This is a genomic window from Exiguobacterium sp. s150 (assembly GCF_018618435.1).
Taxonomy (GTDB): Bacteria; Bacillota; Bacilli; order Exiguobacteriales; family Exiguobacteriaceae; genus Exiguobacterium; species Exiguobacterium alkaliphilum.
Window position 1 is genome coordinate 56,724 of the sequence record NZ_JACSMC010000005.1, and the last position, 56,427, is coordinate 113,150.

At 53.3% G+C, this 56,427-nt stretch carries 63 protein-coding genes and 1 pseudogene (2 of these 64 running past the window's edge); 49 read left to right on the forward strand and 15 right to left on the reverse strand.

Annotated elements, in window-relative coordinates; genetic code table 11:
• Together KNP76_RS04490 and fur are read left to right on the forward strand one after the other, a co-directional pair.
• Positions 1-31, forward strand: partial view of an NUDIX domain-containing protein gene (locus KNP76_RS04490; RefSeq protein ID WP_214843002.1) — the 3' portion only. The gene continues 500 nt to the left of window position 1, outside the view; 31 of the gene's 531 nt are visible here — the last part of the coding sequence; its start codon lies off the left edge, out of view; the stop codon is at positions 29-31.
• A 113-nt stretch (positions 32-144) separates the two neighbouring features.
• On the forward strand, positions 145-624 hold the full coding sequence (fur, locus tag KNP76_RS04495) for a ferric iron uptake transcriptional regulator (protein ID WP_034805116.1): 480 nt from the start codon (positions 145-147) through the stop codon (positions 622-624).
• Positions 625-669: 45 nt separating this feature from the next.
• Here fur and KNP76_RS04500 read toward each other — a convergent pair whose 3' ends face one another.
• The 4 genes and pseudogenes from KNP76_RS04500 to KNP76_RS04515 all read right to left on the reverse strand — a co-directional run bounded on the left by KNP76_RS04500 (position 670) and on the right by KNP76_RS04515 (position 4,074).
• A complete protein-coding gene (locus KNP76_RS04500) occupies positions 670-1,503 on the reverse strand; it encodes a Cof-type HAD-IIB family hydrolase (protein WP_214843004.1) in 834 nt (277 codons plus the stop codon).
• 14 nt (positions 1,504-1,517) lie between these two features.
• Positions 1,518-1,898 carry a VOC family protein gene (locus KNP76_RS04505; protein WP_214843006.1) on the reverse strand — a complete coding sequence of 127 codons (381 nt, stop codon included), beginning with the start codon at positions 1,896-1,898 and terminating at the stop codon, positions 1,518-1,520.
• Positions 1,895-3,069, reverse strand: a pseudogene (locus KNP76_RS04510) (MFS transporter). The gene KNP76_RS04505 and the pseudogene KNP76_RS04510 overlap by 4 nt, the downstream one beginning before the upstream one ends.
• Positions 3,070-3,081: 12 nt before the next feature.
• Positions 3,082-4,074, reverse strand: a complete 993-nt coding sequence (locus tag KNP76_RS04515; protein WP_214843008.1) for an ROK family transcriptional regulator — start codon at positions 4,072-4,074, stop codon at positions 3,082-3,084.
• Between the two features lie 226 nt (positions 4,075-4,300).
• Between KNP76_RS04515 and xerD the strand changes: the two genes are divergently transcribed.
• The 6 genes from xerD (at position 4,301) to KNP76_RS04545 (ending at position 9,530) form a co-directional block, all read left to right on the forward strand.
• Positions 4,301-5,185, forward strand: a complete 885-nt coding sequence (gene xerD / locus KNP76_RS04520) for a site-specific tyrosine recombinase XerD (protein ID WP_214843010.1) — start codon at positions 4,301-4,303, stop codon at positions 5,183-5,185.
• A 23-nt stretch (positions 5,186-5,208) separates the two neighbouring features.
• Entirely contained in the window at positions 5,209-6,375 is a 1,167-nt protein-coding gene (gene deoB, locus KNP76_RS04525; protein WP_214843012.1) for a phosphopentomutase, read from the forward strand.
• 13 nt (positions 6,376-6,388) lie between these two features.
• Positions 6,389-7,198: a purine-nucleoside phosphorylase gene (locus KNP76_RS04530; protein ID WP_034805097.1), complete on the forward strand. Its 810-nt coding sequence runs from the start codon at positions 6,389-6,391 to the stop codon at positions 7,196-7,198.
• A gap of 38 nt (positions 7,199-7,236) precedes the next feature.
• Positions 7,237-8,538 carry a pyrimidine-nucleoside phosphorylase gene (locus KNP76_RS04535; protein WP_034805095.1) on the forward strand — a complete coding sequence of 434 codons (1,302 nt, stop codon included), beginning with the start codon at positions 7,237-7,239 and terminating at the stop codon, positions 8,536-8,538.
• A gap of 105 nt (positions 8,539-8,643) precedes the next feature.
• On the forward strand, positions 8,644-9,084 hold the full coding sequence (locus KNP76_RS04540) for a peptidylprolyl isomerase (RefSeq protein WP_034805093.1): 441 nt from the start codon (positions 8,644-8,646) through the stop codon (positions 9,082-9,084).
• Between the two features lie 89 nt (positions 9,085-9,173).
• Positions 9,174-9,530 (forward strand): GNAT family N-acetyltransferase, encoded by a 357-nt coding sequence (locus KNP76_RS04545; protein ID WP_034805092.1) that lies wholly within the window; start codon positions 9,174-9,176, stop codon positions 9,528-9,530.
• A 60-nt stretch (positions 9,531-9,590) separates the two neighbouring features.
• Here the strand turns inward: KNP76_RS04545 and KNP76_RS04550 are convergent, their stop codons facing one another.
• Positions 9,591-10,061, reverse strand: a complete 471-nt coding sequence (locus tag KNP76_RS04550) for a DUF309 domain-containing protein (RefSeq protein ID WP_034818198.1) — start codon at positions 10,059-10,061, stop codon at positions 9,591-9,593.
• Positions 10,062-10,142: 81 nt separating this feature from the next.
• Here KNP76_RS04550 and KNP76_RS04555 point away from each other — a divergent pair, with 81 nt between their 5' ends.
• From KNP76_RS04555 to KNP76_RS04665, 23 genes are all read left to right on the forward strand, one after another.
• Positions 10,143-10,907 carry a segregation and condensation protein A gene (locus KNP76_RS04555; RefSeq protein ID WP_034818200.1) on the forward strand — a complete coding sequence of 255 codons (765 nt, stop codon included), beginning with the start codon at positions 10,143-10,145 and terminating at the stop codon, positions 10,905-10,907.
• The gene (gene scpB / locus KNP76_RS04560; RefSeq protein ID WP_034805148.1) at positions 10,897-11,478 is read left to right on the forward strand and encodes an SMC-Scp complex subunit ScpB; all 582 of its coding nucleotides are present in this window, start codon (positions 10,897-10,899) and stop codon (positions 11,476-11,478) included. Before KNP76_RS04555 ends, scpB begins: the two co-directional genes overlap by 11 nt.
• A 3-nt stretch (positions 11,479-11,481) precedes the next feature.
• Entirely contained in the window at positions 11,482-12,240 is a 759-nt protein-coding gene (locus KNP76_RS04565) for a pseudouridine synthase (RefSeq protein ID WP_034805086.1), read from the forward strand.
• A gap of 138 nt (positions 12,241-12,378) precedes the next feature.
• A complete protein-coding gene (locus KNP76_RS04570; RefSeq protein ID WP_051690385.1) occupies positions 12,379-12,957 on the forward strand; it encodes a redoxin domain-containing protein in 579 nt (192 codons plus the stop codon).
• 19 nt (positions 12,958-12,976) lie between these two features.
• Positions 12,977-14,524 (forward strand): cytochrome c biogenesis protein ResB, encoded by a 1,548-nt coding sequence (resB, locus tag KNP76_RS04575; RefSeq protein WP_034805081.1) that lies wholly within the window; start codon positions 12,977-12,979, stop codon positions 14,522-14,524.
• Positions 14,524-15,708 carry a c-type cytochrome biogenesis protein CcsB gene (ccsB, locus tag KNP76_RS04580; protein ID WP_034805078.1) on the forward strand — a complete coding sequence of 395 codons (1,185 nt, stop codon included), beginning with the start codon at positions 14,524-14,526 and terminating at the stop codon, positions 15,706-15,708. The genes resB and ccsB overlap by 1 nt, the downstream gene beginning before the upstream one ends.
• A 160-nt stretch (positions 15,709-15,868) precedes the next feature.
• A complete protein-coding gene (locus KNP76_RS04585; protein WP_211779352.1) occupies positions 15,869-16,585 on the forward strand; it encodes a response regulator transcription factor in 717 nt (238 codons plus the stop codon).
• The gene (locus KNP76_RS04590; protein WP_034818207.1) at positions 16,585-18,288 is read left to right on the forward strand and encodes a sensor histidine kinase; all 1,704 of its coding nucleotides are present in this window, start codon (positions 16,585-16,587) and stop codon (positions 18,286-18,288) included. Before KNP76_RS04585 ends, KNP76_RS04590 begins: the two co-directional genes overlap by 1 nt.
• 53 nt (positions 18,289-18,341) lie before the next feature.
• On the forward strand, positions 18,342-18,893 hold the full coding sequence (locus tag KNP76_RS04595; RefSeq protein WP_034818209.1) for a cob(I)yrinic acid a,c-diamide adenosyltransferase: 552 nt from the start codon (positions 18,342-18,344) through the stop codon (positions 18,891-18,893).
• Between the two features lie 8 nt (positions 18,894-18,901).
• A complete protein-coding gene (gene yfmF / locus KNP76_RS04600) occupies positions 18,902-20,140 on the forward strand; it encodes an EF-P 5-aminopentanol modification-associated protein YfmF (RefSeq protein ID WP_034818211.1) in 1,239 nt (412 codons plus the stop codon).
• The gene (gene yfmH, locus KNP76_RS04605) at positions 20,137-21,396 is read left to right on the forward strand and encodes an EF-P 5-aminopentanol modification-associated protein YfmH (protein ID WP_034818213.1); all 1,260 of its coding nucleotides are present in this window, start codon (positions 20,137-20,139) and stop codon (positions 21,394-21,396) included. The genes yfmF and yfmH overlap by 4 nt, the downstream gene beginning before the upstream one ends.
• Positions 21,393-22,088, forward strand: coding sequence for an SDR family NAD(P)-dependent oxidoreductase (locus tag KNP76_RS04610; RefSeq protein WP_211779354.1), 696 nt, complete (start codon positions 21,393-21,395; stop codon positions 22,086-22,088). Before yfmH ends, KNP76_RS04610 begins: the two co-directional genes overlap by 4 nt.
• Before the next feature lie 96 nt (positions 22,089-22,184).
• Positions 22,185-22,961: a YmfK family protein gene (locus KNP76_RS04615; protein WP_024371601.1), complete on the forward strand. Its 777-nt coding sequence runs from the start codon at positions 22,185-22,187 to the stop codon at positions 22,959-22,961.
• Positions 22,962-23,009: 48 nt separating this feature from the next.
• Complete coding sequence (locus KNP76_RS04620; protein ID WP_251137336.1) at positions 23,010-23,861, forward strand: helix-turn-helix domain-containing protein; 852 nt, start codon at positions 23,010-23,012, stop codon at positions 23,859-23,861.
• 30 nt (positions 23,862-23,891) lie between these two features.
• On the forward strand, positions 23,892-24,470 hold the full coding sequence (gene pgsA, locus KNP76_RS04625; protein WP_034818218.1) for a CDP-diacylglycerol--glycerol-3-phosphate 3-phosphatidyltransferase: 579 nt from the start codon (positions 23,892-23,894) through the stop codon (positions 24,468-24,470).
• 59 nt (positions 24,471-24,529) lie between these two features.
• The gene (locus KNP76_RS04630) at positions 24,530-25,759 is read left to right on the forward strand and encodes a competence/damage-inducible protein A (RefSeq protein ID WP_214843014.1); all 1,230 of its coding nucleotides are present in this window, start codon (positions 24,530-24,532) and stop codon (positions 25,757-25,759) included.
• Positions 25,760-25,835: 76 nt separating this feature from the next.
• Positions 25,836-26,885 (forward strand): recombinase RecA, encoded by a 1,050-nt coding sequence (gene recA, locus KNP76_RS04635; protein ID WP_034805051.1) that lies wholly within the window; start codon positions 25,836-25,838, stop codon positions 26,883-26,885.
• A 186-nt stretch (positions 26,886-27,071) separates the two neighbouring features.
• Positions 27,072-28,634 (forward strand): ribonuclease Y, encoded by a 1,563-nt coding sequence (rny, locus tag KNP76_RS04640; protein ID WP_034818221.1) that lies wholly within the window; start codon positions 27,072-27,074, stop codon positions 28,632-28,634.
• A 48-nt stretch (positions 28,635-28,682) separates the two neighbouring features.
• Positions 28,683-29,477, forward strand: coding sequence for a TIGR00282 family metallophosphoesterase (locus KNP76_RS04645; RefSeq protein ID WP_034805045.1), 795 nt, complete (start codon positions 28,683-28,685; stop codon positions 29,475-29,477).
• A gap of 26 nt (positions 29,478-29,503) precedes the next feature.
• Positions 29,504-29,764 (forward strand): stage V sporulation protein S, encoded by a 261-nt coding sequence (locus KNP76_RS04650; protein ID WP_024371608.1) that lies wholly within the window; start codon positions 29,504-29,506, stop codon positions 29,762-29,764.
• A 169-nt stretch (positions 29,765-29,933) separates the two neighbouring features.
• A complete protein-coding gene (gene tdh / locus KNP76_RS04655) occupies positions 29,934-31,010 on the forward strand; it encodes an L-threonine 3-dehydrogenase (RefSeq protein ID WP_214843016.1) in 1,077 nt (358 codons plus the stop codon).
• 15 nt (positions 31,011-31,025) lie between these two features.
• Positions 31,026-32,207 (forward strand): glycine C-acetyltransferase, encoded by a 1,182-nt coding sequence (locus KNP76_RS04660; protein WP_214843018.1) that lies wholly within the window; start codon positions 31,026-31,028, stop codon positions 32,205-32,207.
• Positions 32,208-32,466: 259 nt separating this feature from the next.
• The gene (locus tag KNP76_RS04665; RefSeq protein ID WP_214843020.1) at positions 32,467-32,853 is read left to right on the forward strand and encodes a hypothetical protein; all 387 of its coding nucleotides are present in this window, start codon (positions 32,467-32,469) and stop codon (positions 32,851-32,853) included.
• Positions 32,854-32,877: 24 nt separating this feature from the next.
• Here KNP76_RS04665 and KNP76_RS04670 read toward each other — a convergent pair whose 3' ends face one another.
• Complete coding sequence (locus KNP76_RS04670) at positions 32,878-33,426, reverse strand: DUF4256 domain-containing protein (protein WP_214843021.1); 549 nt, start codon at positions 33,424-33,426, stop codon at positions 32,878-32,880.
• Between the two features lie 90 nt (positions 33,427-33,516).
• On the opposite strand from KNP76_RS04670, the gene KNP76_RS04675 reads away from it, so the two are divergent.
• The 3 genes from KNP76_RS04675 (at position 33,517) to KNP76_RS04685 (ending at position 34,839) form a co-directional block, all read left to right on the forward strand.
• The gene (locus tag KNP76_RS04675; protein ID WP_214843023.1) at positions 33,517-33,957 is read left to right on the forward strand and encodes a hypothetical protein; all 441 of its coding nucleotides are present in this window, start codon (positions 33,517-33,519) and stop codon (positions 33,955-33,957) included.
• A gap of 131 nt (positions 33,958-34,088) precedes the next feature.
• On the forward strand, positions 34,089-34,343 hold the full coding sequence (locus KNP76_RS04680; RefSeq protein WP_214843025.1) for a hypothetical protein: 255 nt from the start codon (positions 34,089-34,091) through the stop codon (positions 34,341-34,343).
• Positions 34,333-34,839, forward strand: a complete 507-nt coding sequence (locus KNP76_RS04685) for a hypothetical protein (RefSeq protein ID WP_214843026.1) — start codon at positions 34,333-34,335, stop codon at positions 34,837-34,839. The genes KNP76_RS04680 and KNP76_RS04685 overlap by 11 nt, the downstream gene beginning before the upstream one ends.
• A 59-nt stretch (positions 34,840-34,898) precedes the next feature.
• On the opposite strand, the gene KNP76_RS04690 is transcribed toward KNP76_RS04685, so the two are convergent.
• Entirely contained in the window at positions 34,899-36,056 is a 1,158-nt protein-coding gene (locus KNP76_RS04690) for an MFS transporter (protein WP_214843028.1), read from the reverse strand.
• Between the two features lie 145 nt (positions 36,057-36,201).
• On the opposite strand from KNP76_RS04690, the gene KNP76_RS04695 reads away from it, so the two are divergent.
• Entirely contained in the window at positions 36,202-36,750 is a 549-nt protein-coding gene (locus KNP76_RS04695) for a GNAT family N-acetyltransferase (protein WP_214843030.1), read from the forward strand.
• Here KNP76_RS04695 and KNP76_RS04700 read toward each other — a convergent pair whose 3' ends face one another.
• Both KNP76_RS04700 and KNP76_RS04705 read right to left on the reverse strand, forming a co-directional pair.
• Positions 36,751-37,146, reverse strand: coding sequence for a hypothetical protein (locus tag KNP76_RS04700; protein ID WP_214843038.1), 396 nt, complete (start codon positions 37,144-37,146; stop codon positions 36,751-36,753).
• A 57-nt stretch (positions 37,147-37,203) separates the two neighbouring features.
• Positions 37,204-38,199, reverse strand: a complete 996-nt coding sequence (locus KNP76_RS04705; RefSeq protein ID WP_214843046.1) for a tyrosine-type recombinase/integrase — start codon at positions 38,197-38,199, stop codon at positions 37,204-37,206.
• A 104-nt stretch (positions 38,200-38,303) separates the two neighbouring features.
• Between KNP76_RS04705 and hflX the strand changes: the two genes are divergently transcribed.
• The 4 genes from hflX to glnA all read left to right on the forward strand — a co-directional run bounded on the left by hflX (position 38,304) and on the right by glnA (position 42,732).
• Positions 38,304-39,548, forward strand: coding sequence for a GTPase HflX (gene hflX / locus KNP76_RS04710; protein WP_251137337.1), 1,245 nt, complete (start codon positions 38,304-38,306; stop codon positions 39,546-39,548).
• A gap of 3 nt (positions 39,549-39,551) precedes the next feature.
• A complete protein-coding gene (locus tag KNP76_RS04715; RefSeq protein ID WP_214843056.1) occupies positions 39,552-40,847 on the forward strand; it encodes a methionine gamma-lyase family protein in 1,296 nt (431 codons plus the stop codon).
• A 93-nt stretch (positions 40,848-40,940) separates the two neighbouring features.
• The gene (locus KNP76_RS04720) at positions 40,941-41,345 is read left to right on the forward strand and encodes a MerR family transcriptional regulator (RefSeq protein WP_034805014.1); all 405 of its coding nucleotides are present in this window, start codon (positions 40,941-40,943) and stop codon (positions 41,343-41,345) included.
• A gap of 46 nt (positions 41,346-41,391) precedes the next feature.
• A complete protein-coding gene (gene glnA, locus KNP76_RS04725) occupies positions 41,392-42,732 on the forward strand; it encodes a type I glutamate--ammonia ligase (RefSeq protein WP_034805011.1) in 1,341 nt (446 codons plus the stop codon).
• Between the two features lie 90 nt (positions 42,733-42,822).
• Here the strand turns inward: glnA and KNP76_RS04730 are convergent, their stop codons facing one another.
• On the reverse strand, positions 42,823-43,263 hold the full coding sequence (locus KNP76_RS04730) for a metal-binding protein (RefSeq protein ID WP_214843058.1): 441 nt from the start codon (positions 43,261-43,263) through the stop codon (positions 42,823-42,825).
• Positions 43,263-43,883 (reverse strand): transcriptional repressor LexA, encoded by a 621-nt coding sequence (gene lexA, locus KNP76_RS04735; protein WP_214843066.1) that lies wholly within the window; start codon positions 43,881-43,883, stop codon positions 43,263-43,265. Before lexA ends, KNP76_RS04730 begins: the two co-directional genes overlap by 1 nt.
• 204 nt (positions 43,884-44,087) lie before the next feature.
• On the opposite strand from lexA, the gene KNP76_RS04740 reads away from it, so the two are divergent.
• The 7 genes from KNP76_RS04740 to KNP76_RS04770 all read left to right on the forward strand — a co-directional run bounded on the left by KNP76_RS04740 (position 44,088) and on the right by KNP76_RS04770 (position 51,517).
• A complete protein-coding gene (locus KNP76_RS04740) occupies positions 44,088-44,321 on the forward strand; it encodes a hypothetical protein (protein ID WP_214843068.1) in 234 nt (77 codons plus the stop codon).
• A 72-nt stretch (positions 44,322-44,393) separates the two neighbouring features.
• Positions 44,394-45,038, forward strand: coding sequence for a YneB family resolvase-like protein (locus KNP76_RS04745; protein WP_214843071.1), 645 nt, complete (start codon positions 44,394-44,396; stop codon positions 45,036-45,038).
• Positions 45,039-45,098: 60 nt separating this feature from the next.
• Positions 45,099-45,332 (forward strand): DUF896 domain-containing protein, encoded by a 234-nt coding sequence (locus tag KNP76_RS04750; protein WP_034804998.1) that lies wholly within the window; start codon positions 45,099-45,101, stop codon positions 45,330-45,332.
• Between the two features lie 198 nt (positions 45,333-45,530).
• Positions 45,531-47,522 (forward strand): transketolase, encoded by a 1,992-nt coding sequence (gene tkt, locus KNP76_RS04755; protein ID WP_034818244.1) that lies wholly within the window; start codon positions 45,531-45,533, stop codon positions 47,520-47,522.
• 128 nt (positions 47,523-47,650) lie between these two features.
• Entirely contained in the window at positions 47,651-47,884 is a 234-nt protein-coding gene (locus tag KNP76_RS04760) for a YneF family protein (RefSeq protein WP_024372458.1), read from the forward strand.
• A 125-nt stretch (positions 47,885-48,009) separates the two neighbouring features.
• On the forward strand, positions 48,010-49,764 hold the full coding sequence (locus tag KNP76_RS04765; protein WP_214843118.1) for an ABC transporter transmembrane domain-containing protein: 1,755 nt from the start codon (positions 48,010-48,012) through the stop codon (positions 49,762-49,764).
• Positions 49,754-51,517 (forward strand): ABC transporter ATP-binding protein, encoded by a 1,764-nt coding sequence (locus KNP76_RS04770; protein WP_214843073.1) that lies wholly within the window; start codon positions 49,754-49,756, stop codon positions 51,515-51,517. The genes KNP76_RS04765 and KNP76_RS04770 overlap by 11 nt, the downstream gene beginning before the upstream one ends.
• A gap of 76 nt (positions 51,518-51,593) precedes the next feature.
• On the opposite strand, the gene KNP76_RS04775 is transcribed toward KNP76_RS04770, so the two are convergent.
• A complete protein-coding gene (locus KNP76_RS04775; protein WP_211779369.1) occupies positions 51,594-51,776 on the reverse strand; it encodes an aspartyl-phosphate phosphatase Spo0E family protein in 183 nt (60 codons plus the stop codon).
• Positions 51,777-51,968: 192 nt separating this feature from the next.
• Here KNP76_RS04775 and KNP76_RS04780 point away from each other — a divergent pair, with 192 nt between their 5' ends.
• Together KNP76_RS04780 and KNP76_RS04785 are read left to right on the forward strand one after the other, a co-directional pair.
• Positions 51,969-52,667, forward strand: coding sequence for a cytochrome c biogenesis CcdA family protein (locus KNP76_RS04780; RefSeq protein ID WP_211779370.1), 699 nt, complete (start codon positions 51,969-51,971; stop codon positions 52,665-52,667).
• Between the two features lie 19 nt (positions 52,668-52,686).
• On the forward strand, positions 52,687-53,139 hold the full coding sequence (locus KNP76_RS04785; RefSeq protein ID WP_034805147.1) for a CcdC family protein: 453 nt from the start codon (positions 52,687-52,689) through the stop codon (positions 53,137-53,139).
• Positions 53,140-53,175: 36 nt separating this feature from the next.
• Here KNP76_RS04785 and KNP76_RS04790 read toward each other — a convergent pair whose 3' ends face one another.
• The 3 genes from KNP76_RS04790 to KNP76_RS04800 form a co-directional block, all read right to left on the reverse strand.
• Positions 53,176-54,735: a solute symporter family protein gene (locus KNP76_RS04790; protein ID WP_034818246.1), complete on the reverse strand. Its 1,560-nt coding sequence runs from the start codon at positions 54,733-54,735 to the stop codon at positions 53,176-53,178.
• Positions 54,732-55,061, reverse strand: a complete 330-nt coding sequence (locus tag KNP76_RS04795; protein ID WP_034804984.1) for a DUF485 domain-containing protein — start codon at positions 55,059-55,061, stop codon at positions 54,732-54,734. Before KNP76_RS04795 ends, KNP76_RS04790 begins: the two co-directional genes overlap by 4 nt.
• A 259-nt stretch (positions 55,062-55,320) precedes the next feature.
• Positions 55,321-55,752 carry a DUF2621 family protein gene (locus KNP76_RS04800; protein ID WP_034804980.1) on the reverse strand — a complete coding sequence of 144 codons (432 nt, stop codon included), beginning with the start codon at positions 55,750-55,752 and terminating at the stop codon, positions 55,321-55,323.
• A gap of 173 nt (positions 55,753-55,925) precedes the next feature.
• On the opposite strand from KNP76_RS04800, the gene KNP76_RS04805 reads away from it, so the two are divergent.
• Positions 55,926-56,427: the 5' end (the start) of a peptide chain release factor 3 gene (locus tag KNP76_RS04805; RefSeq protein ID WP_034804977.1), read on the forward strand. 1,094 nt of this gene lie beyond the right edge of the window; 502 of the gene's 1,596 nt are visible here — the first part of the coding sequence; its start codon is at positions 55,926-55,928; the stop codon falls past the right edge of the window.

Consider the following 56,427-nt stretch of genomic DNA (forward strand, 5'->3'; position numbering starts at 1 on the left):
TCAATGGTGGCAATTGTCTAAATTAAAATAATTCTAATCTAAATTGTCATATGATACACTTACTTAGTAATGATTTTAATTTGAAAATGACGCCATTTTTCGGTATGCTTTGAATAGTGAACTATTGTAAAGAGGGGGCGCCTTATGGAAACGCGAATCGACCGAATTAAACAGCAGTTGAGCGCCAAAGGATATAAATTGACTCCACAACGAGAATCAACAGTCCGCATTTTACTTGAGAATGAGGCCGACCATCTCAGTGCGGAGAACGTCTTCATGCTCGTCAAAGCAATCGCACCTGAGATTGGGCTCGCGACGGTTTATCGAACGCTTGAATTATTAACTGAACTCGGTGTCGTCGATAAGGTCAACTTCGGAGACGGCGTAGCCCGCTTCGACTTGAGACCAGAAGGAGCGAACCATTCCCACCACCATCTCGTCTGTGTCGAATGTGGATCAGTCGAAGAGATCATGGAAGATTTGCTCGTCGAAGTCGAGAAAAAAGTGGAACGCAAATACGAATTTTTAATTAAAGACCATCGCCTGACGTTTCATGGAATCTGTAAAGTGTGCCAAGCGAAAGGTGTCACGCTTGAAGGCCATAAGGCCGTCATTAACGGATGAATCGAAAACCCGTACGCTCCGAGTTGGAGCGTACGGGTTTTGTTGTTAAGACAGATATCGGGCTAGGTGAAGCGCGATGCCTTCTTCATTGTTCGAGCGGGTCACGTCGGTCGCGATTGCTTTGATCGCATCGACCGCATTGTCCATCGCTACACTGATCCCTGCATATTCGAGCATGGAACGGTCGTTATGACCGTCTCCGAAGGCAATCGTCTGGTCACGTGCGATGCCGAGACGTCGGAACACATGGTCGAGGGCACGTGCTTTATCGATCCCGTAATCTGTGAACTCGTAATACATCGTCGCTGTGAACATTCCGGTCACTTGTTCATTGAACGGACGCGACATCTCGTCCGCGTTCGCCTGCAAGTAGTCCGGTTGGCCGGCGACGAGGATTTTATAGACGGGGAAGGTAATTGCATCTGCGAGACGCGGTTCTTCTCGGAGTTGGAACCGTCCGCCACGCGATTCATATTCGATGATGTTGAACGGTTCCCCGTTTAGTTCAAGCATGCCAGAAAACACGTCGTTCACGTACAAGTACGTCTCATCGTTAAGCATCGGGATGACATCAAAGCCGGTCAAATGGTCGAGGATGGCGCGCGCAACGTCTCGGTCGATTGCTTGTTCAAACAACGTCTCGCCGGTCGTCGCATCCGTCACACATGCCCCGTTCGACGAGACGATCAACCCCCCGTATTGTTCGAGCTTCAATTCCGTCGCGAACGGTTCGATGCCCCGCTTCGGCCGACCCGAGGCGAGCACGACTCTTATACCGTTCGCTTGGAGCGAGAGGAGCGTCTCTTTCGTCTTTGGGGAGATCATCTTCTGGTCGTTCAATAATGTGCCGTCAAGGTCTAACAAAACCGCTTGAATCATTTGTCCATCTCCTTTTATATGGTGAGCTCGATGCGGTTGGATTCAGGATCGAGGATGACGCTCTCGTAATAACTGTCCCCAGTCGTACGCGGACCGTCAAGTCGCTCATAGCCGTCGTCGACGAGACGTCGCGTCATCACGTCGACTTCTTCTTTGCTACCGAGACTGATGGCGAGGTGGGCATAACCGAGCGTCTCTTGCCCCGGGTTTTGAATATCCGCCCGGCGCATCAGTTCAAGTCGGCAGTCTGACTGTGGGAACGTCAAAAAGTACGAAGCGAACTGGTTTTGTTCATTCTGATAAAGGTCATTCGCCTTCGCCTCAAAATACGTCTCATAAAAACGACGCATGACGTCTAGGTCGTCCACCCAAATGGCGACATGGGCAATGTTCATACGGTCTCCTCCTGTCGGTTAGTTAAGATGTGGTTCAACCGCTCCGTGTTCAACAGCATGAATAGCATGATGAACAAGAGGACGATTGGGAAGATGCCGAGTGACAACTTCGTGGCGATCAAGCCGAATAGTGGAGGCAAGAACGTGCTCCCGATATAGGCGAACGCCATTTGGTAACCCATCAAGTGTTTCGCCCGCTGTCTACCGAATCGAACGGGCGTCTCATGCAACATACTCGGATAGATCGGGGCAAGGCCGAGACCGACTAGAATGAGACCGACAATCATCGCACCGTTGAGCGGAAGGACGAATACGAGACTTCCTATTAAGGCGAGGCATTGACCGAGACGAATCATCTGACGATTCGTAAAACGGAACGACATAAACCCGCTCAACAATCGTCCGACTGTGATGCTGCCGTAGTAAATCGACACCCACGTCGCGGCCGTTGCAATCGAGAACTGCTTCATTTGGACGAGATAGCTGCTCGCCCACAAACCGACGAGCGCCTCGACGCCGCAGTATAAGAGAAACGTGACGAGCGCATAAGACAAGCCGCGCGGAAGCGTGTGGTCCAGTTTGGTCACGGCCGCCTCATCCTGATGATTGGATTTGTCGCATTTACTTCCTGACGCCACAAAGGAAAGGATAGTAACAGTAAGAATGCCAGACCGAATTGAATCAAAGCGACGACGAGATAGCCGTCGCGCCATCCGTTCTCATCCAACAAGGAAGCCATGATGAGCGGGCCACCGGTCGCCCCGACTCCCCAAAAACAGTGGAGCCAGTTCATATGATGTGCCGCGTAATGCTCGGCCACATAATGATTCAACGCGGCATCGACGGCACCGGCGCCAAGGCCGAGCGGAATCGACAGGGCGAATAACCACGGGAGCGACGGGGCGGTAGAGAAACCGAATAGACAAAGGGCCGTCAAGACGCCTGAACCAAACGTGACTTGTTTCGTGTCGAACCGCTCGAGCAGTTTCCCGCTGAACAAACTCGATATAATCGTTCCTGCCGCGATGGTCATAAAAATCCATCCCGCCATCGCCAGAGGCGCATTCAATTCTACACGCATCGATGGCCAACCAACTCCGAGTAACGCATCGGGGAGGCCTAAGCTAATAAAGGCGATATAAATCACCGTCAATAATAAAAAGCCGCTCATGTGTCACCTCATTCAAATCGTTTCAAGTAGTGTCTCGACACAAAAGGTGATGAGACCTTGGAAGTAATGCTCTTCCCATAGACCGCGTGTCAAATCGGGCAAATGCGTCGCCGCGATGTAGCGTTCACTTCGTTTACGAACCCGGCGGATATCTTCCTCAGTCACATCGATATCCGAAAAGACGATCGTATGCGGATTGAGCGTCGCAGTGAACGTCGTGATGAGCCGGGCAAGCGCATCGCATGCTTGATCCGTCAGCGGCGTTCCGCGTTGGTGATTGCGAATGCGATCGTAAAACGTGTGATGCGCATAAAACGGTAGAAACGAAATCTCCCCCGTGAAATTCGTCTTTCCACGAATTAAACGACCGTTAAGGAGAATGCCCGACCCCGGCCCGTTCTTGCCTAAATAGACGTAAACGATCGTTTCATCTGCATACGTGGGTACAGACCGACCGTAGCCGTATACAGCTGCGTTCATGTCGTTCTCGACTACGACGGGCACATCGAACGTCGACTCAAGTAACGTGGTCAGCGCAACGTTAGAAAGGGTCGGGTAATCCGGTGCATAGATAATCTCACCGTCTGCGACGGCGGCAGCGACGCCGATCGTGACGGCTTGTATCGAATGTGACGCCAGTTGGCTAGCCAACAAGTCGAACAGCGTCTGTAGATGATTTCCGTGTCGGATCGCCATCCGGCCCTTGTCGAGCGTCGTCCCGATCGCGTCAATGCGGCGGTAGGCGATGACATCTTGCTCGATGTAGGCACATAGTCCGTTCGCCGCAGACGGATTGAATACATAGCGTGTGGCCGGTCTTCCTCCTGTCGAAGGGGTGAGGCCTTGTTCGTTGACTTCGCCAGCCGCACGCATCAATTCCAAATGCTTTTTGACCGTCGGAAAACTATGACCGATCGCTTCGCTAATTTCAGCGACGGTGTGATGGTCATGAAAGACGAGTTGACGTCGAATCGCAACCGACAAGGGAGTCGCCTTTCCTTTCATCTCAATCCTCCCTTCCTACTTTTTAAATAATTTTAATAAGTCGTCGATAGTGTAGCAAACTATTCATTTCCGAGCAACTCAATTGTCAAAACGTTGGCGGGATTCATCACGAAAAATTGTCACAAAAAAGCTTTAAGAAAATTGAGGTCAGACGTCTTCACAACGGTTTACATAAGTGATATGATGTAAGCGTATTCAGGTGTGAACGAGAAAGGAGGGGGATATCATGCGTTCGCAAGTCGAGTCTTTTTTACAATATATGACCGTTGAGAAACGAATGTCCTCGAACACGAGACAAGCCTATGCGAGCGATTTGACGCAGTACTTATCGACATTGACGCAACTCGATGTCACGGACTGGAACGATGTCTCACGGTCCCATATCGTCAAACATATGGAAGAGTTGTCTCAAGCAGGACGAGCCGCATCATCACTTCGACGCGCCGTCAGTTCGATTCGGACGTTCCATCACTATCTAAAGATGACGAATGAAACGTCGACCGACCCGTCACTGTATCTCGAGTCGCCGAAAGCGGAGCGGCAACTGCCGGACACATGGTCGCAAGAGGAAGTCGAGCGGTTGCTCGACAGCGTCCCGACGTCGGACCCGCTCGCGCTTCGTGACCGGGCCATGCTCGAACTGTTGTATGGTACCGGGATGCGGGTCAGTGAACTTCTTGGCCTTGATTTGGATGATTTACAGTTCGAATTGGGGTATTTACAGTGTGAAGGCAAAGGGGAGAGTGCTCGAATCATCCCGGTCTCCTCTGTCGCCCAAGGATTTGTCGAACGGTATATCCAGCAAGCCCGTAACGGGATTGGTGGTCGGGAGACGGAAGCACTGTTTCTGAATGGACGGGGTGGACGCCTCAGCCGTCAAGGATTTTGGAAGATGATCAAGCGACGCGCGAAAGAGGCCGGCATCCGAAAAGAAATTACGCCGCACGTGCTCCGTCATTCGTTCGCCACGCACCTTCTCGAGAACGGTGCCGATTTGCGTGCGATTCAACAGATGCTCGGTCATGCAGACCTCTCTACGACTCAAGTTTACACCCATGTCAATAAGTCCCGGCTTCACGATGTATATCGGAAACATCATCCCCGGGCGTAACACCTTTAAAGGAGGAACTTTTTGTGAAGAAATTTAAACGTATTTTCCTAGTCGTCATGGACTCGGTCGGGATTGGCGAAGCGCCAGATGCCGAACAGTTCGGGGACGCAGGCTCAGACACGCTCGGTCATATCGCTCGCGAGCACGGCGGGTTGGCGATGCCGCACATGGGCCGTCTCGGTCTAGCGAACATCAAACCAATCGAAGGCATCGAGGCATCGGACGCACCGAGCGCTTACGGACGGATGCAAGAAATCTCGGCTGGGAAAGATACGATGACAGGACACTGGGAAATCATGGGGCTTCACATCGATACGCCGTTCCGTGTATTCGAGGAGTTTCCTGACGATTTGATCAATCGATTGAAAGAGTTCAGCGGGCGTGACATTATCGGCAACAAACCGGCTTCAGGGACAGAGATTTTAGATGAGCTCGGAGAAGAGCACGTCAACACGGGCGCCCTCATCGTCTACACGTCGGCCGATTCGGTGCTCCAAATCGCAGCGCACGAAGAAGTCGTGCCGCTCGACGAGTTATACCGCATCTGTGAGTATGCGCGTGAAATCACACGAGAAGATCCGTACATGCTCGGTCGCATCATCGCGCGCCCGTTCCTCGGTACGCCTGGGGCTTGGGTCCGGACCTCGAACCGTCACGATTATGCCCTCAAACCGTTCGGGAAAACGGTCATGAACACGCTTCAAGATGCCGGGAAAGATGTGATCGCACTCGGGAAGATTAGCGATATTTACGACGGTGAAGGCGTGACGAAGGCCGTTCGCACAAAGTCGAACATGGACGGCATGGACAAACTTGTCGAATCGCTCGATGAAACGTTCGAAGGACTTTGCTTCTTGAACCTCGTCGACTTTGATGCACTCTTCGGTCATCGCCGTGACCCGGCTGGTTATGCGCAGGCACTCGAAGAATATGACGCGCGGTTACCAGAAGTGTTTGCCAAGTTGCGCGAGGACGACCTCTTAATCATCACGGCAGACCACGGGAACGACCCGACGCATCCAGGTACGGACCATACGCGTGAATACGTCCCGCTCATCGTTCATCACCACGGAGCGACAGCGATCGACCTCGGCATTCGAGGCACGTTCGCAGATATCGGCGCGACGGTCGCGGATAACTTTGACGTCGACGCACCAGCAATCGGAAAAAGTTTCTTAAACGAAATTTGAGGAGGCCATTCACATGGTAAATTGGAATGAAACGAAAGCATTTTTACAGGAACGCATGAACGGCACACCGGAGATCGGTTTGATTTTAGGGTCAGGGCTCGGTGTACTTGCCGACGAGATTGAAAACCCTGTCGCCATCCCTTATGAAGACATCCCACATTTCCCGGTGTCGACGGTCGAAGGCCATGCCGGCCAACTTGTCTTCGGAGACCTTGAAGGAAAACGCGTCGTCGCGATGCAAGGTCGTTTCCACTTCTACGAAGGCTATTCGATGGAGCAAGTGACGTTCCCGGTACGTGTCCTCAAATTGATTGGTGTCGAGACGCTCATCGTCACAAACGCTGCCGGCGCATGTAATGAGAACTTCAACCCGGGAGATTTGATGATCATCACGGATCACATCAACTTCTTCGGGACGAGCCCGCTCATCGGAAAAAACGCGAACGAATTCGGAACGCGTTTCCCGGATATGTCGGAAGCTTATGACAAACAGCTCGTGAAATTGACGGAACAAGTCGCTTCAGACCTCGGTCTCAACGTCCAAAAAGGGGTGTACTTCGGGAACACCGGCCCGACGTATGAGACGCCTGCCGAAGTGAGAATGGCTCGCCTGCTCGGAGGAGACGTCGTCGGGATGTCGACGGTCCCAGAAGTCATCGTCGCACGTCACTCGGATATGCGCGTTCTTGGCATTTCTTGCGTCTCGAACATGGCGGCCGGTATTTTGGATCAGCCGCTCAATCACGAGGAAGTCATCGAGACGACAGAACGCGTCCGTCAAGACTTCTTGTCACTCGTGCGCGGCACGATTAAAAGCATCTAATTTAATCCCACTTACATCCAACTAGGAGGACGAAACTTATGCGTATGGTCGACTTGATTTTGAAGAAACGTAACGGTGGCGAATTGAACGAGGAAGAGATTCGCTTCGTCGTCGAAGGGTTCACGAACGAATCGATTCCAGATTATCAAATGTCTGCCCTCTCGATGGCGATTTACTTCAACGGGATGACAGAGAAAGAGACAGCTGCCCTCACGATGGAGATGGTGAAGTCTGGGGACGTCATCGACCTCTCGAACATCGAAGGCAAAAAAGTCGATAAACACTCGACAGGAGGCGTCGGCGACAAGATCAGTCTCATCGTCGCGCCACTCGTCGCGTCAATCGGGATTCCGGTCGCGAAGATGAGTGGCCGTGGCCTCGGCCACACGGGCGGCACGATTGACAAGTTGGAGTCGTTCCCTGGTTTTAACGTCGAATTGACGGAAGAACAGTTCACGAAACAAGTGAACGACATCAAGATGTCGATTATCGGCCAGACGGGGAACTTGACGCCAGCTGATAAGCGCCTGTATGCGCTACGTGATGTCACGGCGACAGTTGATTCAATCCCGCTCATCGCGAGCTCGATTATGTCGAAGAAGATTGCGGCCGGTGCCGACAGCATCGTCCTCGACGTGAAGACGGGGTCTGGCGCGTTCATGAAATCGTTCGATGATGCGAAAGCGCTCGCCGAGGAGATGGTCGCGATTGGGAAGAACGTTGGCCGCCAAACGGTCGCTGTCATTACCGACATGGACCAACCGCTCGGTTTTGAGGTCGGGAACGCGAACGAAGTGAAGGAAGCGATTGAAGTATTGTCTGGAAAAGACGTCGAGGACTTGAAGACGATCGCGTTGACGATTGCTGGCCACATGGCCGTTCTCGGCGGGTTCTATCCGACGTTCGATGAAGCGTACGCTGACCTCGAGAAACGGATTGCCGATGGGCACGCCCTCGAGGTGTTCCGTCAGTTCGTAGCGGCACAAGGTGGCGACGCGTCGCTCGTCGATGACTTGTCGAAACTTCCGCAAGCAAAATATGAGACGACGTTCGTCGCGAAGCAGGCGGGCTACGTCGAGTCAATCATCGCCGATGAAGTCGGTGTCGCCGCGATGCTCCTCGGGGCAGGTCGGGCAACAAAAGATGATCAGCTCGACTTCGCGGCCGGCATCACGCTCGAGAAGAAAGTCGGCGACCGGGTCGAAGAAGGCGACGTCATCGCCGTCTTGCGCGCGAACATTGAAGATATGTCTTCGGCGCTCGAACGGATGGATCACGCCTACACAATCGGTGAGGCGAAGCCTGAGGCGCGTCCGCTCATTCACGCGGTCATTCAGTAAGTCAGAACGCCTGTTTCCACAAAACAGTGGAGACAGGCGTCTTTTTTTGATAGAATGGGCAATGTGAGTGATGATAACTATATGAACATAAAGGGGTTTTTGTACATGAAAAAAGGATCGATGAAACTTGAGAACGGTGAAATGATCGAATTCGACTTGTTCCATGACGCAGCACCAATCACGGTAGAAAACTTCGAAAAACTTGCGAACAGCGGCTTCTACAACGGCTTGACGTTCCACCGTGTCATCCCTGGCTTCGTGAGCCAAGGCGGATGCCCACAAGGAACGGGTATGGGCGGCGCAGGCTATACGATTCCTTGCGAGACGTCGACATCGTTCCCATATAAACATGAGGCAGGCTCGCTCTCGATGGCACACGCTGGACGCAACACAGGTTCGTCACAGTTCTTCATCGTCCACGAGCCACAGCCGCACTTGGACGGCGTGCACACCGTATTCGGGAAAGTGACGTCTGGTCTCGAGCATGCAGTCAAGCTCCGTCAAGGCACGAAGATGGCCGAAGTCAAGGTGTGGGACGAGAATTGATTTTTGTATGACCGTTATGGCACAATGAGCCATGTCTCTCACGTGTTCACTTCGTGAAACTTGAATGACTAAAGGTGGTGAAACCAGCAATGCTGGTGAAATATAAACAATCGTACGAAAAGACAGCGATGGGCCTCTTGGCGTTCTCGTGTAGCGACAAGTCCCCGCTCGCGCTGTTAGAGCTCGTCCGCTCTTACGAGGAAGACCCTGCCCGTTTCCTTTATCTATGGAAAGTCGGGGAAGACTTCGTCGGAATCATCGGGATGGAACAACAAGATACGACGATGCATATTTTGCATATCGCCTTGTCGCCATCGTTCCGGGGCGAGAAACGCTCTTATGAACTGCTCGATGAGACTCGAAATTTGTTGCCGCTTGACTTGACGCTAACGGGTCAAGGCAAGACAGGTGAACTGCTTGATAAATGGAATCAAGTGGCCATATAAAAAGCTAGGCAGCGTGCCTAGGTACTCGACTGCAGACAACGATGTCTGCAGTTTTTTATGTCATTTTTTGGCCTTGTTTCGAGCTTCAAGTGCCCGCAGTCGTTCCTTGACGACTGGACTTCGGTCGCGATACAAGTGCTTATGCACAAGTTCCTCAAAGGAGAGCGCGGTCGGTTCGAACGCGTGTTTCAATCGTTCGATGCGGGCCCTCGTCGTCGGCTCGAGCGGGAGTACGGTCGACAAAGGCCATATAGTCAGGTCGCGTTTGAATTGTGGGATGTCGACGCCGAGCGACTGGAGTTCGTCTGCGGCGAAATCGAGTTTACGGTGCAATGCGGCGATACTCTTTCGTGCACCGATCTCATTGCCGCGTCGGGCGTGATAGTGGGCGACCGCATATTGGATGAGCACCGCATAGCCGAGTGATGCCCGGTTTCCGGCTTGCCATGCCTCTTCGAGTACTTCGTGGCATTCAAAATAATCGGCATGGCACTCGAACAAGAGCGTATACTGGGTAAAAGGGGTAGTCAAATCAAATTTCTCCTTTCGTGGTCGCAGTCCTATAAAACATGTTATACTAAAGCGCAAAAATGTAAAATGGCAGGTGTCTCTATGGAAGCGTATAACGTCAAAATTGATACGTTCGAAGGGCCGCTCGATTTGTTGCTCCATTTGATTGGGAAGATGGAGCTCGACATCGTCGATATTTCTGTTGCGGAAGTCACGGACCAGTATGTCGCCTTCATCCGTACAATGCAAAAGTTTGAGCTCGACGTCGCGAGCGAATATTTGGTCATGGCGGCGACGCTCCTCCAATTGAAGAGTAAGCAGCTATTGCCCCCTGTACCCGTCGAGGAAGACGACATCCCTGACTTTTCGGATGAACCGACACGCGAAGGGTTGATTCGTCAATTGATTGAATATAAAGCGTACAAAGAAGCGGTCGTCTTCATGCGTGAACAAGAGGAGCAACGGCTCGAACTGTATAGCCGTCCCGGTGACGATTTATCGCGTTATACGTCTGAACATGAGCCGTATGACGGGCCTCTGAACTTTTCTGATTTACTTCACGCCTACTCGAAGATGGTCGAGCGAAAGCGTTGGAAAGAACGGCGTAAGAAAACGATCAAACGTGAAACGCGCACGCTTGAAGAGCAGATGACGCGGCTGCATGAACACGTCGCATCGAAACGCAAGACGTCGTTCTTCGCTTTCTTCGAGGAACGGCCGGACGTGTCCGACCTCGTCGTGACGTTCATGGCGCTCCTCGAGTTGATCAAGTTGCGCGTCGTGACGACTTCGCAAGTCGAGCGTGATATCGAGATCTCGTTCATCGAGACGTCAAAGGAAAGGGATGAAGCCGTTGTTGTCCTATGAAACTATCATTGAAAGTTTACTGTTCGTCGTCGGAGAGGAAGGGATGGAGGTCCGAGCACTCGCCGAGACGCTCGACATCTCGGAAGCCGCCGCCCGTGAACAGTTAACGAAACTCGAGATCTCGTTCAAAGACTCGGGTCGTCCGTTTCAACTGATTGAATCGGCCGGTGTCTATAAGCTCGTGACAATCCCGGACGTGTCGCCTTACATTCAGCGATACGTCGGGACGATGGCGGAACAGGCGCTCTCGCGTGCGGCGATGGAGACGCTCGTCATCATCGCGTATAAGCAACCGGTGACGCGGGCAGACATCGAGGAAGTGCGCGGTGTGAAAGTGGAACGTGTCATTCACACGCTACTCTCAAAAGGCCTCATCGAATCGGCCGGTCGCGCGAAGACGCTCGGTCGCGCAAAGCTTTACCGGACGACCGAGCATTTCCTTGATCATTTCGGGTTTAACTCGCTCGACGAGTTACCACCATTAACATTTGAAGACGAGCTCTCGGACGAAGGCGATTTGTTCTTCGCAGAGCCGGCACGTCATTCGCAAGACAGATTGGAGAAGGATTAATTCATGGAACGTTTACAAAAAGTAATTGCCCAAGCAGGTGTCGCTTCACGGCGAAAAGCAGAAGAAATGATTTTAGACGGCCGCGTCCGTGTCAACGGGAAAGTCGTCCGTGAACTCGGTACGAAAGTTGGACCGAAATCAGAAGTTGAAGTCGATGGTGTCAAAATCGAACAAGAAGAGCACGTCTATTACGTCGTCTACAAACCGAGCGGCTACGTCTCGACGGTCGATGACGATAAAGGACGAAAAGTCGTCACGGACCTCGTCCCACCAGGCTCGCGCGTTTTCCCGGTCGGTCGTCTCGACTACAATACGACAGGGTTGATTCTACTCACGAACGACGGCGAGTTCTCGAACTTGATGACGCACCCGAAGTTCAAGATTCCGAAGCGCTATGTCGCGAAAGTGAAAAATGTCCCGTCGTACATCGCCATCAAAGAACTCGAGTCGGGCGTCAAGCTTGACGACGGCTTCAAGACGGGTGGTGCGAAAGTCCGGATGAAATCGGTCGACCATAAGAAAAACACGGCGATCGTCGAGCTCGTCATCTCCGAAGGTCATAATCGCCAAGTCCGTCGCATGTTCGAAGCGGTCGGCTCGGAAGTGATTAAACTGAAACGTGAACAGTTCGGTTTCTTGACGCTTGACGGGTTGACGACAGGAGAATGGCGTGAACTTTCACGCAAAGAAGTGTCGAAACTTCGCGAACTCGCGAACCCGACCGTCCCGCTCGAAAAACGAGGCAAGAAAAAGAAGAAATGACAATAAAAAAATCGTCCTTTGTAGGATGATTTTTTTGATTGTGGAGATTGTGTGACAAAACAATGAAAAAAGTCTGTTAATGTGCGTTTTTATTGTTTTTTCAGTACAATAGCAACTGAAAGGAAGGTGTGATCAATCATGAAGAAAGAGAAGACGGGTGACCGCATGGAGCAAGCGATGGCCCATAAGAAGAAACGTTCGTTTTGGCGGCTCATGGTCATGACGATGGTGCTGTTCGCAGGTGCGGTCGTCGTCATGCAACTGATTGAACAAGCAGGAAACGACGGCCGGGTCGAAGCCGGAGATACGGCACCGAATTTCAAGCTTGTCAGCCTCGATGGGGCGACGATGCTCGAACGTGAGAACTACGAGGGCAAGGGACTGCTTTTAAACTTCTGGGGTACGTTCTGTGAGCCGTGCAAGAAAGAGATGCCGGTCGTCCAAGAAAACTATGCGACGCTACAAGACATGGGGGTCGACTTCTGGGCGGTCAACGTCGGGGAGACGCCACTTCGCGTCGACAATTTTGTAAACGGTCTCGGCGTCAAGCTCGACTATCCGATTTTGATGGATACGCGTAGCGAGGTCGAGAAGGCATACGGCATTTATAACTTGCCGGTCACGTTCGTCATCGATGAGGACGGGAACGTGATTGAGAAATATGAAGGTGAACTCACAAAAGAGAAATTGATGGAGTTGGCCGAGAAGTCATTGTAAGGGAACGGGGGGCGCACACATGCTAGATATGAAATATGACGGCGCTGATTTGCGGTCGAAACGACGTCCGAGATCATGGATTGATCGCGTCTGGAGCTTCTTTGCATCGGTAAAGGTCGGGCTCTGGTTGATTGCTGTGATTATCGTCGGTTCCGCTGTCGGTACGATTTTCCCGCAGGAAATGTACATCCCGCAACAATTGCCGGCGAGCCAGTATTACACGCAAGAGTACGGTTCGGCCGGAACGCTCTACTACACGCTTGGATTCCATAATCTTTATACGTCATGGTGGTATATCGGGCTCATCGTCATGTTGACACTGTCGCTCATCGTCGTGTCAATCGATCGGTTCTTCCCGTTGTACAAAGCGTTGAAAAACCAGCCGGTGCGACGTACCGACCGTTTCATGCGTGGGCAACGTCTAACTGGAGAAGGAAAAGGCTCGGACGCACAAATCGATGCGTTCGGTGACGCTTTAAAAGCGAAACGCTATCAAGTGAAGCGTGACGGTGACGCACTGCTCGCCGAGAAACATCGCTTCGGGCGCTGGGGCCCATACGTCAACCACGTCGGTCTCGTCATCTTCTTCATCGGGGCGATGCTCCGCGTCTTCCCTGCCTTCTATACAGACACGCTCGAATGGGTGCGGGAAGGGGACACGGTCGCGCTCGAGGCGACCGAAGACGAGTATTATTTGCGCAACGACCAATTCATTCTCGAGATGTACGACCCAGAGAACAATGAGGAAGATGCGAAGTTCGCCGATGCAATCGAGAAGGCGGGTGCCGTCCCGAAAAACTATGAGACGGAATTGACGCTCTTCAAGAAGACCGGGACGAACGATGACGGATCGCCTGTTCTCGAAGAAGTCGAGGTTGGTTCGACGAAAGTGAACCATCCGTTCAAGTTTGATAAGTATGAAGTCTATCAAGAGCAGTACTCGAGCCGTCCCGAGTTCTTATCGATGTCGTTTAGCGTCGGTGATAAAGAGACGGGCGAACTGTACGGCCCGTTCACGGTCGACTTGGACAACCCGGAGACGACGTATGCGCTCGGGGACGTGACGGTCTCGTTGAAAGACTTATATCCTGACTTTGAAGTGCGAAACGGGGTGCCGGATACGAAATCGCCGCGCGCATTGAACCCGGCGTTCTTCTTCACAATCGATACGCCGGAAGGGACGAGCGAGACGAACTTGATTGGAATCCGGATGAACGTGGCCGACGAAGAGAATCGGTATGCCGTTCAATTCGCAGGGACCGAGATGGCGAGTACGAGTGGTCTCCGGGTGAAGAGCGACTCGACGTACCCGATTTTAATCGTCGGTGGGACGATCTTTATGATTGGGATCGTGATGGGGATGTATTGGCCACACCGTCGCGTCTGGATACGTCGTCACGGTGAGACGGACGTTCTCGTCGCGGGCTTCACGAATAAAAACCCGTCGTCGCTTCGTCGTGAAGTGTCGCCGCTTCTCGAGAAGGCAGGGCTGCCGATTTGGGAAGATCAGGCGATGTTCGAAAAAGAGACAAACGCCAACTCAACAACTGAAAGAGGGGAATCTTAATGGAATGGATTCAATGGAGCAGTCGTCTGCTCCTCATCGCGTTCATTTTATACGCCGTCGCGACCGTGTTGTTCACGATCGCGGTCAGCGGGATGCGTAAAGACCGAAACGTCAACCGTGTCCCATACGGCAAAATCGCGTTCATCTTGGCTGTGATCGGCTTTATCGCCCAGACAGGCTACTTTATTTTACGCTGGGCCGGTGTCGGTTATGCGCCTGTGTCGAACTTGTACGAATATACGACGTTCTTTGGAATGATGATAGTGCTCGGTTTCCTCGTCGTCTATGGGATTTATAAAAATGATGTGCTCGGCTTGTTCGCGATGCCGGTGGCGCTACTCGTCATCGCCTTCGCTTCGATGTTCTCAAGCGACGTGGCACCACTCATCCCGGCACTCAACAGTGTCTGGTTGAAGATTCACGTCACGACGGCCGCCCTCGGGCAAGGCATTCTCGCAATCAGTTTCGCGTCAGGACTCATCTTCTTGTTAAATGAGACATCGATGCGCGAACAATCGAAGTCGCGCACGTGGCTCGAAGTGACGATGTTCGTCCTCGTCTGTACGCTCGGCTTCATCCTCATCTCGATGCTCTTCAAAGGGATTGGTGCCGGTGGTGTCGTCGAGTTCACGAACGACCGAGGCGGCCAAGAGACGTACGAGTACTTCATGCCGATCTTGTTCGCACCAGAAGGCGCACAACTCCTATCTGGGTCGAGCGGCTTGTCACTTGAGCTTCCGAACTTCATCAACACGTTGAAGTTGAATACGCTCGTCTGGTCGGTCATCGCGGGACTCGTGCTCTACGTCTTGCTCCGCTTCGTCATTCTCCGTAAGCGGATCGCCGAGTCGTTGCAGCCGCTCGCGAAGAAGGTCAGCCTCGACCTCGCCGATGAGATCAGTTATCGCTCGGTCGCCATCGGGCTACCGGTCTTCATCCTCGGCGGCCTCATCTTCGCCATGATTTGGGCACAAATCGCCTGGAACCGATTCTGGGGCTGGGATCCGAAAGAAGTGTGGGCGCTCATCACGATGCTCATCTATATCTATTATCTCCACATGCGAATTCAGCGCGGGTGGACGGGAACGAAAGCGGCCTGGCTATGTGTCGGCGGTTTCGCTGTCATCATGTTCAACCTCGTCTTCGTCAACCTCGTCATCGCCGGGTTGCATTCGTACGCGTAATGAAAGAAGTCACTTCGGTGGCTTCTTTTTTCGTAAGGGCATACAACTCACCGTTGTGAAGCCAAATAATAGAGTGGTATAGTTATGAAAGAGAGCGGAATGTTCACAATTGTGCAACAATCGCTACATCTTGCAATGGATCTCTAGGAGGTTTTAGTGGATGGCTGATAAAACGAAAATTCTAGTGGTCGACGATGAGGAAAGAATTCGTCGACTGTTGAAAATGTATCTCGAACGCGAACAGTACGTCATCGAAGAAGCGACGAACGGGGAAGAGGCGCTGCAGCTCGCACTTGAGCGTGATTATGACGTCATCTTGCTAGATCTGATGATGCCTAAGATGGACGGGGTCGAGGTGTGTACGGAACTCCGTAAGTCGAAAGCGACGCCGGTCATCATGTTGACGGCGAAAGGCGAAGAGATTGACCGGGTCCAAGGGTTCGAGGTCGGGGCGGACGATTATATCGTCAAACCGTTCAGCCCACGTGAAGTCGTCCTGCGCGTCAAGGCGCTTCTTCGCCGCTCGGGAGCGACGAAGTTCCTCCGGACGTCAGAGAAGTCGAAAGACTTGATCGTTTATCCGCATCTGACGATTGACAATGACGCCCACCGCGTCACCGTCGATGGCGAAGAGATCGCCCTCACGCCGAAAGAGTATGAGCTCTTGTTCTTCTTGGCGAAACAAGTCGATAAGGTGTTCTCGCGCGAACAGTTGTTAAAAGAGGTATGGAACTATGAATTCTTTGGAGACCTTCGAACGGTCGACACGCACGTCAAACGGCTTCGTGAGAAGCTGAACCGGATCTCCCCTGACGCCGCCCAAATGATTACGACGGTATGGGGTGTCGGCTACAAGTTCGAAGCCGTCAGTGAGTGATGGTTCGCCGTAACAGTATCGTCACGAAGCTCTGGCTGACGATTCTCGTCCTCGTCAGTCTCGTCTTGTTCATCGTCTCGGTCCTCATGCTCGAGTTCTTCAACTCGTTTCATATCGACCAGGAGCGAGGACACTTGGCCAAGCTCGGTGGACAAGTCCAGTCGGTGTTGCTTCAAGAAGGCGACACGTCGCGCACCGTCGACCAAATCATCGAGGTGTACGGGGCCAACTATATTCTAGAGAATGGTTCTGTCCGTTCGAACTTCGGGACGGAAGTGGACGGACTGATGACCGAGCTCGGACGTCAGGCATGGGAGCCGTATCAACAAGTCGGCGAGACGGCGATTGGTAATTTTTCTTCCTTCGACGATCAAGCCGCCTTGGCGTACCGGACGACGTTCCCGCTCGAGACGGGTGACTACACGCTCTACTTGCTCGAGCCGCTCGATGCGATTTCAAGCGCCAATGAAGGGGCGCGCACGATCATCTTTTGGACCGTCGCCTCCGCGATTATCGCGACGACCGTGTTCGCGTTCTTCCTGTCGACGCGAATCACGGCGCCGCTTCGGGAGATGCGTGACGCCGTCAATAAGACGGCCGAAGGTCAATTCGATTTACGTCTTGAACAACGGACACATGATGAAATCGGACAGCTCGCCGGATCGTTCAACGCGATGAGCAGCCAGCTCGCGACGTACGTCAACGCGCTCGACCGGGAGCGGCTACAACTCGCCTCGATTTTACGCTCGATGGCCGACGGTGTCATCACGCTCGACCGCCACGCGAACGTCATCGTGACGAACCCGCAAGCCGACCCGTTGTTCATCGACGGGCAGCCGCATGACGTCGTCTTGTCACTCTATGAGGAAGTCGTCGACGGCGCCCCGGAGAAGACGATTGAAGTGAAACAGAACGAGCATTATTATACGCTCACGGTCACGCCGCTCATCGGGGAAGAGGATTTCGAAGGCGCCGTCGTCGTCATCCGCGACACGACCGAGAGCCATCGCCTCGACAAGATGCGGACCGATTTCGTGGCGAACGTCAGCCATGAGCTCAGGACCCCGCTCGTCACGCTACAAGGCTATTCGGAAGCGATTATCGACGGGATGACGGAAAGCGATGACGCGACGAAAGAATTCGCCTCCATCATCTACGATGAGTCGCTCCGTCTCGCGAGGCTTGTCAACGATTTGCTCGACCTCGCGAGAATCGAGTCGGGCAAAGAGACGATGCAGTTCATGCCGCTCGACCTCGGTGAGTTCTTGCCGCGCGTCATGCGCAAGTTTAAGCAGATGGCGAAAGAGAAAGGGATTGAACTCGATGCGAGCGCACCGAGCCGGATGCTTGAAGCAGACGGCGACCGTCTTGAGCAAGTGTTCACGAACTTGATCGGCAACGCCATCGCCCATACGGACAGCGGATCGATTCGCCTTGACGCGGTCGAGGAGGAAGACGGGGTAGTGATTCGCCTCATCGACACCGGTACGGGTATCCCGAAAGAAGACTTGCCGTTCGTGTTCGAACGGTTCTATAAAGCCGACAAGGCGCGGACGAGCGGTGGCAAGACCGGCACCGGAATCGGCCTCGCCATCGTCAAAAACGTCATCGATGCCCATCACGGATCGGTCGACGTCTCAAGTGTGCTCGGTGAGGGGACGACGTTCACGATTCGTCTCCCGTACACCCAGCCCGATGCATAATGACAATGGTGACTCCTATGGGTCACCATTTGTGGCATAAAGGAGGAAATGACATGAAACTGTACACTCGAGGCGGTGACAAAGGCGAGACGTCTCTTATCGGGGGACGCGTCTTAAAAGTTCATCCGCACATTCAGGCGATGGGGTTGTTAGATGAACTGAACAGTCATATCGGGCTCGCGCTCGCCCATCAAACCGATGATGTGCTTCGTGCCCAGCTGACGAAGATTCAACACGACTTGTTCGACCTCGGTTCAGAGCTCATGTACACTGAGACCCCACCGAAACTCGTCGATCTGGTCATCGTCACCGAGCTCGAGACATGGATTGACGAGCTCGAACCGAAATGCCCGGAACTGAAACGGTTCATCTTACCGGGTGGGAGCGTCGCTGCGGCGAGCCTGCACGTGGCGCGCACCGTCTGTCGACGTGTCGAGCGAGAACTCGTCAATGTCGATGCGGCCTCACGCCAACTCCCATTTTATAACCGGCTGAGCGATTACTTGTTCACTGCGGCCCGTTACGCGAACGTCGTGGCCGGTGTGCCCGACCAAGAATATGCCCGTGGCGCCGACGTGTTCAAAACGAAAAAGAAAAAGGAGTAGGTCTACTTATGAAAGGAATCGAACAATTCCAACAGCGTTTGCACTATTCGGTCTATCCGACCGATAAGTTTAAGACGACGACGTGCCTCGTCTCGTTCTCGGCACCGCTTTCGAAAGAGACGATTGCCGACCGTGCGTTGTTGCCGTATATCATGGAGAAGTCGACAGCGAACTATCCATCGATTGAAGCGTTCCATACGCCGTTAGAAGAACTGTACGACGCCGCGCTCTACGCCGGCGCCTCGAAAGTCGGGGCCGAACATGTCATCCAGTTCCAACTCGAGGTCGTGAACGACAGTCTCGTCGGGGAAGCCGTACTCGCGAAGGCGATCAAACTACTAGAAGAAGTGCTGCTTCGCCCGAACGCGTTCGATGGCGCATTCCAACCGTTGATTGTGGAACAGGAACTGCGTCTTCAACGACAGCGCATCGAATCCGTCTACGATGACAAGATGCGTTTCGCCCAACAACGCCTGCAGGAGATGCTCGGCGGCGAGCTCGCCATCCCGTCGCTCGGTACGCTCGAGCAGTTGGCGGAAGTGACGCCGCGCTCGTTATTCGAGGCGTACGAGGCGATGATTCAACACGACCGAATCGACGTCTACGTCGTCGGCGATGTCGACCGGGCTCAAGTGACGGAAGCGTTCGCGCCGATTGAAACGCTCGGCGCCGCGCTACCGCGCCGCTACCCAGAATCCGTCGTACGCGAGTTCCAACGTCTCGAGGAAGCCCAGTCCATCAACCAGAGCAAACTTCACCTCGCCTATGCCGTCGATGTCGACCCGACGAGCGAGGATGCGGTCCGGATGCAAGTCGTCAACGGGTTGTTCGGTGGGTTCCCACATTCGAAGCTGTTCATGAACGTGCGCGAGAAGGAGAGCTTGGCGTACTACGCGGCCTCGCAATATAGCTCGCTTAGCCGCATGTTGTTCGTCTACGCCGGCATCGACATGACGAATCAAGCAAAGACCGAACAGATTATCACCGACCAGCTCGTTGACTTGCAGGCGGGTACGTTCGAAGAGGAGACGCTCGAGCAGACGAAAGAGATGCTCTACCACCAGCGCCGTCAGCTCGGAGACAACCCGCGTCAATTGATCGCCTGGATGAGCGGGTCGGATATCCGCCCGTTCACACTCGAGGAAGAGATGGCGATTATCGGACGGACATCGCGAGACGATGTCGCGAAGCTTGCACAACGAATCGATTTGAAGGCAGTGTATTGTTTAAAGGGGGAGACGACATGAGAGTAGAGTTTCCGCACGTCGGTGAGACGCTGCATCATACCGTGCTCGACAACGGATTGACCGTCTATTTATTGAAAAAAGTCGGCTATGAGAAGACGTACGCCACATTCACGACGAAATACGGGTCGATTGACCGCCGCTTTAAGACGGAAGAATGGGTGGACGTGCCGGACGGGATTGCCCATTTCCTCGAGCATAAGATGTTTGAAAAAGAAGACGGGGACGTCTTCCAGAAGTTCGGGCGATTCGGGGCGTCGGCGAACGCATTCACCTCGTTCACCCGGACGGCGTATTTGTTCGGAGCGACCTCGAACGTCGAAGCGAACTTGACGACGTTGATCGACTTTGTCCAAGCACCTTATTTCACCGAGGCGTCGGTCGAGAAAGAGAAAGGGATTATCGGTCAAGAGATTCAAATGTATCAAGACAATCCCGGGTGGCGTTTATACTTTGGATTGATTGGGGCGATGTACGCCGAGCATCCAGTGAACATCGATATCGCCGGAACGATCGAATCGATTGGCAAAATCACGGCGGACGACTTGTACACCTGCCACCGCGCCTTCTACCACCCGAGCAACATGGTGTTGTTCGTCGTCGGGAACATCGATCCTGAAGGCGTGCTCGAGCAGATCAAAGCAAATCAAGCCGCGAAGACGTTCGAAGCACCCGTCTTGACGGCACGGGAACAAATCGAGGAACCAGAAGCAGTCCATCAGTCCGAACGAATCATCGAGATGGACGTCTCGGTGCCGAAAGTGATGATTGGTTACAAAGACACGCCACGTGCCGGTGCGGCGGGCATGAAGCAGGAGCTCATCGTCGAGTTGCTCCTCCACAGCCTGTTCGACACGACGGCGCCCCTTTACGCGGAACTTTATGCGGAAGGATTGATTGACGATGCGTTCTCGTTCGATTATACGTCGGAAGACACGTTCGCGTTCGCCGCGCTATCGATGGAGACGCCTCACGTCGACACGTTCGTCTCGCGCATCACGGCCGCGCTTGAACGTCCGCTCAACTTAGACGAGGCGACGCTCGACCGCAAGAAACGGATGATGAAAGGGCAATTTTTAAAAGCGCTCAACTCACCGGAGTTTATCGCCAACCAGTTTTCACGGTACGCCCTTAGCGGTGGCAACATGTTCGAGATGCCGGACGTGATCGATGAAATCACGCTCGATGACCTATACGAGGCGTACGGCCGACTGTTCCAGTCTGACAAACGAGCCGTCTCGATCGTCAAAAAGCCGTGAGAACGCTCATTACCGGTGCGAGCGGGGCGATCGGCCAAGCGGTCGCGAGAGCGTTTCGCGGTGACGCACTCATCTTGCAGGCGAATCGAAACGGCGCCACGCTCGAGGCGTTCGTGAAAGCGGAACGACTCGATGCCCGAGTCGACACGTGCGACCTCGAAGACGAAGACGCGCTCGAAGCGTGGATGACGTCAATCGAGCAAATCGACCGTCTCGTCTACGTCGCAGGGAACCACGTCCACGGCCTCGTCGTCGACCAACCGATTCACGACCTCGATCGTTTATACCGTGTCCACGTCCGTGCGCTCACACGTCTCGTTCAACGGGCCGTCGCAGCGAAACCGTATGACGCCCCGCTCGACATCGTCGTCGTCTCGAGCGTCTGGGGCGAGGTCGGGGCAGCCGGTGAAGTGTTTTACTCGACCGTGAAAGCGGCGCAGCTCGGTTTCGTCAAAGCGTTCGCCCGCGAGGCCGGACCGTTCCATGTACGCATCAACGCCGTCACGCCGGGCTGGATAGATACGCCGATGAATGATACGGTAGAAGAGACGAAAGACGAGGCGATTCAGGCGATTCCGCTCGGGCGTCTCGGCCATGTCGACGAAGTGGCCCGGACGATTCGCTTCCTCTGTTCTGAGGAGGCAGGATATATGACCGGCGCCATCCTGCGAATCGATGGAGGTTGGCAGTGACGACTTCGTGAAATGGAAAAACGAGTTCTTTTCAATTCTTCTAAAATAATTTAGAATGAACAAGGTAGTGAACGTGTAGCGGAAAGGGTGGACCGGATGGATCATAAGTTCGAAGAATGGTATCTCGAGTATGAACTTTGCCAAAATCGACCTGGTATTCTCGGTGACATCGCATCACTCATGGGAATGCTCCAAATCTCAATCGTGACGATTAACGGGGTCGACCTGCAACGCCGTGGGATGCTGTTAAAAGCGCCGGCAGCCGATCACGTCCACCGGCTCGAACATATCCTCCGCAAGATGGAAGCGATCGCCGTCATCAAGCTGCGTCGGCCGAAACTTCGCGACCGTATCGCGATTCGGCACGGGCGCTATATCGAACATGATAACGATGACAAAAAGACGTTCCGGTTCGTCCGCGAGGACTTAGGTGTCCTCGTCGACTTTGTCGCCGAACTGATGAAAGAAGAGCGTCACCTGTTGATTGGTGTCCGCGGCAATCCGCGTGTCGGGAAGACCGAGTCGATTGTTGCGGCCAGCGTATGTGCCAACAAGCGCTGGCTCTTCCTCTCGTCGACGCTCATGAAGCAGACGGTTCGGACATCGCTGTTTGAAGAAGAACGGGAAGGCGATCACGTCTACATAATCGACGGCGCCGTCTCGACAAGGACGATGGACGAGCGGCACCGTCAACTGATTCGAGAAGTCATGCGGCTCCCGGCCGTCAAAGTGATTGAACATCCTGACCTATACGTCCGGAACACGGACTGCGTGTTCGAGGACTTTGACTATATTATCGAGTTGCGCAACAATCAAGATGAAGTCATCATCATCCCGCAAGAAACGCATCGTGAAGCAGAATGGTTTGAATAATTATTTGAATGGAAGGTGTGGACCCCTGTGACAGAACTAGGGACTTTTTTGAAACAAAGGCGTGAGGCGAGCGGCTTGACGCTCGACCAAATCCAGCAGACGACGAAGATTCAAAAGCGCTATATCATCGCGATCGAGGAAGGTGATTATAAAAATCTCCCTGGTTCGTTCTATGCACGGGCGTTCATCAAGACGTATGCCGAGTCGCTCGGTCTAGACGTCGACGAGTTGTACGAAACGTATGCGAAAGACTTGCCGAAAATCGAACCGCAACCGACGGCGCAGTTGTCTCGCAAACAGACGTACTCGAAAGCATCGGAGACGTCGAGCCGCGTCTCACGTTGGGTGCCGAAAGTGATGCTCGTTCTCGTCGCCTTCTTGCTCATGACGGCCGTGTGGTACGTGGTCCGAAGCCTTGATTTCGGCGGGCAAGACGCTTCACCGAACGAGGCGCCGAGCTCTGGCGTGTCGATCAACCAAAATGAAGAAGTGCCAGAAGAAGAGCCGGCTGAAGAAGCGCCGGTCGAGGAAGAGCCAGTCGAGGAAGAGCCAGTCGAAGAGACAGGCCCAATCGCCGTCACCGAGACGAACGGAGCCGACTTGACGTATGAGATTGCGACCGATGAGCGATTGACGACCGAGATTCATGTGAAGGAGTCACCGGCGACGTATGTCGGGGTCCGCGATACGTCGCTTGAAGGACCGTTCCTCGCACCTGAGTATCCGAACCAATCGAAACAAAATCCAATCGTCATCGAAGACGCCGAGACGGACACGCTACGCATCCGAATCGGTTTGATCGGTGGCGTCGAGAAAATCGTCGTCAACGGTCGAGAGCTCGAACTAGCCGATTCACCGGTCACACAAAATATTTTTGTGAAGAGAGTCGATGCTGAATAAGCCGACGCTCTTCTAGAGGAGGAGTTCTCGATGAACCTACCTAACCGCTTGACGATGTTACGGGTCGTATTGATTCCCGTCTTCGTCGTCTTGCTCGCAGTAGACTTTGAGTGGGGAGACATCGCTTTCCTCGGAGCGGAAGTCCCGCTCCATCAATTTTTAGCCGCCGTCGTCTTCACGGTCGCGGCCATCACCGATTGGCTGGATGGCCATTTGGCGAGAAAGCACAATTTGGTGACGAACTTTGGGAAGTTCATGGATCCGCTCGCAGACAAGTTGCTCGTCACCGCGGCGCTCGTCTTGCTCGTCGAGATGAATCTCGTCGCGGCGTGGGTCGTCGTCGTCATCTTGTCGCGTGAGTTTGCCGTGACCGGGCTGCGACTCGTCGCAGCCGATGAAGGCATCGTCGTCGCGGCCGGTAAGTCAGGCAAGGCGAAGACGTGGGTCCAGCTGTTTGCCATCATCTTCTTATTGTTCGGGAACCCGATTTTCAGTTACGTCGGCATCCCGTTCGGAGAGTGGGCGATGTGGCTCGCTCTCGCCTTGACGATTTATTCGGGAGCCGAATATTTCGCCCAAAACTATAAAATCATTGTAAAGTCGATGTGAATCGAGGAGACGAGTTGTGGTTGCAACTCGTCTTTTTTGAATCGTGAGGAGGAGAATCCATGCAACGGACCGAAATCATTGCGGTAGGTTCTGAACTACTGCTAGGCGAAATCACAAACACAAACGCGCGTTACATCTCACTTCAATTGTCGAAGCATGGCATCCCCGTCCTGTATCATGTAGTCGTCGGGGATAACGCCGCGCGCCTTAAAGAGACGTTCGCCAAGGCGCGGGAGCGCAGCGACTTCGTCATCGTCACCGGCGGGCTCGGCCCGACGAATGACGACATCACGAAGACGGTTCTCGCCGACTTACTCGGCCGTCGAATCACCCGGGACGAAGCCTCGCTCGACACGATTGCGCGATTCGTCCGCTCGCGAGGACGTGAATTGAACGAAGGGGACCGTCGGCAAGCCGACGTGTTAGAAGGTTGTGAGGTGCTCGCCAACCCGGTCGGTCTCGCTCCCGGGATGTGGCTAGACGATGGGGGGACGACGTGGCTCCTCTTGCCGGGCGTCCCTCGGGAGATGAAGGCGCTCGTCGAAGCGACGTTTCCGCAAAAGTTTTCGGGGGCGACACTCGTATCCGAGTCGCTCCGTTTCTATGAGATAGGCGAATCGGCACTCGATGACGCCGTGTCGTACTTGATGACCGGATCGAATCCGACCGTCGCCCCGTATGCGGAGTCCGGGGAGGCGCGGCTACGGATCAGTGCGAAGGCGACAACGGAAAGCGAGGCAAACGAGATGATCGCCGCCGTGAAGCAAGATATTTTGAACCGTGTCGGCGCCTATTATTTTGGGTCGGATGAGGATACGTTGGCGACCGCGTTGCTTCGCGAACTCGAACGTCGACAGTCCACGTTGTCCGTCGCCGAGTCGTTGACGGGCGGACGCGTCCAAGCGATGCTCACCGCCGTCCCGGGTGCGTCGAACGTGTTTCGAGGTGGCGTCGTCACGTACTCCGACGAGCTAAAAAATAGGTGTTTAGGGGTGTCTCTTGCTACAATAAAGTCTCACTCGGTCGTCTCAAAAGAAGTGGCTTCTGAGATGATCCACGGCTTGATTCAACTGACGTCGACCGATTATGGGTTGGCTTATACAGGAGAGGCCGGTCCCGTCTCAAGTTCCGGACGGCCTGTCGGGACGGTATATATCGGCGTGAAGACGAGACGTGGCATTGATGTGATTGAACGCCACTATCCGCATCAAGAACGACACGTGATTCAAGAACGGGCCGCAAAAGATGGATTATGGGTATTATTGAAACGAGTAAAAAAAGGCGAATAAACGTTCGCAAAAAACTTGTGTATGTGATGTCGTTAGCTTATAATAGGAGTATCAATCAAAGGAGGCTCATTTATCTATGAGTGATCGTAAACAAGCGTTAGACATGGCGTTACGCCAAATCGAGAAACAGTTCGGTAAAGGCTCAATCATGCGCCTTGGTGAAAATACAGATCAACAAGTATCGGTCACACCGTCAGGGTCGATCGCCCTCGACATCGCCCTCGGCGCCGGCGGCTATCCGCGGGGACGCGTCATCGAAGTGTACGGACCAGAATCTTCAGGTAAGACGACAGTAGCCCTCCACGCGATCGCCGAAGTACAAAAACGCGGAGGTCAGGCAGCGTTCGTCGATGCCGAGCACGCCCTCGACCCGAAATACGCGAAGAACCTCGGTGTCAACATCGACGAGCTTCTCTTGTCACAGCCTGATACAGGGGAGCAAGCGCTTGAAATCGCTGAGGCGCTCGTCCGTTCAGGTGCGGTCGACATCCTCGTCGTCGACTCGGTTGCGGCACTCGTCCCGAAAGCCGAGATTGAAGGGGAAATGGGGGACTCGCACGTCGGTCTCCAAGCCCGTCTCATGAGCCAAGCGCTCCGTAAGTTGTCTGGGGCGACGAACAAGTCGAAGACGATCGTCATCTTCATCAACCAAATCCGTGAGAAGATTGGGATCATGTTCGGGAACCCGGAAACGACTCCAGGTGGACGTGCCCTCAAGTTCTACTCGTCTGTCCGTCTTGAAGTGCGTCGTGCTGAGACGCTCAAGCAAGGACAAGACATGGTCGGGAACCGGACGAAGATTAAAGTCGTCAAAAACAAGATCGCACCACCGTTCAAAACGGCGGAAGTTGACATCATGTACGGAGAAGGAATCTCACGTGAAGGGGAGCTCATCGACATCGGGGCCGACCTCGATATCGTTCAAAAGAGCGGTGCGTGGTACTCATACAATGAAGAACGTCTCGGTCAAGGCCGTGAGAATGCCAAACAGTTCATGAAAGAGAATCCGCACGTCGCGGCAGCTGTCGAAGAACAGATTCGCGATCATTACGGGTTGAACGGCGAAAAAACGGTCACCGTCGCTGCGGAAGACGATGAAGTGCTCTCGCTTTTAGATGAGGAATAAGTGACACGTCTCACTCAGAGGATTCTGAGTGAGATTTTTTTAGTATAATTTTTTTATGAATTGGTAGTTCTATCCTGTCCGCGCATTGCATTCTCCTATGTAAATAAGTACAATAAAGCTATACGCGGGCTCGCTCGCGTATTCATTCATGAAAAAATAAAATAACCTTGCGAAAGGGAGGTGAACATGATGGAATGGCTATTAGAGCTTATTCTGATCCTCCTTTTGCCGATAGCTTTTGTTGCAGGTTTTTTTGTGCGTAAATCGATCGCCGAAGCGAAGATTCAAGGTGCTGAGACGGAAGCGACCAAGATTGTAGAGCAAGCGCGACAACAATCGGAAGCGATGCAAAAAGAAGCACGGCTTGAAGTAAAAGAAGAGATGATTCAACTTCGCAACGAGACGGAGCAAGAACTGCGCGAACGTCGCGAAGAGCAAAAGGTGAAAGAGAACCGCCTCGTTCAAAAAGAAGAGGTCCTCGACCGGAAAGCAGACATGCTCGAACGGAAAGAAGACTCACTCGACGAACGGGAAGCGACACTCGCGAAACGCAAACGCGAAGCCGAGACGCTTGAGAGCAAAGTGGAGGAACTGTACGAGGAAGCGCGCCAAGAACTCGTTCGCGTCGCAGCCTTGTCGAAAGAAGAAGCACGGACCATCATCATGGACGAAGCGAAGCAGGAAGCGCTTCACGATGCTGCTCTCCTTCAAAAAGAAATCGAGCAAAAAGCAAAATTTGAAGCTGATAAAAAAGCGAAGCACCTCTTGTCGCTCACGATGCAACGTTACGCCGCCGAGCATGTGGCCGAGACGACGGTATCGGTCGTCAACTTGCCGAGCGATGAGATGAAAGGCCGCATCATCGGGCGCGAAGGACGTAACATCCGGACGCTCGAGACGCTCACAGGTATTGACCTCATCATCGATGACACACCGGAAGCGGTCATCCTATCCGGATTCGACCCGGTCCGTCGTGAAATTGCCAAGATGACGCTCGAGAAACTCGTCCAAGACGGTCGGATTCACCCGGCCCGAATCGAAGAGATGGTCGAGAAGTCACGCCGTGAAGTCGATGAGCGCATCCGTGAATACGGGGAAGAAGCGACGTTTGAGGCCGGCATCCACGGTGTCCATCCAGACCTCGTCAAGACGCTCGGTCGCATGCGCTACCGGACGAGCTACGGTCAAAACGTACTCGCCCACTCGGTCGAAGTGGCACATCTCGCCGGCATGATGGCCGCCGAGCTCGGAGAAGACGTGACGCTCGCGAAACGAGCGGGTCTCCTCCACGACATCGGGAAAGCGATTGACCATGAGGTCGAAGGCAGCCACGTCGAGATTGGCGTCGAGCTGGCCACGAAGTACAAAGAGCATCCGGTCGTCATCAATTCGATCGCCTCGCACCACGGAGACGTCGAAGCGACATCGACGATTGCAGTGCTCGTCGCTGCGGCCGACGCGTTGTCAGCGGCACGGCCTGGTGCCCGCCAAGAGACGCTCGAAAGCTACATTCGTCGCTTAGAGCGCCTCGAATCGATTTGTGAATCGTTCGATGGCGTCGAGAAATCATACGCGATTCAAGCAGGTCGAGAAGTGCGCATCATCGTACGTCCGGACGTCGTCGACGACGTCGTGGCAAGCAAGATGGCACGCGATATCTGTAAGCGGATTGAAGATGAACTCGATTATCCAGGACAAATTAAAGTGACGGTCATCCGCGAAACGCGGTCCGTCGATTATGCGAAGTAAAAAAGCGGAGACCTTCTCCGCTTTTTCTATTGATGGAGGAGGAACAGCATGAAGATTTTATTTATCGGTGACGTCGTCGGGAAACCGGGACGGGACATTTTGGCCGCGCAAATCGGTCGTTTGAAAGACAAGTACAACCCGACGTTCATGCTCGTCAACGGCGAGAACGCGGCGAACGGGCGCGGCATCACGAAGAAGATTTACCAACAGTTTTTAGAGCTCGGTTTCCATGGTGTGACGATGGGGAACCATACGTGGGACAACCGCGACATCTTCGATTGGATTGATGATGCCGACCGCATCGTCCGCCCGGCCAACTATCCGGACGGGACACCAGGCGTCGGGGTGATGGTGTTGAAGCAGCGCGGGAAGAAGCTCGCCGTCATCAATGCGATGGGGACGGTCTTCCTCCCGTCGCTCAACTGTCCGTTTCGAACGGTCGACGCATTGATTGAAGAGGTGAAAGATGACGTCGACGCCATCTTCGTCGATATGCACGCCGAGGCGACGAGCGAGAAGATTGCGATGGGCTACCACTTAGACGGTCGTGTCCAAGCGGTCGTCGGCACACACACGCACGTCCAGACGGCCGATGAGCGCGTGCTCGCGGGTGGGACGGCCTATATCACAGACGTCGGCATGACGGGACCGCTCGACGGTGTGCTCGGTATGGACGCGGACGTCGTGTTGAAAAAATTCCTGACACAACTGCCGGTCCGGTTTGAAGTTGCCGAGGGACGGGAACAACTTAATGGAGTTTTAATCACAATCGATGACCAATCGAAGCGAGCCACAAAAATCGAACGCATACACCTAGACGATCAGACCGTTTGGTTTGACTGAACAACCTACCCGAGGGGGAAACAAGAATGGACGTACTCAAAGTTTCGGCAAAATCGAATCCCAACTCCGTTGCGGGTGCACTCGCTGGCGTACTTCGTGAAAAGGGAACGTGTGAAATTCAAGCAATCGGCGCCGGAGCGCTCAATCAATCGATTAAGGCGGTCGCCATCGCGCGCGGTTTCGTCGCGCCGAGCGGTCTCGACTTGATTTGTATTCCGGCGTTCACGGATATTTTGATTGACGGGGAAGAACGAACTGCGATTAAGCTCATCATCGAACCGAGATGAGCTTGCGGTCGGGACATAGGTCCTATTCTTGTAAAGAGGAGCCATCGGCGCGGATGGCTCCTCTTTTTTTGATTGAAATCCGACGTTCTGTCTTCTCAGTTTCGTCATTTTATGACAAGATGAAAGGGAACGTGAAGTTCGATTAAGAGATAAGAGGGGGACGTTTTCGATGGAACAGCTCGTGTCAACGACAGAGAAGGAAGCAACGACACCTGTTATGAAAGCGATTCAAAAACATGCGGCCGGGTTCGGGGCAAAATTGGTCGAAGTACCGATTCCGACGCCAGGTCCGGGTGAAGTATTAATCAAAGTGACGGCGACATCGATTTGTGGGACCGATGTCCACATTTATGAGTGGGACGATTGGGCGAAGAGCCGCGTCAAGCCGCCGTACGTGTTCGGTCACGAGTTCTCGGGGGAAGTCGTGGCGCTCGGGGAAGGGGCGAAGCGCATCAAAATCGGTCAAGCCGTTTCGGCCGAGACGCACATCGTCTGTCACCAGTGTAAACAGTGTCTGCGCGGACAATATCACATCTGTAAAAACACGAAGATCATCGGCGTCGACACGCAAGGGTGCTTCGCCGAGTACGTCGTCATGCCGGAAGAAAATTTATGGGTCAACCCAGACTCGATGCCGGCGAAGCTCGCCTCGATTCAGGAGCCGCTCGGCAATGCCGTCCATACGGTGCTCGCGAGCGACGTGTCGGCCAAATCGGTCGCCATCGTCGGCTGCGGACCGATCGGGCTCATGGCCGTCGGGGTCGCCAAGGCGGCCGGGGCGAGCCGTGTGTATGCGATTGACGTCAACCCGTATCGGTTGAAGCTCGCCGAAGAGATGGGGGCGGACGTCGTCATCAATAGCTTAGAAGAGAATCCTCTCGAGTTGATTATGAACGAGACGGACGGAGACGGCATCGATGTCGTCTGTGAGATGAGCGGGCATCCCGTCGCGATTGATCAAGCGTTCAAGATGGTCACGGCAGGGGGCGACGTCAACGTGTTGTCGCTTCCGGCGAAACCGGTCGCCATCGACTTGACGCGCGACGTCGTCTTTAAAGGGGTCCGAGTTCAAGGGATCACCGGGCGCAAGATGTATGAGACGTGGGGCCAAGTGTCGACGATGCTCGCGACCGGGCAATTGAACGTCGAACCGATCATCACCCACGTGTTCAAGCTCGAGGAGTTCGAGCAAGGTTTCGAGCTCATGCGGGCCGGGAAATGTGGAAAGGTCGTCTTATTACCATAAACAGGGGGAATCGATATGGCATTTGAACATATTACAGAAGCAGTCAATGAGATGAAGCAAGCGGGCACGTTCCGCTCGCTCGTGCCGCTCGAGTCGGCGCAAGGGAACGAGGTCACGATCAATGGGAAGTCGCTCGTGCAATTGTCATCGAACAACTATCTCGGACTCGCCAACCATCCACGTCTGAAGCAAGCGGCGATTGAAGCGGTCGAACAGTTCGGCGCCGGTACGGGCTCGGTCCGGACGATTGCCGGGACGTTCGAGATGCATGAGGCGTTCGAGCGTGAGCTCGCCGAGTTCAAACATACGGAAGCGGCACTCGTGTTCCAGTCGGGCTTCGCAACGAACCTTGGGGTGTTATCGGCGCTCCTCGGTCCGGAAGACGTCGTCATCAGTGACGCGCTCAACCACGCCTCAATTATCGACGGCATCCGCTTGACGAAGGCGGCCCGTCGCATCTATAAACACGTCGACCTCGCCGATTTAGAGGTGGCGTTGAAAGAGACGCAAGACTACCGGACGCGCCTCATCGTCACGGACGGCGTCTTCTCGATGGACGGAAACATCGCCCCGCTCCCAGAGATCGTCGAGCTCGCGGAGAAGTACGACGCAGCGGTAATGGTCGACGACGCGCACGCGTCAGGTGTTCTCGGTCAGAACGGCCGCGGGACGGTCAACCACTTCGGACTCGATGGGCGGGTCGCGCTCCAAGTCGGGACGCTCTCAAAAGCAATCGGTGTCCTCGGCGGCTACGTCGCCTGTTCGAATGACGTCCGCGACTTCTTGATTCAAAAAGGACGCCCGTTCCTCTTCTCGACGTCACACCCGCCAGCGGTCGTCGCGGCGAACCGCGAGGCGATTCGTGTTATGAAAGAGGAAGAAGAGCTGTTCGATAAGCTTTGGGCGAACACGGAGTTCTTCAAGACGGGTCTTCGTGACCTCGGTTTTGATATCGGTCACGCGACGACGCCGATCACACCGGTCATGCTCGGCGAAGAGACGCTCGCGCACACGTTCTCGGACAAGTTGAAAGACCACGGCGTGTTCGCACAGAGCATCGCTTTCCCGACGGTCGAGAAAGGCAGGGCGCGGATCCGGACGATCGTGACGGCGGAACATACACGTGACGACCTCGAACGCGCGCTCGCTGCCTTCAAGGCGGTCGCAGAAGAATTGAACGTGACGCTCCACGCGTAAACTTGAGACTGCAGACGAACTGTCTGCAGTTTTTTTGTGTTGAAACAGATGTATGATTGTTCTCGATTTATCAATCAATCGTTCAGCCCGACCAATCGAGGAGTGGGCGATAAGCGTTTTGAACAAGGTAAAACGTTTCGTTTTGAAAAAATTGGTAGACGTTTAAGAAGAGAGACTCTAAAATTTGAAAAGAAATAATTGAAAAAGTACTTTATTTCAAATACCGAATCGGAATATAAAAGTCTGGAGAAATGTAAGGATGATTGATCATATTTTAATCGTCATTTGTATCATCGACGTGGAGTCGTGGAAAGAATTTTTCTTATTTTTATGGATGACGATTTGGGCATCGATATTCGTATCAGTTTATGCGATGGCGTGGTACGTACGCATTAAATATGATACGTCGCCGGATTTCACGGCATCGTTTGGGATCGATTCATTCCCTGGATGGGGAGCTTTCTTTAGCCAAATGCTCCATGGTTCAAACGTCACACAGAATGCACTGCTTCACGCCCTCTTTTTGTTCTGGATGCGTAAAAACAACGCCTGGTATGTGTGGTTGCTGAAAGTACCCTCGCTCTTTTTCGTAAGCCTCTTCTTTATCAAATACATTCCGGTCGTCTTTCAGTGGCTATTCACGTAAAAAGAGCAAGGCACTTGGCCTTGCTCAAATCTTGAACATCCCACGAAATCCACGGGCCGCGTAATACGAATCGGCACCGTTGTGATAAACAAAGGTGTGGTCATAGCGGCGGTCGCAGAACAAGGCGCCGCCTTTTTGACGAATCGTCTCTGGCGTTACAATCCAACTCGACGTCTTTAAGTCGAACGTACCGAGCGTCTGCAAATAGCGATACGTCGCTTCGTCAAGTAGCTCAAGCCCCATCTGTTCAGCTAAGGCGACGACACTCCTGTCCGGCTTGTTCTTCTTCCGGGCCGCTAGCGCCTGCTCATCGTAACAAAGACTACGCCGTCCGCTCGGACTTTCCGGGGAGCAGTCACAAAAGGCGAGCTCACCGTTTGGAAGTCGAATCACGTCCGGTTCGCCGCCGGTCCGTTCCATTTCAAAGAGTGTGAGGAGCTTGTCCGGATTCGTCTCAAGCTTCATTACCACATCTGACCAGACGACATCCGGATGTCGCTCCATGTGGCTATCAAAGCGCGATTCGATGATCGCAAATAATTCGTTTTTGTCTTCAGTTGAGAGGTCGGTCACGATGCTTCACTCCGTTTCAGTAGTTTCTATCAGTATAAGATATTTTTTCGCCATCCATTCATAATTCATTGAGCGAAAGGGGAATGTACGTTGAACTTTGATGAAGTGAATGTTCAGCATTTAAACGTGCAGACGTTCCAGACGATTGATTTGTTTCAAATCAAAACGATTTGGTCTGATTGTCTGCTGAATGATTCTTATCGTGTGACAGATTATTCAGAGCTGAACTTACATATGACGAAGCAAGAATTACTTCAGCTTCGATGGATCGATTTGACGTTACCGATTGGCATCTATTCGAATGAAAAACTAGTCTTTTTGTATAATTCGTATCATCGCAAATTATATACAGAAAATGTTGTGTCCATCGCGCTAGCCGGACACGATGCTTCCTTCCTCGATTTTTTATTAGCACACAGTCAGACATTTCATTATCCAGATTCATTTTCTGCACAAATGGAATCTCTCTATGATTTTCGTGGGACAATTTGTGGGACAGCCAATGGAGGGAGTTTTATTTACCGAAGTTGAAAGAACCTACATCATTTATTACTTATTTATTGGTCACGCTTGGTGCTCAATCATTTCATATCGTTTCATCAAAGAATGAATTTTTGTCCGGTTTTGAAATCTGGGCGAAGCGGACGGGATGCGATCATTCGATGGAACGCATCGGGAAATGGATGTGGTCGAAGACATATAAGGTGAGAGGTGAGATATCACAACTTTCAGAACATTCCTTGCATCAGCTTGTCTCATTAGTAAACCAATCTGAAGAGTGGAAAGGCATTCGATTCCTCATCCCGACCGCGACAGAAACCGTCTCATTGTTCATCGGAGGCGATTTGACGCAAGGGGATGGGTACGGTGCGTTTCAGTATAAACTTGCGGGAGAAGTGATTTCCAATGAGATTTGAAGATTTATTCTTGTATGACGGGATGATGCACGTGTTTGCTTTCAATTATGACATCGGTCCGAAACGCCTGACGTTCCAGCTGCAACTTTTCGACCATCGGAAGAAACAGAACGCCTCTTTCCGTGAGCGCCTCGAGACGAATGGGGTTCATCCGCAAAGCGAGATGGTGAACGTGAAGCTCCGCTTTGAAGACATCATCTACATGGAAGTCATCGATGAATCGTATGCCGATGGGGTGGTGGTCACGTCTCACGACCACTTTGAAGGGAATCAAGTCGTTCGTTATACAAAGTCCGGTTATCTCGACCAGCTACAACAGACGCGATTTCAGTTATGGGCGTTCATCAAACCGGATGATGCCATGTTGTATCACTATCGGATTTACGGTTTGGACACGGTACTTGAGATTATCACGATGTCGGACCCGACTATCGAGGCGGCGATTGGGTTAACTTGTATCCGTCGCGGAAGCCCGAGCTTTTACTTTGATTGGTAAACTAAAGTACGCATGACAGTAAACAGGCGCCCTCTCAGAAGCGAGAAGGCGCCTATTTGTTAAGTTGATTGAACTACATCTTCCGTCAAATCGATTTGTCGACCGAGCCAGACGAGTGGGACGGTCAACGCTGCACCAATCAAATAGACGACAGCGATCGGCAATCCGTCCGCGAGTAGCCCGAACGTCAGACTGCCGATGCTGAAGGCGAGGGTGTAGGCCGTCTGTTGGACGCTATAGACGTATGGCAGTTGCGCGGCCGGCATTGTCTCTTGGAGCACCGTGTTCGTCTGGATGATCCGGAGTTGGGTGGCGTATCCTTGAACCGCGAGCGCGATGAGTGCGAATACGATATGAGACGTCACGCCGAACAACAAGGCCGTCCCGACCGACAGCATGGAGCTGATCCCAAGCGAACTGCTTCGTTGAGCGCGATACAGATACGCACTGGCCAGAATCATGCTGATCAAGAAGCTCGCGTTCATCGTCCCCCACCAGCTCGTATCGATGTGGAGCTGACGTTCCAGATAGACGAGTAGGAGCGCCGAGATCCAGAGCGTGCTGACGAACGATTCGAGCGTGACGAATACCGTCAGTAACCGAACGAAAGGCGCCGTTCGCACGATGGCGAGGCTGTCTCTTAGGGAAATGTCTGATTCGCCATCTTCTATCGTCACGTCGCGCTCAAGGGAACGGACGAATTGATACGTGACGAGCGTCGAGAGCATGAACATCATCAACGCAATCATCAGAGCAAGTGCGCTAGAAAACGAGGCGACAACAATCGTACCGAGCGGCCACATCGCCAGCTGGATGAACTGGTTCGACCCTTGGACGAGACTGTTGGCTCGTTGGCGATTCGTCGTTAGCCGCGGGATGAACGAAGCCTGGACCGGACGGGCGAACCCGTCCAAGAAGGCGATGAGCACGACGAGTCCGAGAACGAAAATCGAGTCAGACCAGATGACGGCCCCGAGCAAGACCGTCTTCAACAGTTGCGTGACGAGCAACGTCTGACCGAGGGTGAACCGAGACAAGACGCGGGCAAAGAACAGACCGCTCACGGTCATGCCGAGCGTGACGGCAATCGGGAAACTGGCGGCGGCCAGGGCGGAACCGGTCTGTTGATATAACAAAGCGATCAAGGCGACGATACAAAGCACGTCACCGATATTGGCCAGCCATTGACTGACCAGCAGCAGGTAAAACGACTTCATCATGACTCTCCTCCAGAACTATTCAATTTTGGGTGGATGACATGATGTCGAATTACATACTTTCACCGCTTTCAAATTATTTACAAATAGTTTACGATAAAATGATTAAGAACACAATAAATGGAAAGTGACAGGGGGAAACGACATGTTACACTATGACATCAATGACCAGCTTCAACTACGAATGTTTACCATCGATGATGCGGAGGCATTGTTCCAGTTGACGATGGCGTCGAAGCCATACCTTCGCGAGTGGCTCGGTTGGCTCGATTATATCGAGACGGTCGACGATTCGCGACAAAATATCGAAGGCAGAATTAAAGGATTGATGGAGACGGGCGGGTATCCGAAATCGTTCGCGATTGTGTATCAGGGCGAGCTCGCCGGGACGATCGGCTTCAACGATATTAACCGGGGCATTAAGTGCGGCACGGTCGGCTATTGGCTCGGCCAAGACTTTCAAGGGAAGGGCATTATGAGTCAAGCGCTCGAGACGCTCATCGAGTATGGGTTCCGCGACCTCGGGCTCAATAAAATCGAGATTCGTGTCGCGACGGGGAACGTGAAAAGCCGGGCGCTCCCGGAAGGACTCGGATTCAAACAAGAAGGCGTGCTCCGCGACGCCGAATGGCTATACGACCGCTACGTAGACCCTGTCGTCTATGGGCTGTTGCGAGCGGAATGGACCGGTTGATTATGAGGTTTTGAAATAATGACCGAGCAGCTGATCGATGATGAAAAAGACGGCTGCGCTCAATACACCGAGTAAGGATGCGAAGTTGAACACTCCCGTCTCGAAAATCGATAGGTCGAACAACAGGCCGTATGGAAGCACGAACAACCAGCCAGCGATAAGGTGGAACATCAAAGACGTCATCCGTTTCGAGCGGAATGGCGTCTTTTCGTTGAGGTATTCCGACAATAGCGACATCGTCGTCCCGTACAGAAACACGACGGGGAGGGCGAACAAGGCATAGACGAGGACGCTATGCCAATACGGTAATTCGAATGCGTCCAGGAGTACGAGCGGTAAGACGAACGGGATGATGAACAGACTGAACAATGCGGCTTGAATCTTTTGGAACAGCATGGCCTCTCCTCCTTGAAATCATCAGTCGAAAAGCCGACATGCGTTCATGCCGGCTCGTTACAGAATCGTTTTTGATGCATAGAGCGTCTCACCGAAATCGGCATACGCCTGCTCATAACGGCGAAGCGACGACTCCTTATGCATGCACGTGACGTTCATGCGCTCGATTGGGGTCATGTCTTCCGCATACGTCTTCAAAACATGGGCGTTCCGGAGCATCGACGGTGTGACCGAGCGGGCGAGACCGCTCCGTTCGTTCAACTGGCGCATCATTTTCGTGATCATGACGATCGTCAGCTGCTTCGGCTGGTTCTTCGCATACACCCAGCGGAACGTCATCCGGGCGAAATCGAACGAGACGAAGACGGGGTCGTCCGAGTACCAGCGCGGGCGCACCGGTGTCGGGATGTCGGCGAGATAGTTCATGAGGAGCGACTGGTCCGCTTGGCTGAGTTTCAACGTGAATTTGTTGCCGAGCCGGTCGTAGACGTCGAACGCATGGCTCGCGAGATGCAAATCATTCATTCGCAGCCGGATGATATGGTGGACGCGGAGCCCGTATTTATAGAAGAGCGTCACAATCAGCTCATTCCGGTTGACAAGATACGGATGCGCTTGCAGTTGGTTCTCGCTCAATCCTTTCGTCGAACGAATCGTCTTGACGAGCCGGTCGAACTCCGTCTCGAGTGCGATTTGGTCAATCGTCAGCGTATGCGCCGGTTGCGCGTAGTGGAGCATCTTTTTACGGAGCGGGTTCAAAAATGTCGTCAAGCTGTTGATGACCGTGACGATGCGGGCGACCGTCGCCTGTTGGTACAGTTTCTCTTCGATGAGGAAGTCGTTGACGAACGTCTTCCACGATTCGAGCGGGACGGCAAGCCAGCCGTTCGGTGTGTCGAGTTCGACGTTATGGTCACGGAAGTATTTATGGACGTCGATCAAGTCGTAGCGGTATCGTTTCAGCGTCGACGGTTGCCGTCCGCTCGCCCCGAGGTGATACAAATACGTCTCGATGTATTCCGGGAGTGGATAATCTTTCGTTCGTTTCGTCATCGTCGTTCCTCCTTCTCTTCTTATCGTACCACAAACGGACGTTCTCCATTCCTCGATTCGTGGTAAGATGGGAGGTGAGATTCAAAAAGGAATGAGGAATGGATATGCAACGAGAGAAAGTAATCATCGTAGGCTGTCAGCTACCGACGGTCGATGATTGGACATATGAACAGTCGATGGGCGAGCTCGTCGAACTCGTCGACACCGCGAAGGGTGAAGTCGTCGCGAGACTCGATCAAAAGCGGCAACAAGTCGACCGCCGCACGTTCATCGGCAAAGGGAAAATCGAAGAGCTCGCCATGCTCGTCGAACAGTTCGAGCCGGACATCGTCATCTTCAACGCCGAGCTGTCACCGGCGCAATCGAAGAACATCCGCATCTCGCTGAACGATCCCGAAAAGATGAAATTGATTGACCGGACCCAGCTCATCCTCGACATTTTCGCAGGACGCGCCCAATCGAAAGAAGGGAAGCTCCAAGTCGAGCTCGCACAGATGAACTATCTGTTGCCACGCCTAATCGGACAGGGCACGCAGTTGTCACGTCTTGGAGGCGGCATCGGGACACGCGGACCGGGTGAGACGAAACTCGAATCGGACCGTCGTCACATCAAGCGTCGAATCGATGAGATCTCGAAGCAACTCGAAGGGACCGTCGCGCACCGTGACCGTTACCGAGAACGCCGGAAAGAGAACCGCGTCTTCCAAATCGCCCTCGTCGGATATACGAACGCCGGGAAGTCGACAATCTTTAACCGTTTGACCGAGGCGGACACGTATGAGCAAGACGAACTGTTCGCGACGCTCGATCCGCTCACACGTGAGCTCGAACTGCCGCGGGGCGGAAAAGTGCTCATTACCGACACGGTCGGATTCATCCGCGACTTGCCGACGAAACTCGTCGCGGCGTTCCGGTCGACACTCGAAGAAGTCGTCGGGGCTGACTTGGTGCTACACGTCATCGACGCGTCGAACCCGCACTACTTGAACCAAATTGACACGACGAACTCCGTTCTTTCAGAGCTCGGGGCGAGCGAGGTGCCGCAACTCGAGGTGTACAACAAGAAAGACCGGTTGACCGAGGACTTCCTGGGTGGGCCGCTCCTCATCTCGGCGATTGACCCGAGCGACATCGAGACGCTCATCGGCGCGGTCGAAGATAAGATTTGTGACGTGTTGACGCGCGTCCACGTCGTCTTGCCGGTCAGTTCGTTCGAGCACTATCATCCGGCGAAAGAGGCGATGTATCGGCTTGAAGAGAAGTTTTTAGATGACGGTTCGGTCGAACTCGTCGGATATATGAGAGAAGACACGCGTCTATATGCGACGCTGAAACAATTTGAGGTGTGACGTATGTGGCAGGAAAAGATTGAACATTATGAAGAGATTGCGCCGTTCGTGAAAGCAGCGGAAGCGCGAATCAAACCATTCGTGGAACGAATCGAGGAGACGGCGGAATACAACCAGTTCCGCGTCCTCGAATCGTTCAAAAAACATAAAGTGTCGGATTTCCATTTCAATCCGACGACGGGCTACGGCTATGACGACATCGGTCGGGATACGCTCGAAGCCATCTATGCCGACGTGTTCGGTGCCGAGCTCGCGCTCTGCCGGCCACAAATCATCTCAGGGACGCACGCCATCGGGATTGCCTTGTTCGGTGTGCTCTTGCCTGGAGACGAGTTGCTCTATATCACCGGGAAGCCATACGACACGCTCGAGGAAATCGTCGGGATTCGCGGCGATGGTCGCGGTTCATTGAAAGAGCTCGGCGTGACGTATGACAAAGTCGAACTGAAAGACGACCGGATTGACGTCGATACCGTCATCGCGCGGATTCGTCCCGAGACGAAGCTCGTCGGCATCCAGCGCTCAAAAGGCTACGCCAACCGGCGCAGCATCCCGGTGCAGGAGATTGGGGAGGCGATTACAAAAATCAAGGCGGCCCATCCGCACGTGTTCGTCTTCGTCGACAACTGTTACGGCGAGTTCGTCGAGACGTTGGAGCCGACACATGTCGGAGCCGACCTCATGGCCGGTTCCCTCATTAAGAACCCGGGAGGTGGGCTCGCGAAGACGGGCGGCTATATCGCCGGGACACGTGAACTCGTGGAACGTTGTTCGTTCCGAATGACGACCCCTGGTATCGGCAGCGAGGCCGGCCCGTCGCTCTATTCGCTCCAAGAGATGTACCAAGGCTTCTATATGGCCCCGCACACGGTCGCCCAGGCCTTGAAAGGGGCGCATCTGTCAGCAAGCCTGCTCGCGTTGCTCGGTTTCGAGACGACGCCGCACCACGCCGAGCGTCGGACCGATTTGATTCAATCGGTGACGTTCCGAGACCGCGACAAGATGATCGCTTTCTGCCAAAGCATCCAGATGGCCTCGCCCGTGAACGCGCATGCGCTCCCGGTGCCGGCGTATATGCCAGGCTATGAGGATGACGTCATCATGGCGGCCGGGACGTTCATCCAAGGGTCGTCGATCGAGCTATCAGCCGATGGACCGCTCCGCGCACCGTATACGGCTTACGTTCAAGGCGGCTTGACGTATGCGCATGTCAAGGTCGCATTGATGCTCGCCTTGAGCCAGTTACGCACGAAAGGACTCGTCACGTTTGACCAGACTAAACTCACAACTGCATTGTAACCGAAATGTCATGTTAACTTTCTTAACATCGCTTGACAGGAAAAGTGTCATGTATTATTCTCACAGTGTAAGACAGCAAAGGAGGAGTAAGGGATGGCCGATCAATTTCGTCGCTCCAACCCGTTGTTTCCGATTGGAATCGTCCAAGATTTAACGCAACTGACAGGTAGGCAGATTCGGTATTATGAAGAACAGGGTCTGATTTCGCCTAGTCGGACGGAATCGAAACGACGACTTTATTCCTTCAATGATGTCGAACGTCTACTCGCGATCAAGGACTTCATCGACCAAGGGTTCAACTTGGCGGCGATTCGCCACATGTTGGACAATGAAGAGCCGAAAGAGGCGGAAGCTTCCGCCGCACCGGCACCGGTCAGTGATGCGCCGAAAATCTCGGAAAAAGAATTGCATCAACTGTTAAAGACACAACTGCAAGAAGCCGGACGCTTCAATAAGACATCGCTCATCCAAGGTGAGCTTTCGCGCTTTTATCGCTGACGGCAACACATCAACCATTACACAATGTGAGAGGGGACATTTCACCATGGCCAGAAAAACGTTCACAAAAGAAGACATTAAACGGATCGCACAAGAAGAGGACGTACGCTTTATTCGTCTTCAATTCACAGACATCCTCGGAACAATCAAAAACGTCGAGGTGCCAATCAGCCAATTGGACAAAGCCCTCGACAACAAGATGATGTTCGACGGTTCTTCAATCGAAGGTTTCGTCCGCATCGAGGAGTCAGACATGTACCTTTATCCAGACCTTAACACGTGGGTTGTCTTCCCGTGGACAGATGGCAGCGGAAAAGTCGCCCGCTTGATTTGTGATATTTATAACCCAGACGGCACACCGTTCAGCGGTGACCCGCGCGGTACGCTCAAACGCAACCTTGAGCACATGCAAAAGCTTGGCTTCACGGCGTTCAACGTCGGTCCTGAGCCAGAGTTCTTCCTCTTCAAAAAGGATTTGAACGGTCAACCGACGCTCGAATTGAACGACCAAGGCGGCTACTTCGACTTGGCGCCGGTCGACCTCGGTGAGAACTGCCGTAAAGAGATCGTCATCGAGCTTGAGAACATGGGCTTTGAAATCGAAGCGTCACACCACGAAGTCGCACCAGGGCAACACGAGATCGACTTCAAATATGCGGATGCCGTGACGACAGCCGATAACATCCAAACGTTCAAGCTCGTCGTCAAGACGATTGCGGCGAAGTACGGTCTTCACGCGACATTCATGCCGAAGCCGCTCTTTGGCGTCAACGGTTCAGGGATGCACGCGAACATGTCGCTCTTCAAAGGCGACACGAACGTCTTCTACGATCCGAACGGCGAAATGGAGCTTTCAGACACGGCCCGCGCCTTCACGGCGGGAATCCTCGAGCACGCTCGTGCGTTCACGGCCATCTGTAACCCGACGGTCAACTCGTATAAGCGTCTCGTCCCAGGTTACGAAGCGCCTTGCTACGTAGCGTGGAGCGCCCGCAACCGTTCACCACTCGTTCGTGTCCCGGCGGCCCGTGGCCTCTCGACGCGTATCGAAGTACGTTCGGTCGACCCGGCGGCGAACCCGTACCTCGCGCTCTCGTCACTCTTGGCTTCAGGCCTCGACGGAATCGAGAAAGATTTGGTTGCTCCAAAACCGATCGACAGCAACATCTACGTGATGGACAAGCCTGAGCGTGTCGCGAACGGAATCGATGATCTTCCAGCGACGCTCTTCGACGCACTCGAAGTACTTCGTGGCGACAAAGTCGTCATGGACTCACTCGGCGAGCATATCGGCGAACACTTCCTCGAATTGAAAGAGATCGAGTGGGACATGTTCCGTATGCAAGTGACGGAGTGGGAACGCGATCAGTATATGACGCTCTACTAATCCAAGCAAAAAAGCGCTCGTGCCTTCTTCGGAAAGCACGGGCGCTTTTTTGCGCGTTTAAAAGGACGTCCCCGAGTGGAGACGTCCTGATTAGAACGCACGTTTGAAAAACGTGGACGTATAGTCGAGCGTCGTATGTAACGTCGTCGCGAACGTGAGCCCGAGGAAGAACGACAAGCCGAACTCGTCGAGCCAGGCGATCGCCGCCGTCTCGTACGGCGTGAACGTGAGCAGAATGACAAGCGGGAAGCCGAGATAGATGACGCGAATCAAGTCGCTCAGTACCGGTAAGTGCGAAAACAACGACCGGTGCGGTATGAGTTTCACGTAAGGCAACCAAAATCCACGGAGCGGCCCCCAACGGAAATAGGCGTCCGATTTCAAATCGAGGTCCGGGGAGAGCCAGAGCGTCCCGACGATCGCGCCGAGAAGGAGGGCGAGCGGGACATCGAGTTCAATAAAAGGCGTGGCAATCGCTAAAGCTCCGATTGCCACGAAATTCGTACGCGTATGCGTCTTACCACTCGCCATTAATGAATCGTCCGGTATACACCGATGACCTTCCCTAAAATCGACACGTTATCAAAATACATCGCCTCGAGCTCGTCGTTCTCTGGTTGTAGTCTGATTTTCGAAGCTTCTTTATAGATGCGTTTGACGGTCGCCTCGCCTTCGTCGGTCATCGCGACGACAATCTCTCCATTGTCGGCTGTGCTTTGTTGACGCACGAGCACCCGGTCTCCATCTAAGATTCCGGCGTTCACCATCGAATCTCCTGAGACAGAAAGCATGTAGACGTTATCGGCGCCGACCATGTGTGTCGGGAGCGGGAAATGTTCTTCCACGTTCTCGATTGCAGTGATCGGTGTACCGGCCGTGACTTTCCCGATGACCGGGACGTACGTGACGGCGTCGTGGTCTTCGATGACGACCGTGTCATCGCTCAAAATCTCGATTGCCCGCGGTTTCGTCTTGTCACGGCGGATAAGGCCGCGCTTTTCAAGACGGTCCAAATGACCGTGGACGGTCGAGCTTGATGCCAAACCGACGGCTTCGCCGATTTCACGGACCGAAGGCGGATAACCTTTGGCACGGACCTCGTCTTTTATAAAATCAAGTATCTGTTGTTGTCTTGCTGACATTTTTTTCAATGGAAGTCACCTCGATTATGTCGAATATCCTGCGAACGCATCCTATTCTTTATGGTCTAAGTTTAACATAGAACACATGAGCGCACAAACATTCGTTCGTTTTTTTAGCTTGACCGAACAGAAGTTCCTGTTTTATGATGAGAACAGATAAACGAACAAACGTTCTTGGGAACGTGTATTCCTATGATACGGAGGCGAAATATAATGAGAGATACAGTGAATGGAATCATCTTAGTCGGGATGTTGGTATTAGGGATGTTCGCATTTTATATGGTCGGCGAAATGAGACAAGTCGAGGTGGCGGCACCAGCCGTCGAAGACACGCGCAGTATCGAGGCGGAAGTCGCCAAGACGGAAGCGGAGACGCTTGAAGCGCGAATCATCGCTGAACGGGCTGAAAAGAATGAACGGAAGACGACCTGGTTCGCCTCGGAATAATCGTTTCTGTTTGCGAAACGACCCCGTTCCTGTGTATCGTAGAAAGGGAATGGAAAGAAAGGGAGTGACGAGATGCGAGTCGTCATTTATTGTCGCGTATCGACGAACAAGGCGGCGCAAGAGACGTCTCTCGATCGCCAAGTCGACGAATTGACGCGGATGGCGCGTCGGCTCGAGGCCGACGTCGTCGATGTCATCACCGAACAAGAGAGCGGATACGAAGTGAACCGTGGCGGGCTCCTCGACTTACTCGAACACGTATCCGCCTCGAACCTCGACGCCGTCCTCGTGACCGACGATAGCCGTCTCGGGCGAGGGAACGCTAAAATCGCGATTTTGCACACGCTCATGAAGCATGACGTTCGGCTCTTGACGATGCAATCACCAGACGAATATATCGTATCCGATGCCGAGAAGATGGTGCTCGAGATTGTGAGCGTCGTCGAGGAGTATCAGCGGAAAATCCATAACGCCAAAATCTCACGCGGGATGCGCCGGGCCGTCGCGAACGGGTTCAACCCACAGCGAAACATTCAGCACCACGACCAAGGCGGTCGGAGCCGCATCAAAGTGCCGATTGAGGAGATCGTCCAGCTACGCGAACGAGGCCTGACGTTCGCCGAAATCGCGGCCACGTTGCGCGGGTTCGGTTACGAAGTGTCGAAAGCGACCGTGAACCGGCGTTACCTCGAGCACGTCTCAGGATTGAAAACTTGATTCCTCGCCGCTGATTTTGTACAGTAGAAGAACAAATTCAGTAGAGAGGGGGCGAGCCTGATGCTAGCACCTGAACAGTTAGAACGAATCAATTTCCTCGCCAACAAAGCGAAGACAGACGGTCTGTCACAACAAGAGATGGACGAGCAACAAGCGCTTCGTCAGCAATATTTGAAAGCGTTCCGACAATCGTTCAAGTCCCAGATGATGGGCATGAAGGTGGTCGATCCGGAAGGAAACGACGTGACGCCACAAAAACTAAAAGAAGAGCAAGATCGACAACGCTCCGAGTGACTTCGAATGCACATCCTATTTCATATAGGATGTGCATGTTTGTTATACACGAACAAGGATAAGGTTCGACGATTGACGGGTAAACAAAGCGAAGGAAGTAAACGATTTCAATCAATGTGTTATACTAATTAATTAGTTGTGACACACGAATGAGTGTGCTAAAATATGACGGGTAGAAACTTTGTAACAACAGAGAGGATGAAATTAGTGGAAACAACTACTAAAGAATTATTAGCGATTAACTCGATTCGGACGCTCTCGATTGATGCGGTCCAAAAAGCGAACTCTGGTCACCCGGGTATGCCGATGGGTGCGGCTCCGATGGCGTTCACGCTTTGGACAGATAAGATGCGTCACAACCCGAAAAACCCGAACTGGTTCAACCGCGACCGGTTCGTGCTTTCAGCGGGACACGGTTCGATGCTCTTGTACTCGCTCCTTCACTTATCTGGTTACGACCTTTCACTCGACGATCTCAAATCGTTCCGTCAAATGGATTCGAAGACGCCTGGACACCCAGAGTACCGTCACACGGCCGGTGTCGACGCGACGACTGGACCGCTCGGCCAAGGGATTGCCATGGCAGTCGGGATGGCGATGGCAGAGAAACATTTGGAAGCGACATACAACCGTGATGAGTTCAAAGTGGTTGACCACTTCACATACGGGATTTGCGGAGACGGTGACTTGATGGAAGGCGTGTCGGCAGAAGCTGCCTCACTCGCTGGTCACTTGAAGCTCGGCAAGCTCGTCGTCCTTTATGATTCAAACGACATCTCACTCGACGGTGACCTTCACAAGTCGTTCTCGGAGAGCGTCGAAGACCGTTTCAACGCATACGGCTGGCAAGTCATCCGTGTCGAGGACGGAACGGACATCGACACGATCGCGAAGGCGATCGATGAAGCGAAAGCGGAGACGTCGAAACCGACGCTCATCGAAGTGAAGACGGTCATCGGCTTCGGTTCACCGAACAAGTCAGGGAAATCGGCGTCGCACGGCGCACCACTCGGCGAAGCCGAAATCGAGCTCACGAAACAGTTCTACAAGTGGGAAGGCGAGAACTTCTACGTGCCGACTGAAGTGTATGACTTGTTCAACGAGAAAGTCATCGAGCCGGGCGCGAAGTATGAGTCGGACTGGAACGAACTCGTCGAAGCTTACAAATCGGCTCATCCAGAGCTCGGTGCCCAATTCGAGCGTGCGATGAACAACGAACTCCCAGAAGGTTGGGACAGCGAGTTGCCGACGTTTGAAATCGGCTCGAAGAAAGCGACACGTCAGACGAGCGGAGAAGTATTGAACGCGATCGCGAAAGCAGTTCCGACGCTCTTCGGTGGGTCGGCTGACCTCGCCGGTTCGAACAACTCGATGATTAAAGGTGCGGCGGACTTCGACGAAGATCCGGCTGGTCGCAACATCTGGTTCGGTGTCCGTGAGTTCGCGATGGCAGCTGCCGTCAACGGCATGGCCCTCCACGGTGGCGTTCTTCCTTACGGCGCGACGTTCTTCGTCTTCTCAGACTACCTCCGTCCAGCGGTCCGTTTGGCTGCCCTCATGGGTCTCCCGTCGACGTTCATCTTGACGCACGATTCGATTGCGGTCGGTGAAGATGGTCCGACACACGAACCGGTCGAGCACTTGATGAGCTTCCGCGCGATGCCAAACGTTTCAGTTCTCCGCCCAGCGGATGGGAAAGAGACGATCGCGGCTTGGAAACAGGCGGTGACGACGACATCGACACCATCACTTCTCGTCTTGACGCGTCAAGCGCTTCCTGAGCTTGAAGGGACGTCAGTCGAGCAGGCGGCGAAAGGTGCATACGTCGTCGCGGGCGACTCGAACGGGGCGGACGTGCTTCTCCTCGGTACGGGTTCTGAAGTCCACGTCCTCGTCGAAGCGCGCGAACAACTCGCTTCAGAAGGCGTGAACGCGGCTGTCGTGTCGATGCCTTCTTGGGAATTGTTCGAAGCACAATCGGCTGAATACAAAGAGTCTGTCCTTCCGTCATCTGTGACGAAGCGCGTCTCGCTCGAAGCGGGATCGACGCTCGGATGGTACAAATACGTCGGCTTCGGCGGTAAAGTACTCGGAATCGACAAGTTCGGGGCCTCGGCTCCTGGCGACCTCCTCATGAAGGAGTATGGCATGTCGGTCGAGAACGTCGTCGACGCTGTCAAATCGCTTTAAATCAAGAACCGTCGTGATGTCATCCGTTTCTGGAGGGCATCACGATTTTTTTTCTGACGACTAGCGAATTAGCGTAATATAGTGTATAGTAAAAAACGATGTTTCATATGGTAGAGGAGGTAAAAACCTTGAGTACATTGTTCTGGATTCTTATCGTCGTAGCAGCACTCATCGGAGGTATCGCGATCGGTTTCTTCATCGCTCGTAAATACATGATGAACTACCTCGAACAAAACCCGCCAATCAATGAAGACATGATTCGCACGTTGATGATGCAGATGGGTCAAAAACCGTCACAGAAGAAAGTCAACCAAGTGATGCGTGCCATGAACGTTCAAATGAAGAACGAAAAGAAATCATAATGTTTGTGTTTGAGACACTCCGCCATCGCGGAGTGTTTTTTCGTACCCATATTTTGTTAGACAATCGAACAAACTTTCGCTACCATAAATGAATAGTCTTATTTCAAGATAAGGGGGCGATTCACATTCGTGTATTTAAACAATTATCATGGTTTTTCAAGCTTGAATGGCGAACGTATGCGCTCGGGATCGTGCTGCTCATGTTCGTCGCCGCACTCGAGCTCGTACCGCCACGCATCATCGGCCGCATCGTCGACGAGATGAACGAAGGGTCGCTTGAGCGAAACCTATTATGGCTCCTCCTCGGTGGACTCGCAGCCGTCGGGATTGGCAACTATGTCGCGCGCTTCTTCTGGCGCTACTTCATCTTCGGTGCCTCGATTCGGCTCGGGCGATTGCTCCGGAGCCAGCTCTATCGACATTTCACCGATTTGGATCAACGGTTTTATAAGAAGTCCCGTGTCGGCGATTTGATGGCCCACGCGACGAACGACGTGCAAGCCGTCTCGATGACGGCCGGTGCCGGGATTTTGACGCTCGTCGACAGTGTGACGATGGGGACGTTCGTCATCATCACGATGGTGACGACGATCAGTTGGAAGTTGACGGTCGTCGCGCTCTTACCGCTACCAATCATGGTCGCCTTGACGACACGTTACGGAAAGTTACTACATAGCCGCTTCGGCGTCGCGCAGGCGGCGTTCTCGGAGCTAAACGACAAAGTCCAAGAGAGCGTCAGTGGCGTCCGTGTCTTAAAGTCGACCGGGGAAGTCGGGCGTGACGTCGATTCGTTCGAGACGCTCTCGGACGAGGTCATGGCAAAGAACGTCCGCGTCGCCAAAATCGACGCCCTGTATGACCCGACCATCTTCGGTATCGTGGGGTTATCGTATATCCTCTCGATCGGTTACGGCGCATACTTGATTGAACAAGGCGAACTGACAATCGGACAAATCGTCAGCTTCACCGCTTACCTCAGTTTACTCACGTGGCCGATGCTCGCCTTCGGCTGGCTATTCAACATCGTCGAACGTGGTCGCGCTTCATACGACCGAATCGAGCGTATGCTCGCCGTCAAACCTGAGATTCAAGACGATCCGGTCGCGGCGACGAAGCTCGCGCACTCGGAGGTTGAGGCGGACATCCGTTCGTTCGCCTATGACGAACATGCCGTCCTTACAGACGTCTCGTTCCGGCTCGAACGTGGGAAGACGCTCGGCGTGGTCGGTCGGACCGGTTCCGGGAAGACAACGCTCGTCCGTCTGTTGACGCGTGAGTACGATGTGAGCGAAGGGAAAGTCAAAATCGGGGGCATCAACATCCGACAAGTGCAGAAACAGGTCCTGCTCGAGCGGGTCGCGCTCGTCCCGCAAGACCATTTCTTATTCTCAGACTCGATCGCAAGCAACATCGCGTTCGGTCGCCCGGACGCAAAAATGGATGAAATCATGGAGGCGGCGAAAATCGCAGAGGTCCATGACGACATCATGCGCCTCCCGGACGGATATGCGACGCTTGTCGGGGAACGCGGCGTCACGCTGTCTGGCGGACAGAAGCAGCGTATCTCAATCGCGCGGGCGCTCATGGTCGAGGCGGACGTGCTCATCCTCGATGATGCGTTATCTGCCGTCGATGCGAAGACAGAGGAAGCGATTATCGACCATTTTCGAACCGGCAATCCGGATCAATCGCGTCTCATTGTGGCGCATCGACTGTCGGCCGTCGAACATGCGGACGAGATTCTCGTCCTCGAAGCAGGACGCGTCATCCAACGGGGGAGTCACGCCGACTTGATTCGACAAGACGGTTGGTATAAAGACACGTATGATCGTCAACAGCTCGAGGCGATTGTAGAAGGAGGTGGCCATCATGAAGCATGATATTCAGGAATGGGCGGTCATCAAGCGGCTACTTGGCTATACGAAACGGTATGGTCGACCGCTCGGCCTCGCGTTCGTCTTCCTGTTGCTCGCGACAGGCGCGAAGCTCGCCGGACCGTTTTTAATCAAGGTGTTCATCGATGAGTTCGTCACGCCGGGCGTCTATCCGACGAACTGGGTCGTCACACTTTTCGTCGTCTATATGGTGCTCCACGTGTCGGCGATCGTATTCGATTATTTGCAGTCCATCTCGTTTCAAAAGATTGCGCTCAAAATCGTCCAAAACATCCGAATCGACATTTTCAAACATGTGATGGGAATGCGTCTCGCCTACTTCGACCGGACCCCGGCCGGCGTGCTCGTCTCCCGGATCACGAATGACACGGAAGCCGTCAAAGAGTTGTACGTCGGTGTCATGAGTACGTTCGTCCAGTCAGGGGTGCAGTTGCTCGGGACGTACATTTTCCTTTACATCCTCGAGCCGACGCTCGCGACGATGGGGCTCGTGCTCGTCCCGTTGTTTTGGCTCATCATCTGGGCGTACCGCCGATACTCGACGAAGTATTTCGCGCAAGTGCGCGATTTGTTGTCCCAATTGAACGCCCAATTGAACGAGTCGATTAACGGCATGGGCATCGTGCAACAGTTCCGTCAAGAAGAGCGGTTGATTCGCCAGTTTGAAGAGACGAACGAAGCGCATCAAGAGGCGCGTTACCGCAACTTGAAGCTCGATAGCATGTTGCTGCGCCCGATCATCGAACTGCTGCTCGCCTTCTCGATTATCGGTCTGCTCGGCTACTACGGTGTCTTGTCGACGACCGAACAAGTCCAAGTCGGGGTCGTCTATGCGTTCATCAGCTATATCGAACGCATCTTCCGCCCGGTGCTCGATATTATGCAACGGTTGAGCGAGTTCCAACAGGCCGTCGTCTCGGCCGACCGCGTCTTCAAGATTCTCGACACGGACGAGCCGGCCCCTGGGAAGAGGCTTCCGGGAGAAGCGGAAGTCGTCTCGGGAGAGGTCCGCTTCGACAACGTCACGTTCAGTTATGACGGCGAAGTCGACGTGCTGAAGAACATCTCGTTTGTCGCAAAGCCAGGGGAAACGGTCGCGCTCGTCGGCCACACCGGCAGCGGGAAGAGCTCGATCATCAACTTGCTGACGCGGTTCTATCCGTATCAATCCGGTCAAATCACGATTGATGGACAACCGATTGAACAGTTTGAAGAGGCGGAACTACGGGACAAGGTCGGCCTCGTCCTTCAAGACCCGTTCTTGTTCACGGGGACGATTGAAGACAACTTGAAGCTGTTCAATCCTTCGATTGATTCGGACCGGGTGCGCGAGGCGGCCGAATTCGTCCAAGCCCACACGTTCATCGAAAAACTAGATGCCGGCTACGGTCATCAAGTCGGAGAACGCGGGGCGACGTTCTCGAGCGGGGAGCGGCAGTTACTCGCTTTCGCCCGCACTGTCGCGCGGGACCCGAAAATCCTCATCCTGGATGAGGCGACGAGTTCGATCGATACGGAAACGGAAGAACGCGTCCAACTCGCGCTCGACCGGATGCGTCGCGGACGCACGACAATCGCGATCGCCCACCGACTCTCGACAATTCAAGATGCGGATTTGATTCTCGTCTTACATCGAGGGGAAATCGTCGAGCGAGGCAACCATCAGGCGCTGCTCCGCCAGGACGGACTCTACAAGAAGATGTACGAGTTACAGTCCGGTCAACGTCTGATGTCATAAAATTGAAAAGATACCGTTTGCGTATCGAGTTTCCAAAAAAAGCTCGTCCCTCATGTCGAGGGACGAGCTGTTGTGTTCAACGAATCAATTGTTCTTCCGGGTGTTTCAATAGGACGTGCCGTGTAATCAACGTATCTAATTCCTGGCTGATATGAATCACTTCAGGAGACGTCCAACTTTGTTGCGACGCGATTTCGTATAGTTCATCGCGTTTTTGTTCAATGGCATGGTGTAAGTTTTCAGCTGTGATGACCGCCACTTTGTTTCCCCCATCGTTATAAAATAGAAACTGGCATACTTGAATATCCAAATGTTAGCATCTAACTCAACGTATGACAAGTTTCATTTCCATGTCAAACATTACAAAAAAAAGTGACACTTACCATAAACAAAAGATACGAGCATTTTGAAAAGGTTTTCGCTATAATGGGGCTGAAAGGTGGAAGATCGCATGGAAGTCACTCTATGGCTCGCTTTTGGGGCGGGCGTCTTATCATTTTTATCTCCGTGTACACTCCCGCTTTATCCCGTCTTCTTGTCCTATATTACCGGAGTATCGGTCTCTGACTTGAAGAATGAAGGATTGCGGCAACGGAAAGCTTGGTTTCATACATTCGCGTTTTTGTTCGGGTTCTCGATCGTCTTCCTCGTCCTCGGACTATCAACCTCACTGATCGCCGACGTCTTTATCCAGTATAAGGACAGCTTGCGCATGTTCGGCGCCATCCTCATCTTCGTATTCGGTGTCTTTTTGGCGGGGATTTGGCAACCGAGCTTCATGATGCGGGAGAAAAAGCTGTCGTTCGGGGAACGGAAGAGCGGTTATTTCGGTACGGTCTTGATTGGAATCGGTTTTGCGGCAGGGTGGACACCGTGCACAGGACCGATCCTCGCCGGGGTCATCGCGCTCGCGGCATCGAATCCGAGTCAAGGGATGGGCTATATGCTCGCTTACGTCATCGGCTTCGCGATTCCGTTCCTCATCATGGCCGGTTTTGTAGGGAAGATTAAATATTTGGCAAGAAACAGTGCGACCGTCGCCAAATTCGGCGGCTATCTCATGATGGCGTTCGGCGTCTTGTTATATTTTGATGGTATGAACCGATTCGCTGCGTGGATGAGCGAACTCGTCGGCTTCACCGGATTTTAAAGGGGTTGACCATATGTCGATATTTTGGGGATCGACCATCGTCGCGTTGCTCATGGGGCTCGTAGCAAGTTTCGTTCGGGTCAAAGCCTCGGCCTATCCGACGAACGCGAAGAAGATCTTAATCCCGCCACTCGCGATGTCGACCGGGATGCTCCAATTTCTCGTTCCCGCTTTTCGGCTCACGTGGCTCGAGGTCGGAGAGGCGCTTCTCGTCGGTTTGATTTTTAGTGTGTTCCTCATCAAGACGTCAAACTTCGAGAAACGGGACGGGGAAGTCTATCTGTCCCGTTCGAAAGCCTTCTTCATCGTCGTTTTCGTCCTGCTCGCCATCCGGACCGCGATGAAGGCGTTCATCGGGGCGGAAGTGAACATCTTCGCGACGGGCGGACTATTTTACTTGATCGCCTGGGGCATGATCGTGCCGTGGCGAATCGCGATGTATCAAAAGTACAAACAGATCATGGCCACATGAAAAGCGTACCTGATGATGAAATCAGGTACGCTTTTTTTAGTCTGCTTTCGAGGCGGCAGCTTCCGTCTCGGCATCGATGCCGGTGTTCGCCTTTACGAGAATCCGTTCATAGTTCCCAATCGCTTCGTCAGACTTGGTCAAATACGTCCCGACGATCGCAGCGAGGAAGCCGAGCGGAATCGAGACGATCCCCGGGTTCGTGAGCGGGAAGAGGGCTTCGCCGATAAAGATAGCGGAGCCGTCTGGCGCCCAAATGTTCGGACTGATGGCGACGAGGAACAAGGAAGAGAACAAGCCGACGACCATCCCGAAGATGGCACCACCCGTGTTGAACCGTCGCCAGAAAATCGTGAAGAGGATGACCGGCAAGTTCGCACTCGCCGCGACAGCGAACGCGAGCGAGACGAGGAACGCCACGTTCATCGACTGGGCGAAGAAAGCGAGGCCCATCGACACGACGGCGACGGCGACCGAAGCGATGCGAGCCGCAGCCACTTGTTCTTTCTCCGTCGCTTCGCCTTTACGGATAATGTGACCGTAAAAATCGTGGGCAAACGCGGAGGCGGCCGACAAGACGAGACCGGCGACGACAGCGAGGATCGTCGCGAAGGCGATCGCGGCGACGAAGGCGAACAATAAGTCTCCGCCGAGCACTTGTGCGAGGAGCGGAGCGGCCATGTTTCCGGCCGGGTTGGCAGCGATGATGGCGTCAGACCCGACGAAGGCGGCGGCACCAAAACCAAGGAAGATGGTCAATATGTAAAACGCGCCGATGACCCACGTCGCATAGACGACCGATTGACGCGCGGTCGGTGCATCTTTGACCGTAAAGAAACGGATCAAAATATGCGGGAGACCGGCCGTCCCGAGGACGAGCGCCAAGTTAAGCGAAATCGTATCGAGCGGTAGTTTGAACTTGTTGCCCGGATTCAAGAAGCTCTCACCGAGCGGGGTCGCCTTGCTCACTTCCGAGAACATCTTGAAGACGGAGAAGTCGAACTTGGCGAAAACGAGGAACGAGATGATGGCCGTCCCGATCATCAAGAGGACTGCCTTCGTAATTTGAACCCACGACGTGGCCGTCATCCCACCGAAGACAACGTACACCGTCATCAAAATTCCGACGACGACGACGCTCGTCGTGTAAGGGATGCCTAGCAATAGCTCGATGAGCGCACCGGCGCCGACAAGTTGGGCAATCATGTAAAAGATAGAGATGACGATAGCGTTCATCGCGGCGACGCCGCGGACGCGCGGCTTGTTGAAGCGAGCGGCAATCATGTCGGCCATCGTGTATTTCCCTAGGTTTCGAAGCGGCTCGGCGACGAGATATAAGACGACGAGGTACGCGACGAGAAACCCGATTGAATAGAAGAATCCGTCGAAGCCGGCGAGGGCAATCATTCCGGCAATCCCGAGGAACGAGGCGGCTGACATATAGTCCCCGGCGATGGCGAGACCGTTTTGAAAACCGGTCAGTCCGCCGTCGGCCGTATAAAAATCGCTGGCCGTCTTCGTTTTTCGGGCGGCAAAAAATGTGATGACGAGCGTCAATCCGACAATGGCGAGAAACAAGAGTACGGCAGTCAAGTTCATCGTGTTTCCTCCTGCTTAATTTGTTCGACGAGCTCATCGAAGCGACGGGCGCGTCGGCTGTAGAGGACGCAGAACGTCCATGTCATGAAGAACTGAGCGAAGGCGAGTACCCACGCCCATGTGATGTACCCGGCGACTTGATTGTTTAAAAATGTAAAATAACTCGTCGAAACCGGTAACGTAAAATAAAAGATAAGTGAGAAAATAATCGATGGGAGAATGAAGCGGTTCTTCTCCCGCATGAGTTGAATGAACGTCGGACTCTCGACGATCGCCTCAGCAGAACGGCTACTCTCGGTCTGGGTTGCTTGCGTGACGTCATGCATAAGTGTACCTCCTTCATATTCGAGATACGTACATTATAGAAACGACAATAAAGGAAAAGCTATCCATTTTTTCACTACTGAAATCCAAACGTTATACTAATATTGGTCATACCAATTTATTGTAAGCGTTTTCAATATTGTCTAAATGTTGAACGTTATTCTATAATAATTAATACCGGAAAAAATAGTTCTTTAGACTTACTAGTCGTATGGCACAATTTACAAACGATGCCATACAAAAAGTCCTCGAAATCGAGGACTACTGTTGGAAATAGTGTTTGTATCTCGTCCAGTCGATCTGTTCTTGCTCGAGCGCTTTCTTTAAAAACTTGTGGTCGCGTTTTGGCGTTGCTGCGATATACCCTTTCACGACGAGTTCGGTCGTCATCTCGTTCGCCCGCGATTCGAGCGCGAACTGTCCGATTTTACCGGCGATTTTCCGAATCGCGACGTCACGGAACAGTTCCGGCACCGGCGTGACGAGCCGGTCCAACAGTGTGCGCGTCTCTGGCGTCCACATGTGCCGGGTGCGGTCGATATAATCGTCTTCGATATCGAGCAGGGACAGCCCGTCCTCTTTTGGCATCCGCTTTAAAAATTTGCGGAACATGAAAAATCCACCGATCGACATTAGACCGATCATCACGAAACCCCAAAAGACAATGAAATACATGACCAGACTCTCTGGCATCGTCTTTCCCCCGTTCTATTTACAGTCATTCAAACTTAGTATACAAAAAACTGTTCGATTGCAAAAGTATCCGCTTTGACTCAGGATGGACGAACGGGACACATTTCGTTAAAATAGATAGCGTTGCAAAATGAACGAATCAGGAACGTCTTGAATCAGAAAGGATCACATATATGAGCCAATTGAAACACGAAGTAGAAAAACGTCGCATCTTCGGTATCATCTCCCACCCGGATGCCGGTAAGACGACTTTAACAGAAAAACTCCTCCTGCACGGAGGGGCCATCCGTGAAGCGGGGACGGTCAAGGCCCGCAAGAACTCAAAACACGCCAAATCCGACTGGATGGAAATCGAGAAGCAGCGTGGCATCTCGGTCACATCTTCGGTCATGCAATTTGTCTATCAGGACAAAGTTGTCTCGATCATGGATACGCCGGGGCATAACGATTTCGGTGAGGACACGTATCGCGTTTTGACGTCGGTCGACAGCGCCGTCATGGTCATCGATGCCGCGAAGGGGATTGAGACGCAGACGAAGAAACTGTTCCAAGTTTGCCGCATGCGTGGAATTCCAATCTTTACGTTCATGAACAAACTCGACCGCCAGGCGAAAGATCCGCTCGAGTTGATGGAAGAACTAGAAGAAGTACTCGGTATGCCTTCAGTCGCCGTCA

Bases quoted from the DNA above. Each gene is read 5' to 3' on its own strand.
- KNP76_RS04645 (WP_034805045.1), top strand. From the start codon at position 28,683: ATGAAGATTTTATTTATCGGTGACGTCGTCGGGAAACCGGGACGGGAC.
- KNP76_RS04590 (WP_034818207.1), top strand. From the start codon at position 16,585: ATGGTTCGCCGTAACAGTATCGTCACGAAGCTCTGGCTGACGATTCTC.
- KNP76_RS04660 (WP_214843018.1), top strand. From the start codon at position 31,026: ATGGCATTTGAACATATTACAGAAGCAGTCAATGAGATGAAGCAAGCG.
- KNP76_RS04650 (WP_024371608.1), top strand. From the start codon at position 29,504: ATGGACGTACTCAAAGTTTCGGCAAAATCGAATCCCAACTCCGTTGCG.
- KNP76_RS04565 (WP_034805086.1), top strand. From the start codon at position 11,482: ATGGAACGTTTACAAAAAGTAATTGCCCAAGCAGGTGTCGCTTCACGG.
- KNP76_RS04720 (WP_034805014.1), top strand. From the start codon at position 40,941: ATGGCCGATCAATTTCGTCGCTCCAACCCGTTGTTTCCGATTGGAATC.
- KNP76_RS04800 (WP_034804980.1), bottom strand. From the start codon at position 55,752: ATGCCAGAGAGTCTGGTCATGTATTTCATTGTCTTTTGGGGTTTCGTG.
- hflX (WP_251137337.1), top strand. From the start codon at position 38,304: ATGCAACGAGAGAAAGTAATCATCGTAGGCTGTCAGCTACCGACGGTC.
- KNP76_RS04705 (WP_214843046.1), bottom strand. From the start codon at position 38,199: ATGACGAAACGAACGAAAGATTATCCACTCCCGGAATACATCGAGACG.
- KNP76_RS04700 (WP_214843038.1), bottom strand. From the start codon at position 37,146: ATGCTGTTCCAAAAGATTCAAGCCGCATTGTTCAGTCTGTTCATCATC.
- xerD (WP_214843010.1), top strand. From the start codon at position 4,301: ATGCGTTCGCAAGTCGAGTCTTTTTTACAATATATGACCGTTGAGAAA.
- KNP76_RS04555 (WP_034818200.1), top strand. From the start codon at position 10,143: ATGGAAGCGTATAACGTCAAAATTGATACGTTCGAAGGGCCGCTCGAT.
- KNP76_RS04715 (WP_214843056.1), top strand. From the start codon at position 39,552: ATGTGGCAGGAAAAGATTGAACATTATGAAGAGATTGCGCCGTTCGTG.
- KNP76_RS04740 (WP_214843068.1), top strand. From the start codon at position 44,088: ATGAGAGATACAGTGAATGGAATCATCTTAGTCGGGATGTTGGTATTA.
- KNP76_RS04535 (WP_034805095.1), top strand. From the start codon at position 7,237: ATGCGTATGGTCGACTTGATTTTGAAGAAACGTAACGGTGGCGAATTG.
- KNP76_RS04595 (WP_034818209.1), top strand. From the start codon at position 18,342: ATGAAACTGTACACTCGAGGCGGTGACAAAGGCGAGACGTCTCTTATC.
- yfmH (WP_034818213.1), top strand. From the start codon at position 20,137: ATGAGAGTAGAGTTTCCGCACGTCGGTGAGACGCTGCATCATACCGTG.
- glnA (WP_034805011.1), top strand. From the start codon at position 41,392: ATGGCCAGAAAAACGTTCACAAAAGAAGACATTAAACGGATCGCACAA.
- fur (WP_034805116.1), top strand. From the start codon at position 145: ATGGAAACGCGAATCGACCGAATTAAACAGCAGTTGAGCGCCAAAGGA.
- resB (WP_034805081.1), top strand. From the start codon at position 12,977: ATGCTAGATATGAAATATGACGGCGCTGATTTGCGGTCGAAACGACGT.
- KNP76_RS04570 (WP_051690385.1), top strand. From the start codon at position 12,379: ATGAAGAAAGAGAAGACGGGTGACCGCATGGAGCAAGCGATGGCCCAT.
- KNP76_RS04545 (WP_034805092.1), top strand. From the start codon at position 9,174: ATGCTGGTGAAATATAAACAATCGTACGAAAAGACAGCGATGGGCCTC.
- KNP76_RS04680 (WP_214843025.1), top strand. From the start codon at position 34,089: ATGGAACGCATCGGGAAATGGATGTGGTCGAAGACATATAAGGTGAGA.
- KNP76_RS04790 (WP_034818246.1), bottom strand. From the start codon at position 54,735: ATGAACTTGACTGCCGTACTCTTGTTTCTCGCCATTGTCGGATTGACG.
- KNP76_RS04540 (WP_034805093.1), top strand. From the start codon at position 8,644: ATGAAAAAAGGATCGATGAAACTTGAGAACGGTGAAATGATCGAATTC.
- yfmF (WP_034818211.1), top strand. From the start codon at position 18,902: ATGAAAGGAATCGAACAATTCCAACAGCGTTTGCACTATTCGGTCTAT.
- KNP76_RS04585 (WP_211779352.1), top strand. From the start codon at position 15,869: ATGGCTGATAAAACGAAAATTCTAGTGGTCGACGATGAGGAAAGAATT.
- KNP76_RS04515 (WP_214843008.1), bottom strand. From the start codon at position 4,074: ATGAAAGGAAAGGCGACTCCCTTGTCGGTTGCGATTCGACGTCAACTC.
- recA (WP_034805051.1), top strand. From the start codon at position 25,836: ATGAGTGATCGTAAACAAGCGTTAGACATGGCGTTACGCCAAATCGAG.
- ccsB (WP_034805078.1), top strand. From the start codon at position 14,524: ATGGAATGGATTCAATGGAGCAGTCGTCTGCTCCTCATCGCGTTCATT.
- tdh (WP_214843016.1), top strand. From the start codon at position 29,934: ATGGAACAGCTCGTGTCAACGACAGAGAAGGAAGCAACGACACCTGTT.
- KNP76_RS04505 (WP_214843006.1), bottom strand. From the start codon at position 1,898: ATGAACATTGCCCATGTCGCCATTTGGGTGGACGACCTAGACGTCATG.
- KNP76_RS04665 (WP_214843020.1), top strand. From the start codon at position 32,467: ATGATTGATCATATTTTAATCGTCATTTGTATCATCGACGTGGAGTCG.
- KNP76_RS04695 (WP_214843030.1), top strand. From the start codon at position 36,202: ATGTTACACTATGACATCAATGACCAGCTTCAACTACGAATGTTTACC.
- KNP76_RS04745 (WP_214843071.1), top strand. From the start codon at position 44,394: ATGCGAGTCGTCATTTATTGTCGCGTATCGACGAACAAGGCGGCGCAA.
- KNP76_RS04690 (WP_214843028.1), bottom strand. From the start codon at position 36,056: ATGAAGTCGTTTTACCTGCTGCTGGTCAGTCAATGGCTGGCCAATATC.
- KNP76_RS04780 (WP_211779370.1), top strand. From the start codon at position 51,969: ATGGAAGTCACTCTATGGCTCGCTTTTGGGGCGGGCGTCTTATCATTT.
- pgsA (WP_034818218.1), top strand. From the start codon at position 23,892: ATGAACCTACCTAACCGCTTGACGATGTTACGGGTCGTATTGATTCCC.
- KNP76_RS04530 (WP_034805097.1), top strand. From the start codon at position 6,389: ATGGTAAATTGGAATGAAACGAAAGCATTTTTACAGGAACGCATGAAC.
- KNP76_RS04730 (WP_214843058.1), bottom strand. From the start codon at position 43,263: ATGGCGAGTGGTAAGACGCATACGCGTACGAATTTCGTGGCAATCGGA.
- KNP76_RS04795 (WP_034804984.1), bottom strand. From the start codon at position 55,061: ATGCATGACGTCACGCAAGCAACCCAGACCGAGAGTAGCCGTTCTGCT.
- rny (WP_034818221.1), top strand. From the start codon at position 27,072: ATGATGGAATGGCTATTAGAGCTTATTCTGATCCTCCTTTTGCCGATA.
- KNP76_RS04630 (WP_214843014.1), top strand. From the start codon at position 24,530: ATGCAACGGACCGAAATCATTGCGGTAGGTTCTGAACTACTGCTAGGC.
- KNP76_RS04685 (WP_214843026.1), top strand. From the start codon at position 34,333: ATGAGATTTGAAGATTTATTCTTGTATGACGGGATGATGCACGTGTTT.
- KNP76_RS04750 (WP_034804998.1), top strand. From the start codon at position 45,099: ATGCTAGCACCTGAACAGTTAGAACGAATCAATTTCCTCGCCAACAAA.
- KNP76_RS04500 (WP_214843004.1), bottom strand. From the start codon at position 1,503: ATGATTCAAGCGGTTTTGTTAGACCTTGACGGCACATTATTGAACGAC.
- KNP76_RS04615 (WP_024371601.1), top strand. From the start codon at position 22,185: ATGGATCATAAGTTCGAAGAATGGTATCTCGAGTATGAACTTTGCCAA.
- tkt (WP_034818244.1), top strand. From the start codon at position 45,531: ATGAAATTAGTGGAAACAACTACTAAAGAATTATTAGCGATTAACTCG.
- KNP76_RS04770 (WP_214843073.1), top strand. From the start codon at position 49,754: ATGAAGCATGATATTCAGGAATGGGCGGTCATCAAGCGGCTACTTGGC.